The sequence below is a fragment of the Maribellus luteus genome (assembly GCF_003576475.1).
GTDB classification, from domain to species: domain Bacteria; phylum Bacteroidota; class Bacteroidia; order Bacteroidales; family Prolixibacteraceae; genus Draconibacterium; species Draconibacterium luteum.
Genome location: NZ_QWGR01000007.1, coordinates 230,687 through 288,357, shown reverse-complemented (window position 1 = coordinate 288,357; position 57,671 = coordinate 230,687). Strand labels below are relative to the sequence as shown.

The following is a 57,671-nucleotide window of genomic DNA, read 5'->3' as shown; positions in this document are numbered from 1 at the left end:
CCTTTAAGGTAACAAGTGATGTAGAAGCACCTGTTATAGAAGCACCTGACGATTATGAGTTATGCAATGGTGAACTCCCAAAATTCATTGTTGCAGAATGGACAGATAATTGTCTTGGTGCAGGTGTTGATACTGCATGGATGCAAACCAGGGAAGATGATGATATCTGCTCTGAAACAGCTGATTATTACTTCATGGTAGTAGATTCTTGCGGTAACGTTGCAATGGATACAACAACGATTATTAATCGTATCGACAAATATGACAATTGTGAAACTGCCTTTGGAAAAATGGCCGGAGAAGGTGCAAACTGCTTCCTTGACAATGGTTTCGATCGTTGGGGATGGTCTAATTACATCGAAACCGGAGGGCAGGATACAACAATTTATCTGACACTTTGGGCAGGTGCTGCTCATTGTGAAACAGATAAAGGTGATTCTGTAGGAACAGTTGAAGTGACTTACGATGCAGTTGCACAGACAGTAACGGTTGAGTATCTGATTGCTGATGGTTATGCAATGTCCGAAGCTCATACTTATGTAGGATGTGGAATGTTCCCGTTACAAAAGAAAGGGAAATCTTATGTTCCTACCGTTGCTCCGGGGCAATTTACGGCTAACAGCGGATCGCTTGAGCATTCGAACAATATAGTTGTAACCTTCACTGATGTCGATGAAAGCTTCTATATAATTGCTCATGCAGTTACCTGTGAGGAGGTTTGCAGATGTAGTGAAAGACCAGGTGTTGATGATGGCAACATGTACGATGCAGTATTCGATGATACTACATGTGATAACAACACTGCTGAAGAACAGACAAATTCTAAAAAGAAGAAATCTGCAAGTACTATTGAACCAAATCAGACAGTTGAATCTGAATTGAAAGTATATCCGAATCCATTCAGCGATAGAGTGAACATCGAATTCGTATCTCCGGTAAGCGGACATGCAGTTCTGGAAATTCACAATATGGTAGGTCAGAGAGTGGCTACCTTGATGGATCAGTATATCGAAGCAGGAGTAGAGCAGAAAGTTCAGTACAGACCTGATTCAGAGACTTCAGGAATTTACCTCTACCGACTGAATGTGGAAGGAAATATCCAAATTGGAAAGATCGTTTACCGAAATGAATAATACTCATACGACTTTAAATAGATCAATTATTGCAAATATTAAGAGTAGTTGATTTCGGGAGGTTCTACTTTAAAAAGTAAGATTAGAGGCTGGCTCAGAGGAGCAGCCTCTTTCTTTTTATCAGGCATAGGTAAAAGCGATCAAACATCTTCGAACATTTGTTTACCGTGCTTGTTTTTACTTCGATTATTCATTTATGCGATAGTGAATTTTAAAAAATTACCGATGAAAAAAACAATACTGTTGAACTTACTCATGTTGATCGTGATAATGTCCTATGGTCAATCTGGCTTTTACGACTTTGTTGTGAAAGATATTGAAGGAAAGGATTTTAAACTATCATCACTAAAGGGAAAGAAAGTTTTAGTGGTTAATACTGCATCGAAATGTGGCCTGACTCCTCAGTATAAACAACTTGAAGAATTATATAAAACGTACGGAGGAGAGCAATTTGTTATCATTGGATTTCCTGCCAATAATTTTGCCAACCAGGAGCCGGGATCAAATGAAGACATAATGGAGTTTTGCGAAAAGAACTATGGGGTTACTTTTCCGATGATGGAGAAAGTCTCGGTAAAGGGCGATGATATTTGCCCGCTTTATCAGTGGCTCACCCAAAAAAGCAAAAACGGAAAAATGGATTCGAAGGTGAGCTGGAATTTTCAAAAATATTTGATTGATGAAGAGGGGAACCTGGTTGATGTAGTTGAGCCAAAGGTCAAACCCGATGACGTTAGGATTGTTGGTTGGCTCAGGAATTAAACGAACGATTGCGCTGAAGTTTATCAAAAGGTTATTCCTTATCTCAAGAGACAATCTTATAATTTCTATTTTTGGCGAAATTTCTGATTCATGCTGATTATTGATTCACCTTCGAACGATGCCTATTTTAATATAGCATCTGAAGAGTACTTGCTAAATAAATATCCCGACGAAGAGATATTCTTATTGTATATAAACGCGCCTTCGATTATTGTGGGCCGCTTTCAGAATACTCTTGCTGAAATTAACCTTGAATACGTTTCGAAAAACAATATAAAGGTGGTGCGAAGAATGTCGGGAGGAGGAGCTGTTTATCACGATTTGGGAAATCTGAATTTTTCATTTCATGCACCATCCGAAGTCGATGATTTTCTTGATTTCTCAAAATTTACGCAACCGGTAGTTGATTTATTAAATGGCTTGAATGTTCCGGCCAAACTCGAAGGCCGAAACGATTTGGTAGTAGAAGGGAAAAAGTTTAGCGGGAATGCCAAACTGGCCCGCAACGGAAAAATCATTCAACACGGCACTATTTTGCTGAACTCAGAAATGAGCGTTTTAAGTGAGGCCCTAAAAATAAATCCATTAAAATTTAAGGATAAAGCAGTTAAGTCAGTTCGGGCACGTGTAACCAACCTGATTGAGTATTTACCGGAAAAAACGACCGTGGATTCGTTTAAAAAGCTATTGGTCGATCAAATTCTGAAAGAAAACATAGAGGCAAGAATACATCAATTGCTTCCGGAGGAGATGGAAGGGATTAGAAAGTTGGCAAGCGAAAAATACAGTACCTGGAAATGGAATTTTGGTGTTTCTCCTTCCTACGATTTCAATAAAGCAATTAAAGTGTCGGCTGGTTTTATTGAACTTCATTTAGACGTAAAAAGAGGGATTATTCAGAACATTAAGATCTTTGGCGATTTCTTTGCTTCGAAGCCCATCGAAGAGTTGGAAGAGAGATTACTTGGCGAAAAGCACGAAACGGCACACATTCACCAAATTCTTTCGTCCGCAAATTTGACCGACTATTTTGGTAATGTAACGGTTGACGAAGTAATTGATCTGTTTCAGTAATTTCTGAAGGATTCTTTTTTGTAGGAAAGATGCGGAAACTCATTATCTCTCGTTCAAGATAAGTTCACCCAGGAGAGATTTTCCATAAATGCTTCATTTGGAGAAAATAGATCTCACTTATTTTCCGATACAAAAATTCTTAAAAATGTGCCCCAGTACTTCGTAGTTGCTGATTTCTCCGGTTATTTCAGAGAGATAATGCAAACATTCACGAATGTCCTGCGAAAGAAAATCACCTGTAATTCCGGTATCGAGTCCGTTTAAAACACGCAAAATGGCTTCGTGTGCATGTTTTAATATTTCATAGTGCCGCGCGTTGGTAACAATCACATCCTGCTCAACGGTGTCGATGTTTACCGAATGGGTCATGTGGTCGATCAGTTCATCCAGGTTTTCTTTCTTTCTGGCGGCAATAAATACTATTTTTTCGTTATCGGCCAGGTCCAGTACTTCCAACTGCTGGATGGTATCGCGTAATCCCGAATCAATTTTATTGGCGACAATTATCAATGTTTGTCCGGGGGAAATACGCTCCCTGATTTTGTCAATCCGGCTTTTTACAAGCGGGTAAGGGTTATGGGTATCCACTACCAATAATACCACCGTGGCTTGCTCCAGTTTACTGTAACTTCTTTCAATTCCCAGAGTTTCTATGTGGTCGCTGGTTTCGCGGATGCCGGCCGTGTCAAAGAAGCGAAAAGCAGTTCCGTGAATGTTCACTACGTCCTCGATAACATCGCGGGTGGTACCATGAATGTCAGAAACAATCGCTTTGTCCTCATTCAGCAAGGCATTTAACAGGGTTGATTTTCCAACGTTGGTTTCACCCACAATGGCTACCGGAATTCCATTTTTAATGGCATTTCCCAATTGAAACGAGTTTTTTAGCTTGCGCAGGAGGCGTTCGATTCTTTCTGTCAGGCTGCGAAGTTCGCTTCTGTCGGCAAACTCAACATCTTCTTCGCTAAAGTCCAGCTCAAGCTCCACCATGGCGGTAAAGTGAAGCAGCTGTTCACGCAGTGCTCCAATTTCTTTTGAAAATCCTCCACGCATCTGGTTAATGGCGAGTTTATGTGCGGCAGCATTCGACGAAGCAATTACATCGGCCACGGCTTCTGCCTGCGAAAGGTCCATTTTGCCATTCAAAAATGCACGCTGCGTAAACTCACCAGGCAAAGCCATACGTGCTCCATTTTCAATCAGTACTTCCAGTATCTTTTGCTGAATAAAAGTAGATCCGTGACAGGATATTTCCACAATATCCTCACCCGTAAAGGAGTGGGGCGCTTTAAACAGTGCCATAACAACTTCGTCAATAATCTCCTGTTGGTTAGTGAATTGTCCAAAATGAAGCGTGTTTGGCGCTTGCTCAATGAGCTTTTTATTTTTGTTCGGACTACGGAACGATTTACCGGCAATTGCAATGGCTTCGCTACCCGAGAGCCGGATTACTGCAATGGCTCCCATTCCCGGCGAAGTAGAAATGGCACATATGGTGGATTGATCAAGCATTCTTTTCAATGTTTCCGCAAATTTAAGTCATTTTTTTCAACTGATTTTATATCTGGTTTGTTGAGTGATAATCCGACATTTATTTATCTTATCAAATCGTGGTGCATAAATAGACCCGTTTTAAGGAATATGGTTGAGCGATAATTTCTAAATTTAGATTTTTCAAAACACAGTTAAATGGATTTATTGATAAAAGAAACTGCCAAACTACTCAAGGAATCAGACTTTACGATTGCTTTTACAGGAGCCGGAATATCAGTGGAAAGCGGCGTTCCGCCGTTTCGGGGAGAGCACGGCTTGTGGAACAAATACAATCCGGAGGTGCTGGATTTGGGGTATTACCTGGAAAATGCCGAAGAGTGTTGGGTATATATTCGCGAGATATTTTACGATTTTTTTGCTGATGCAAAACCGAATCCTGCACATTTGGTGCTGGCAAAAATGGAGGAAGCCGGACTGTTGCAAGCTGTTGTTACTCAAAATATCGACAATCTTCATTATGAAGCCGGTAACAAGGAAGTTTACGAATTTCATGGTAACTCTAAAAAGCTGAAATGCCTGAAATGCGGATCGGTTTACGATGTGAATGAGGTGGATCTGGAGTCTCTTCCTCCGTTGTGTAAGAAAGATTCAGAAATTCTGAAGCCCGACTTTATATTCTTTGGAGAAGGAATCCCGCATGAGGCGTATTCCAATTCCTTCGCAGCTGCCGAGCGGGCAAAGGTTTGCCTGATTATCGGGTCAACCGGAGAAGTTACGCCGGCGTCGTATGTGCCGCGAACCGCCAAACAATCAGGTGCAACAATTATTGAAATCAATCCCGAAGAGTCGATGTTTACTTCGCAAATCACCGATATTCATCTAAAAGGAAAAGCTTCAGAGATATTGACAAAACTGGCCAGTGAGTTGTTTTGAACTTTTCAACCATTGGTTTGAAGTTTAGTGTCTGGGGCGGAATTGTTCGCGGCAAAACTGCATATTCGTTATGCTGTTTTTCTTTTCCGATGAAGAAAAATTATCTTTGCCACGCAGTTTTTCGCTGCAAATATCGTTGATAGTATAACAGAACAAAACATAATTTAAAATGAAACTACTTGAAGGAAAGACCGCGATTGTTACCGGCGCCTCGCGCGGAATTGGAAAAGCAATCGCTGTAAAATTTGCACAAGAAGGTTGTAACATTGCTTTCACCGATCTTTTTGAAGATGAAAACATGAAGGCAACCGAAGCAGAATTAACGGCTTTAGGAGTACAGGCAAAAGGTTATGCTTCTGATGCCAGCAAGTTTGATGATACAGACAGAGTGGTAACGCAGATTGTAAACGACTTCGGAAGAGTTGATGTTTTGGTAAACAATGCCGGAATTACAAAAGATACGCTGTTGATGAGAATGACAGAAGACCAGTGGGATGCAGTAATCAATGTAAACCTGAAATCTGTTTTCAACTTCACAAAAGCGGCACAGAAAACCATGCTGAAACAACGCAGTGGTTCGATCATTAACCTCAGCTCGGTTGTGGGGGTTAGTGGAAATGCCGGACAATCCAACTATTCCGCTTCAAAAGCAGGTATCATTGGTTTTACCAAGTCTATTGCACGCGAACTGGGGTCTAGGGGAATTCGTTCGAACGCCATCGCACCTGGTTTTATCATTACCGAAATGACCGGTAAAATTCCGGAAGAAGCGCGTAAAGCCTGGGAAGAATCAATCCCGATGAAACGTGGCGGAACTCCCGAAGAAGTAGCCGGAGTGGCAACTTTCCTGGCCTCTGATTTATCGTCGTATGTAAGCGGACAGGTAATTACTGTTTGTGGTGCGATGAACACATAATAAAAGAGCCAAACAAAAAGCTGTTCGAAAAGAATAGCTTACTGGAAAAATATATTAGCTGTCAGAAATTCTCTGGCAGCTTTTCTTATTTATAGAAGGCGACTCCATTCTAAAATTGCCTGTAGTCGAACCTTATCTTTTTAAATCTTTAACAGATGAAATTTAAAGGATTGTTTGTTGGACTTACAACAATTGACATTCAGTATTTTGTTGATGTATTTCCGGAAGCCAATCAAAAAGTAAAAGCTGGTGCTCCTGAGATGCTTGTGGGTGGCCCGGCAACCAATGCAGCTGTTACTTTTTCTGCCTTGAATAACGGGGCATTTTTAATTGGCTCGGTAGGGGAGAACTCGTTTTCAGACCTGGTGCGAGATGATTTTGAGATACACAATGTGCATTTCACGGATCTGTCGGTAGAAAAGGCAAATCAACCGGTTATTGCCACGGTGGTAACTTCGGGTAATGGCGACCGGAATATATTTACCCATCATCCGCTTCCTCTGAAACCAATTCATTTGCCAGAACAAATACTGGACGAAATAAAACCCGAAATTGTAATGCTGGATGGTTTTTATCCCGAGTTTAGTCTAGCACTTGCCCGGGAAGCCCGAAACCGGAAAATCCCCGTTGTACTTGACTGTGGCAGCTGGAAACCGCATCTTCCCGAATTACTCCCGTTTGTTGATATCGCCATTTGTTCTTCCGATTTTTATCCACCTTTTTGTTCGTCACCTACTGAAGTTTTTGACTTTCTGAATGAGTTGGGCATCCAGGCCGGCGCTATTTCGCGTGGCGGAGAAAGCATTCTTTTTAGAAAAGGGAAAAATGAAAGCGAAATTCAGGTGGAAAATATACTACCATTGGATACTCTTGGCGCCGGTGATGTTTTGCATGGAGCTTTTTGCTATTATTATCTTTTGCAACGCGAATTTGCCTCTGCATTAGCGAAAGCTTCCCGAATAGCATCTTTCAGCTGCAATTTTAAAGGTACCCGACAATGGCTGACTTATTTAGGTGATTATTTATCAAAAAATACCTAAATTGTATTCCGGAAGATGAAAATCAGTTACCATGTTAGATAAATCGTTGGCCTATCGCCTAAGTATATATATTTCACTTGCGGTAGTGGCTGTCTTTATCGCATTTATTGTCATCTATTTTCTTTTTAACATGAAGATAATAGAGGAGAATATTGACAATAAGGCTATTAGTTCAGAGGCTGAGGTTGCCGCCGAAATAAAAAAATATGTTATTACAACAAAAGAGGTTACACAGAATGTAGCCGACCAGATTGTATTTTACGATCAGAAAGATTATGTACAGCCTTTTTTTGACCATCTTTTAAGGAAGTACGAGTTTATTAATGCGATTCATATTAATATTGATTCAACTTTGGAGTTGAAGTACCATAACTATTTTAGCTATCGAGAAAATGATTCAACCTATTTTTTTGAAGGTAATCAGCCCTTTGAAAATTGCGTGAGTAATCACCCAAACTATAAAGTGCTGGCAGAAGGAAACGAACAAAATTGGTCGGAGCCTATTTTTTGTGAAAGGAACAAGCGCATTGTTGTTGCTTTCTATTCGCCAATTTTTTACGTTCGAAATGATAAAACAATACAAATTGGCGACGTTGTTTGCGAATTGTCGCTGTTGCAACTTCACGAGTCCATCAACAAAATAAAAATAGGGAAAAACGGCTATTCTGTTTTAATGTCAAAAGATGGAACCTATATCTCTCATCCCAAAAAAGAGTGGATTCTAACCCGGAATCTTAGGGATATACCGCCCGAGGTTTTTAAGAATAAACAACTGCTTGTTGACGATTTTCTTACGGGGGTAAATGCGGGGTCTATTGTCGCTTATCCTGAAACTCTGAATTATGAGAAGAGTTTTGTATACCATTCGCGCATTGAAGAAAACGGATGGATACTTTTGCTGGTTATTCCGCATAAAGAGCTGTTTGAGCCGCTTTATGTCCCCATTTTGAAAATGTTGTTTTTCTCGGTTCTGGGCATTCTGATCATCTACATTCTGGTTACCTATATCTCCAATAAACAGATTCAGCCACTTAGCAGTGTTACCTCGCAGTTAACGAAGTTTACCAATATTTCAAGCGAATCATATGCCGGAGAAGAATCGATGAACGAGATAAAACAGGTTGCTGACAGTTTAAACCTCATGAAGCTTTGGTACGAACAGTACCAGTTAAAAGCTTTGAAAGAAGAAAAACTAAATAAACTACAGCATACCGATTTGCTACAGGCAGCTGAAATTCAGAAAAGTTTAATTAAGGTTGATTTTCCTGCATTTCCCAATATTGCAGAGATTGACTTGTTTGCTTCTTATAATCCGGCAAGAATTGTTAGTGGAGACCTCTTTGATTACTTTTTCAAAGATGAAGACCATTTGGTTCTATCGATGGGAGATGTTTCCGGAAACGGAGTTCCTGCGGCGCTTTTTATGAGTGTTTCTCAGACAGTTATAAAAACCATCGCATCTGATCTGACGATTAAACGATGCTCTTCGATAGTGGCCCGAATCAACAATGAGTTGCATTCAAATAATATGCACCAGTTCTTTTTGACTTTATTTTTGGGAATCCTGGATATCAAAACCGGAAAACTGAGCTATTGCAACGCTGCACATAATTCCACCTACATTGTTAAGGCTAACGGGAATATCGAAGTGCTGGTCGAATCGCATGGTTTACCTCTGGGGTTGTACCGCGATAAAGGATACCGTGAAGGAAGGTATCAGCTGGAAAAAGGCGATTCCATTGTTTTGTACACCGACGGTGTTACCGAACGTAGCGATTCGAACAGACTTTTTTATGGGCATGAAAGATTAAAAGAAAACCTGAAGAGCCTGGTTGGCCTTGAACCAAAAGAAATGGTGAAAAGAATTGAGACGAGTGTTCGGTTATTTGCTGGCGATGCAGAGCAAAATGATGATATCAGTATATTGGTGCTAAAATATCATGGATAAAATAAAAGGCCGGGTTACCGGCCTTTTATTTTATTCTTTCAATGCTTTATTATTGGATAATATTCGCATTTGTAATCGGTCTTTCTTTTTGTCGTAACCTACCGAAATAGTGTCGCCATCGCTAATCGAAGCTTTGATAATGATTTCCGCCATCTCGTCTTCCAGGTATTTCTGAATTGCTCTTTTTAACGGACGGGCGCCAAATTGCGGATCGTATCCTTTTTCTGCGATAAAATCTTTGGCTGCAGGTGAAATCTTTAACTTGTAATTCAACGCTTCAACACGTTTGTACAAACCATCTATTTCGATATCAATAATCTGGTGAATATGTTTTTTCTCCAGCTGATTAAACATGATCACATCGTCAATCCGGTTCAGAAACTCAGGAGCAAACGCTTTTTTTAGTGCCTTTTGTACAATATACTTGGCATGCTCGTTGTCCTGTTCCGGTGTTTGATTGGTGGCAAAACCAACCCCGCGGCCAAATTCTTTTAACTGACGCGATCCAATGTTGGAAGTCATGATAACAATTGTGTTTTTGAAATCCACATTGCGTCCCAGGCTATCGGTTAGCCTTCCTTCATCCAGTAATTGCAGTAATAAATGAAAAACATCCGGATGTGCTTTTTCAATTTCGTCAAGCAAAACAACCGAATAAGGCTTTCTTCTTACTTTTTCGGTTAATTGCCCGCCTTCTTCGTAGCCGACGTATCCGGGAGGCGCACCTACCAGTCTTGATACGGCAAATTTTTCCATATATTCACTCATATCAACCCGAATGAGGGAATCAAGGGTGTCAAAAAGATAGGTTGCCAATACTTTTGCAAGCTGGGTTTTTCCTACCCCGGTTGGTCCCAGGAAAACAAAAGAACCAATAGGCCGGTTAGGATCTTTTAACCCTGCGCGATTTCGTTGGATAGCTTTTACTATTTTTTCGATCGCCTCGTCCTGTCCAATAACTTTTCCTTTCAAATCGTGTCCCATGCTCATTAGCCGCTTTCCTTCGGCTTGGGCAATTCGCTGCACCGGAACGCCTGACATCATGGCAACTACTTCTGCCACTTTATGCTCGTCTACAATCTCGCGGTGATTGATCAGTTCTTTTTCCCACTTTTCTTTTTCCTGTTCAAGCAAAGTCAACAGGTTTTTCTCCTTGTCACGGAAATTAGCTGCCAGTTCAAAATTCTGACTCTTAACCGCGGCTATTTTTTCTTCCTTTGTTTTTTCGATTTTTTCTTCGAGCTTAACAATCTTTTCCGGCACATTAATATTGGCAATATGAACGCGTGAACCCGCTTCATCCAAAGCATCAATCGCTTTATCCGGTAAATACCGGTCGGTAATGTAACGGGCTGTCAGTTTCACACAGCTGTCGATCGCTTCCTTTGTATAGATTACATTGTGGTGATCTTCGTACCGTTGTTTAATATTGTTGAGTATTTCAATGGTTTCATCAATCGATGTGGGGTCAACCATTACTTTCTGGAACCTTCTTTCCAGCGCACCGTCTTTTTCAATCTGTTGACGGTATTCGTCAAGTGTAGTGGCGCCAATACATTGAATGTCGCCTCTTGCCAGAGCAGGTTTAAGCATGTTGGCTGCATCAAGCGACCCGGTGGCTCCCCCCGCACCAACAATCGTGTGAATTTCGTCGATGAAAAGGATAACATTATTTACTTTGGCCAGTTCATTCAGAATAGCTTTCATCCTTTCCTCAAACTGCCCGCGGTATTTGGTGCCGGCAACAATCGAAGCTATATCGAGGCTAACCACACGTTTGTCAAAAAGAATCCGGGAGACCTTTTTACTAACGATTCGTAAAGCCAGACCTTCGGCAATGGCCGATTTTCCTACCCCCGGTTCTCCGATAAGAATCGGGTTATTCTTTTTCCGGCGGCTTAAAATCTGTGCCAGTCGCTCAATTTCTTTTTCGCGGCCTACGATCGGATCCAGACTGCCTTCTTCTGCCAACTTGGTGATGTCGATCCCAAAATTGTCGAGCACAGGTGTGTCCGATTTTGCTCCGGCACCTTTTTTCCCTGCCTGTGGTCCCGATGGATTTTTTGAAAATCCTTCCGGCCCGTCGTCTTCTCCCTCCGGAAAATCCGATTTTGCTTCCGGGAATTTATAATCCTGTAGTTGCGACTTTACCATGTAATAATTAACTCCCATCTCTATTAATAGTTGAGTTGCCAAACAATTACTGTCTTTCAGAATTGCCAGTAAAAGATGTGCACTGTTGGCAGTGACACTTTTAAAGGAACGAGCTTCAAGGTATATAAGCTTCAGCGTTTTTTCAGTGGACTTAAGCATGACAAGGTCTGCTTTTCCATTGATTTCTTTATCTGTCCTGATCTTTTTTTCAACAAGTTGTTTGATTTCTGCCAGATCGACACCCAGATTTTCCAGTATGTCGGTGGCAATCCCTTCACCGTCTCTCAGAATTCCAAGAAACAGGTGCTCTTGCCCGATATAATCATTTCCCAAACGGATAGCTTCTTCCCGGCTGTACCCTATGATGTCTTTTATCCTTGGTGAAAATTGTGAATCCATATAATTTTTCTGTGTTTTACTTCGTTTCAACAAATTCTGTTCCCAAAAGGTTGAATGCACAAAATACTTAAAAATTCACAGGCGGTATTACCGAAATGGCAGAAGTTATTAAATCCTTCAGTTTATTGTGTGAATTTATGACAGTTGGGTTGTTAATATCTTCTGCTCAGCGGTTTCCTAAAAGAGATGGGCACAGGACCTAAAAACCAATGATTTTACTATTTTTGTGGGTCTTTTGAAAATGATTTTAAGGATTAAAAGGAGATATAATGTCAGAAGGAGAAAAGATTATCAGAATAAACATTGAGGAGCAGATGAAATCTGCTTACATCGATTATTCAATGTCTGTGATTGTATCCCGTGCATTGCCTGATGTACGAGATGGTTTTAAACCGGTGCATCGCCGTGTTTTGTTTGGGATGCACGAATTAGGAATTTTATCAAACAGGGCTCATAAGAAGTCTGCCAGGATTGTGGGAGAGGTGCTTGGTAAGTATCACCCTCACGGAGACTCATCAGTATATTTCACCATGGTTCGTATGGCGCAAGACTGGTCTTTGCGTTATCCGCTTGTTGATGGTCAGGGAAACTTTGGCTCGGTAGATGGTGACAGTCCTGCAGCGATGCGTTATACCGAGGCCCGAATGTCAAAAATTGCCGAAGAAACGCTGGCTGACCTCGATAAAAATACGGTCGATTTTCAGCCCAACTTCGATGAGTCGCTGAATGAACCAACGGTTCTTCCTACAAAAATTCCGCAGCTGTTGATTAACGGAGCTTCGGGTATTGCAGTAGGTATGGCTACCAACATGCCACCTCATAACCTAAGTGATACAATTGACGCTACAATTGCTTATATCGACAACCCAGACATTACCATAGATGAGTTGATCGATATTATTAAAGCGCCCGATTTCCCAACCGGTGGAATTATCTACGGCTACCAGGGAGTGAAGGATGCTTACGAAACGGGGCGTGGACGTATAGTTGTTCGAGGTAAGGCTCACATTGAAAATGAAGGAGGTCGCGAGAAAATCATTGTGACCGAGATTCCTTACATGGTGAACCGCGCAGAAATGATTCAGAAAACAGCCGATCTGGTTAACGAAAAGAAGATTGAAGGAATCTCGAATGTTAACGACGAATCGGACAGGGAAGGTATGCGCGTTGTTTATGACCTGAAGCGCGATGCAATGAGTAACGTGGTGTTAAACAAACTCTACAAATATACGCAGTTGCAGAACAGTTTCAGTGTAAACAACATTGCGTTGGTTCACGGACGCCCTAAAATGCTTAACCTAAAAGACCTGATCCGCTACTTTGTGGAGCACCGTCACGAAGTGGTTATGCGCCGCACCCGATACGAACTGGAACAGGCAGAAAAACGTGCACATATTTTAGAGGGGCTCATTATTGCTAGTGACAATATCGACGAGGTAATAGCCATTATTCGTGGTTCATCTACACCTGACGAAGCTCGTTCCAGCTTAATGGAGCGTTTCGAGTTGAGTGATTTGCAGGCCCGGGCCATTGTTGAGATGCGTTTGCGTCAGCTGACAGGTCTGGAACAAGACAAGCTGCGTAAAGAGTACGAAGAGATAATGGTGCAGATAGAGTACCTGAAAAAAGTGTTGGAAGATGTTAACTTGCGGATGGATATCATCAAAGAAGAACTGCAGGAAATGAAACAAAAGTATGGCGATGGACGCCGTACAGAGTTGATTCCAAACGCAGAGGAATTCAATCCTGAAGATTTCTATGCCGATGAAGATATGGTGATTACCATTTCTCACCTGGGCTACATCAAGCGTACTCCGCTATCTGAATTCCGCACACAGGGACGGGGAGGTATTGGTTCAAAAGGAAGTACAACGCGTGACGAAGACTTCCTGGAACATCTCTTTATCGCTTCCATGCATAATACTCTGCTGTTGTTTACCGAAAAAGGAAAATGTTACTGGTTAAAGGTATACCAGATTCCGGAAGGAACCAGGGCATCAAAAGGCCGTGCAATTCAGAACATTCTGAACATTGAGCCGGATGATAAAGTGTTGGCATTTATCAAGGTGAAAACGCTAACTGATCAGGATTTCATAAACAATAATTATATCATTTTAGCTACCAAGAAGGGGATCATCAAGAAGACAACGCTGGAAGCTTATTCTCGTCCTCGTCAGAATGGGGTTAATGCAATTACCATTAAAGATGGAGACCAACTACTTGAGGCAAGACTTACCAACGGAAACAGCGAAATGATGCTTGCGGTACGTTCAGGAAAAGCCATTCGTTTTAACGAAAGTATTGTTCGTCCGATCGGAAGAACAGCTTCGGGGGTACGTGGTATAACCCTTGGTAGCGCTAACGATGAAGTGATTGGTATGATTTGTGTACAGGACGAGAACGAGGATATCCTGGTAATTTCCGAAAATGGATATGGAAAACGTTCTAAGATTGATGATTACAGGGTAACAAACAGAGGTGGAAAAGGAGTAAAAACCATCAATGTTACCGAAAAAACAGGTGAGCTGATTGCGATCAAAAACGTTTCGGATCAAAACGACCTTATGATCATAACCCAAAATGGTATTACAATTCGTGTAGCTGTCGGTTCTATCTCAGTTTTGGGAAGAGCTACACAGGGCGTTCGTGTAATTAACCTGAGAGGTGATGACCGGATTGCATCAGTAGCACGTGTTGCGATGGACGAAACCAGTGGAAGCGATGGCGAAGAAGCAGGTGAATCGATCGAAAATGAAGAAAGCAATTTGGATCAGGAATAATCTTCTGATTCCTAAAGCTTAAGCTTGCAGTAAAAGTGAAAACATCTATTTTTGCAAAATATTTAAGTAACAAAAAAATTCTGAAGTGATGAAAAAAACTATTATTCTACTTGCCTTGGTGCTTTCTGTTTCAGGAGCATTTGCTCAGAAGGGAAAAGTAACAAGTGCTCAGACCTTTAAAGATAGCGGCAAATTGGATAAAGCGCTGGAGGCCATTAATGAGGCCACTGATCCGGCAAACGAAAAAGCGGAGAAATCTATTCCATGGTCTAAAACATGGGAGGTACGTGGTGAAATTTTCCAGGCTATTTTCCAGAGTAAAGATGCAAACATTAAAAAACTGGCTGACGATCCATTGACAACAGCTCTGGAGTCGTATAAAAAAGCGCTTGAACTGGATGAGAAAGGAAAAGGCAGCAACAGTGTTAAGATTAAATTAACACTGCTGACCAACGATCTTACCAACCAGGCGGTTGAGGCTTTTAATAACAACGATTATGCAGCAGCATTGAAATCGTTCGAACAGATTTTGGAGGTTCAAAATCTTGATATTGTAAAGGCTGATAACCCTGAGGGTGTGGATACGGTAATTCTTTTCAATACTGGTTTGGCAGCTTATAATTCAAAAGATTATAACAAAGCAGTTAAGTATTACACTGAAGTAACCAAATATGGGTACAACGGTGCACGTACTTATAGTTTGATTGCTGATTCGTACATGCAAATGCAGGATACTGCCAATGCACTAAAAACGGTTCAGGAAGGTTTTGAAAAATACCCGGAAGACAATGGTGTTTTGACTGCCATGGTTGACCTGTACATGAAGTTGAATAAAAATGAAGAAGCGTTGAAATACCTGGATATGGCTATTCAGCAAGATCCAACAAACGTAACTTACTACTTTGCCAAAGGTGCATTGCTTGAAAAATTTGGTGATGAAGAAAAAGCTGTAGATGCATACCAGAGAGCTACAGAGGTTGACCCCAACTTCTTTAATGCTTATTACAACTTGGGGGCCTTGTACTATAACAAAGGTGTAAAACAAATTGAAGTGGCCAACAGCGTTCCTGCCAATGATAATGCAAAATACGAAGCAGAGTTGAAGAAAGCAGACGTATGGTTTGAAAAAGCATTGCCTTACATGGAGAAATGCCACGAACTGAATGCAGAGGAGACAAGTACTCTTGAGTCGCTGAAAAACTTGTATTATAGAATGAAAGATATGGATAAATACAACGCTATTCTTGAAAAATTAGGTCAGTAAGAAGTATTTACAAGATAGTAAAGCCGCTCCTCCGTCAGTTGACGGGCGAGCGGCTTTTTTCTGATGTGGAAGACGATGATTAAGAAACATTGATCATTTAAAATATAGAGTTCTATGGTTCGCCGAGAGGTGTGTAATAAATACAATACAGTCTCGTTTGTTTGAGAAAGCCGTTTAACATGAAATCAAAAAGAATTATTGCGGCCATTTTGGTGGCCTTTACCTTTTCAGTATTTACAAGTTCCTGTCGCAGTGTGGTTTTTACCGGTCATCCCAAAAGGGAGGTTAAAACCAATGCCAAGGGAGAAATTCCGCCGGGGCAAATGAAAAAACTCACCGGCGAAAAAAGTGCGAAAAAGTATGCTCCCGGTCAGCGAAAAAAGTAAGCCCGGTTTTTATTCTCGCAACTTAGGCTTAATTTGAGGAAGTTTTTGGTACAAATCGGAAAAAACAGAACAAATAAATGAAAGCGATAGTACGTGAAGAATATGGTAACTGGCAAGTGTTTCATCCCTCGGAAGTGGATATTCCGCTGCCCAAAGCCGGCGAGGTGCAGGTAAAAGTGCATGCCGTAAGTTTAAATGCTTCGGATGTGGAAAACATGAACGGTTCGCCGTTATACATCCGCGCTTGGGGATTATTTAAACCTAAATACAAGATACTTGGTTCGGATATCGCCGGAACAGTGACAGCAGTGGGAGAGGGCGCCGGTCGTTTTAAAACGGGGGATGCCGTTTACGGAGATGCGCTTTATTTCTGGGGTGGTTTTGCCGAATATGCCTGTATTCCGGAGAAACTGCTGAAACGAAAACCCGAACATCTCTCTTTTGAAGAGGCAGCTGCGTTGCCACAGGCAGGTGCGGTGGCCGAACAGGGAATTCGTTTTAAACGCAGGTTGCAACCGGGCGATAAAGTGCTGATCAACGGGGCCGGAGGTGGCGCCGGGAGTTTTGCGGTGCAGCTTGCCAAACTGGCGGGAGCCGAGGTAAGCGGAGTTGACAGTGCCGAAAAACTGGCGTTTATCCGTTTGCTGGGGGCGGATCATACCATCGATTACCGGGAGTATGATTTTACGCAAAACCGCCATTCGTACGATTTTATTCTCGACCTCGTAGCTTCGCACTCCATTTTTCATTACCAGCGTGCGCTTACGCGGCGGGGAGTTTACTGCATGGTGGGCGGAAAAATGCGTCATCTTTTCCAGACCCTGGTAGTGGGAAGCCTGCTTTCCTTGTTTGGGAGTAAACAACTCGCGGTGATTGGTGTAAAGCCCAATGAAAAGCTGGAGTATCTGGAAGAACTTATCCGCGACGGAAAGCTAAAACCCGCCATTGACCGGGTGTATCCACTTGAGCAGGTGCCGGAGGCCATGCAATATCTTTCGGAAGGAAAAGCGAAGGGGAAGGTGGTGATAAAAGTGAAATAGTGATGCTGCTTCTAAATTGTTGGAGAATAAAAACTCATGACCAGCCCTCAAAAGCTTTAAAGATTTTGGTGTCGGTCATGAGTTGGATTGTTTCTTTCGGCTTCTTAGCCGAAAAGTCAAATGCTTATTAAAATATCCGGATAACTTCTCCGGTAAACATACCTTCCACACTGCGCACGTAGCCGTTGGCAACTTTGTTCATCGGAACCGGAGTATGTCCCGGAAATGCATCGCCCAGTCTTTCTGCCGAATCTTCAACCAGTCCGGGTGCAACCACGTTCAGACGCAAGCCGTTGGCGAGTTCGGGGGCCACAGCTTTTACAAAGCTATGTAGCGCACCGTTCACCATGGCGGCATTCGAGCTCATATAAACCGGATCGTCGGCCAGAACTCCGGAAGTAAGGGTAAACGAAGCACCCGGTTTTACAAAGTCTTTTCCGATGCGTACCAGGTTTACCTGCCCCATCAACTTGCTTTTTATGCCTACGTACAAGTCATCTTCCGACATAGTGCTGAAAGGTGCCCATTTGGTAGCTCCCGAGCAGCAAACCACCGCATCGAGGTCGGGAACAGACGCAAACATTTGCCGGATGGATTCTGCATTGTTTATATCCACCTGAATATCGCCACTTGTTCTTCCTGCTGTTATTACTTCGTGTTTTTTACTGAGCCGGCCGGCAACACTTTTGCCAATCGTTCCGCTATTTCCGCCAATTACCAGAATTTTCATTTTTCTTTGTTTTTGAATCGTTTTCTCAAAGAGACAAAATATTGTTCACCCCATTTGGGTGTTGTGTTTATTTTGTTCTTTCTGATAAAAGAATTTAAGATTGAAAATGTTCAGTGGTATCTTTGGTTAATCCTGAAATAGCTAAAGAACAACGATTTTTCGTATAAATTATTGACCGCTGCCAGGATAGACAAAATAAGAGTAGTGAGCGTTGGTATTCTTCCGTTTCTCACTACTCATCCCGCAGTGCCCTTTAATAGCTACTGTTTCGTTTTAATTTCCATCAACTTTATAAGGATGGATTTTATCCAATGTGGCTTAGTTTTTCATAATTTCAGCTGTGTCAACGGCCTGAAAGAAAGAAGCCGGTTTCCCGTCTTTGAAAGTCCAGGTGTGGGTTGCATTGGCTTTAAACGGTTTCCCGGATGCTTTCCAAACACCCGAATAGTATCCCACCATTACTATTTTTTCTTTTCCTTCCACAAAATCGTCAATTTCAATCTTGAAATTATCGTAGTACCTGGGCAGATTCGAAAATACTCCTTCGGCAATGGCCTTGTGTCCCACATAGGTTCCGTCGCCTTCTACAAACGGAAATCCGGTACATTCTTTCCAAACCATGTCTTTGTCCCACATGGCCAGAACTTCGTCAATTTTTCCCTCAGCAAAAAGCTGGTATCCTTTTTTTAACGTTTCCAAATTACTCATTGTGTTGTATTTTAAATTTTTTCTGAATTCAGCGAACTTTCATGATTAGTTGGGCAGCTTCCACTCCTCTCATGTCCCGTGTTTCAAGTCCCTGCTTAACGGCCAGCCCGGTCATCAGTTCCATGGTTCCGCCGCCGCTGCCGTCCATATCCTCAGCCAGTTGTTTGTAGCTGCTGTACATGCTGTAGGTCATGTGCGATGCGAGGGCCTGACTCCCAGCGGGCAGGAGAACCCTGATCAGTCCCCAGGCTTCCTTTTGCCCGTTATCAACCAATTGCTGGTGCCAGGGTTTGAAAACCTCATTCTCCACTTTTTCATAGCTGTTGTCCAATTGTTTCATTAGGTCAAACTTTAACAGCGTTCCGACCGGCATATCAAAATCGCCGTCTGTGGTACTGATCTCCTTGCAATACACCTGGTGTGCAATATCACGCGAGATCACGGTTTTTTCCATCCATTCGCCTAACTCCTTGTCGCTCAGTTCTGGATGTGCTTTTTGCAGGTAATCGTTAAATTTTCCACTGGGAAAACCTTCTAACATGGCTTCGAGGCTCGAAAACAGGGTAACTGTAAAATACTGGGAACCTTGTTCCGACCCACCCGGCGACATGGCCCAGAGATCCCAACCAATAATATTTCCGTCAGCAACCCGCTGTTGGTGAATGTTGGTCCAAAATTGTTCCACCTCCAGGTAGTCAGAGTTTCTCTCATCGTTCACTTTCATGAACTCAAAGAGCAGGTACAAAGGTTCATTTTGTGCCTGAACAAATGCTCCCAACGAGAGCAATAAAACAAATGTTAACGTGGTAATCTTTTTCATCGTTTTAATATTTAAAGTGAGAAAACTTCCTCGCTGTGAACGCTTGCAACACTTAACTGAAAAAAAACTTTAGCAGGAGTTTGATTTTAAAAGCAGGTGAAGGAGTATCAACAAAGAATTGCCTTCTTCATAAGTGTATGATTCTTATGAAAGTTACTAAGAAAGCCTGTAAAACACCAAATACTCTTTTAATAATGTTTTGGCGCAGATTATTACTTTACATAAGTGTTAAAACACTGGGATGGGGGAAGGCAGACGTTTTGGTGCAATAGTGGGAGAAACCTTCTGATGGGAAGGTTGATTTAGTTTGCCGTCGGGAAGAAATGTGTGGTCTTAAATGACTGTCGGATTTAATTTTCTTAAAGCCAGTAGTTTAACATAGACTTTTTTCGAATCAGAAGGGTTTTTGTTCGATTGGAATATTAACCGAAAAGCAATGACCTATGGTATCATCCGAGAAACAAGGCAATAGACACGCCGATAAAGGTTCCGATGATGTATCCCAAAATACCGGTAAGAATGCCCGGAGTGATGAGCTTTTTTTGCCCCAGCGATGCCGCCATGGGAGCCGCTACCGACGGGCCCATTATATTGGCGGCCGACGAAACTACCACCTCGTAAACATCAAGTTTGAAGAGCTTGGCCAATGCCAGCAACAATACAAAATGGAAGAGCATGATGGTAAGGTAGAAAAGCAGCACCGGAAATCCTACCTTGAGAATGTCCTGAAGATTGGTGGCAGCTCCGATCACAGCCAGGAAAATGTACATCATCCATAGGCCAATGGAAAAAGCGGTATTCTCCAGTTTCTTTAATGATTTGGGGAACAGGTTGGCCAAAACGATCGAAAAAACGGTGATCAGCAGTATACTCAGGTTGAGTTCGGTTTGAAACAATTGCTGAAAGAAAGGAGAGACGATGGTTCCGGCACCGGCCACCAGCAGGGCGATAAAGATGGATACCGCAAATCGTTCCAGCGTAATTTCGTGCTTTTGTTCTTCCTGGGCTAGCAACTCAGGCTGTTCGTCATCGGATGTTTTCCTAAAAAAACGGGCCAGAAGACCAACAGAAGGTACCAGGAATAACAACAATACATAAATGTTGGCGGCAAAATTATCGATGGCAAGTGTGGCAGTAAAAAGCGGATTGGAACTAAAATTCAGGATTTCGGCGGTGGTTACAAAATTGATGCTTCCGCCAATCAGGGTGGCAGCGATAATACCTGCGGTGTTGGCACTTCCTTCACCCAAATCAATTAGCTGATACGCCAGCAGACACCCAAGCACAATGCCTGCGGCACCTATAATGTAAGCCAGTAAAAGCTTTCCGCTTTCGCGGATGATTTTAACAAGGTTGGAGCCAAACAACATCAGGGGAATGGCAATCGGGATGAAATAATCGAATACCATGGAGTAAACCTCTACTTTGATTTTAGGGTTGGAGGCTACGGGAACAACTCCTGTCATCGATAAAACCGACATGGAAATCATGGTCACCAGTATTCCGGAGACTTTTCCAAACCATTTTTTGTGCTCTGAATAAATCCCGAATGCGGCAGCTCCGGCAATAATTAACAGGAGAATAAGATGTTTATCGGGTGCTATCAGTGAATTCATTTACCTGGTATTTTTTTCAGCTTTTGAATATATCTGAATAATTCAAAAAAAGGAAAACAGTTGGTACTCAATTTTAGTTGAGCGAAAAGATATTTTAAGTAATATCCCGCCATCTGAAAAAGTCAAGGGTATTTCAGAGAGAATATTTATCTGATTTGTGCATATGAGGAATAGATCCACACAAATATATTATTGAATCCGTATCGGTTTATGCTGAATGAGGACACATAATTATCAATCAAAACCAAAATTTTTATGAGTACTTTCGGAGATATTTCAAACAATCTATTATTCAACTTTTCAGAATTCTTTTCTCCAAATTTTTTATAGCTGCCAAAATGGTCTCCATTTCAGAACGGGCCTCCGGAAATTCCCTGCTGGTATAAGCATAAAACCGCCAAATCTCCATTACATCTCCAGATTCTACCAGGTAAGGTTTATATTCAGGATTAAGTGATTTTAAAAGAATAGTTCCGTCCTTATTTACCGTTATCATCTTAAATACAAAATCCTGTTGTCCTTTCAGAATAACAATACAGGGAGTATCTGGCCTGATAGCTGTCCAGTCCGGCACATATTGTGCAATGATGTCGCTGCCTTCAGGAATAGGTACCATGGAATCCCCGGTTGAAGGGAAAATACGAAAAGTTCCCTGGGCTGGCAGATTGGGAATAGAATACTTCGGCAGGCCTGCGATAAACTCCGGGTCGTTGTAGCCTGCCATATAACCTGCTTTAGCTTTTATCGGTACATATTCTACATTCTCGTTATTCGACCTGTCCACCGAAATCGCCAACACCCGCAGGTTCCCGCCACGGATATAAACATCGTTCCCGGTTTCCAGTTCCCGCATCTTTAGCTCTCCCAATTTTGAAAGGTCGATTTTTAGCAGAGTGTCGATGCTTATTTTAAAAAAATCAGAGAAGTTCAGGTAGTCCTCCGGCTGCGGTGATTTGGTATTCCCTGCTTCAATAGCAGCAATTTTTGCACGGGTTAGTTCCAGTGTAGAAGCAAGGGCTTCCTGGCTCATTTTTTTTCGTTCGCGGAGAAATTTGATGTTACCTGCGAAAAATATTTTTTGTGTTCTTTTATTCATTTGTTATATTTATAAACAGTGGTTTGTTATTTATAGTAACAAATATTAATAATCTTTTTGGATTATGAAAGAGGGGATGGGGAAAAATGAAATCATCAAGCAATTGAGAGAGAAGATACTTGTGATGGAAGGATTCAATAGTGGGAAGGATGCCCGGCAGCTTGATTTTGGATTGGGACCGGTAAATAATTCCTTTCCCGGTGGCACTTTTCCTGTTGGTGCAATACACGAATTTGTAAGTCCTACCGAAGCATGTTTTGCTGCCGCGAACGGTTTCATCTCCGGCTTATTAAATACTTTCCGGAAGAAGGAGGGCGTTTGTATGTGGATAAGCACGAGGCGTAAACTTTTTCCCCCGGCCCTGAAGTCTTTTGGACTTGATCCTCACCGTATCATATTCATTGATGTCAAACAGGAAAAGGAGGCACTTTGGGTCACAGAGCAAGCCCTGAAATGCAACTCCCTTTCAGCTGTGGTAACAGAATTGCCAAATGTCAGTTTTTCCGAATCAAGGAGGTTGCAACTGGCCGCCAGCGAAAGCGGGGTTACCTGCTTTTTACACCGTCATAGTCCATATCTAAATAATACGCTGGCCTGTGTGTCCCGGTGGCAAATTCGTCCTGTAGCAAGCTGGTTACCCGAAGGACTTCCCGGGGTAGGATTTCCGCGGTGGGAGGTGGAGTTGCTAAAAATACGCAATGGCAAGCCCGGTTCATGGCTGTTTGAATGGCAAAATGGAGGGTTCAGGTATCTGCCCAATCAAAAACGAGTTGTTACTGCTTCGGTTACAGCAAAAAAGGAAAGGTATGCATAAGCGCTATATGTCCATATGGTTTCGTTATTTTGCTACCGACAGGATGGCCAGGTCGCACCCCGAACTTAAAGAAAAGCTTTTCCTCTTATATGCTCCCCAGCGTGGCCGGATGGTGGTGAAAGCTTCCTGTAAAACTTTAAGCAAAGAAGGAATAATACCAGGCATGGTAGTAGCCGATGTAAGGGCGATATTACCTTCAGTAGAAGTGTATTCTGAAGAGCCTTATGCACAAGCGAAGCACCTGAGGGATTTGGCAGAATATTGCTTTCGTTATTCTCCTGTTGTTGCCACCGATCCTCCGGATGGGTTGATACTGGATATATCGGGATGTCCTCATTTGTGGGGTGGGGAACTTCCTTATTTACAAGCAATCATAACCCGTTTTCACAAAGGCGGATACGATGCGCGTGCAGCAATAGCTGATACAATTGGCACGGCTTGGGCTGTGGCACACTACGAAAGTAATAATCCAATTGTAGCTCCTGGCAGACAGGCCGAGGCACTTCTTTCACTACCCCCTGCTGCTTTAAGAGTTGAAAGTACTATCCTGAAACGCATGGAGAAACTGGGATTCAGGGAGATCGGACAGTTTATCCATATTCCGCGAACAAACCTGCGCAGGCGTTTTGGTGATGTTTTGCTTACCCGGCTGGAGCAAGCATTGGGAACAGGATATGAAACTCTTCAACCTGTTACTCCGGCTCCGGTTTACCTGGAACGCTTACCTTGTTTAGAACCCATACGGACGGCCAAAGGAATTGAAATTGCACTCCAGCGTTTGCTGGAAACTTTATGTGAACGGTTTTTCAAGGAAGGAAAAGGTATGCGTGCCGGCATTTTCAAAGGATACCGCATTGACGGGAAAACCGTGCAAATCAGTATTGGGACAAACAGAGCATCCCGGAGTGCAGTGCACCTGTTTAAACTATTTGAACTTAAAATTCCTGAAATAGAACCGGCTCTTGGTATCGAATTGTTTACACTGGAAGCCACGCTGGTTGAGGATGTTAGCGAAACGCAGGAAGCTATATGGAATACCGGTTGTAATAATCCCAAAGCCATTGCAGAATTACTTGATAACATTGCGGGGAAGGTTGGGATGCAGGCCATTCACCGTTATCTGCCACAAGAACATTACTGGCCGGAGAACTCCGTAAAGGAGGTCAACTCCCTGGAGGAACAGCCGGAAACGGAGTGGCGTACCGACCAACCCAGACCCCTTCATCTTTTACCTGAGCCTGAACCGGTAGAAGTCATGGTCGTACTTCCCGATTACCCTCCGTTACATTTCCGGTACAGGGGAGATATTATCCGGATTGCCAAAGCTGACGGACCGGAAAGGATAGAACAGGAGTGGTGGCTACAAACAGGGCCTCCGAGGGACTATTACCGTGTAGAAGATGAAGATGGTGCTCGTTACTGGTTATTCCGGCTGGGTTTATATGGAAGCGAAAAACCTCAGTGGTTTCTTCACGGATTTTTTGTCTGACAAAAAGAGGAGAGGGCGATGGATTATACAGAACTACAGGTAACCACAAATTTTTCGTTTCTTCGTGGCGGTTCACACCCGGAGGAAATTGTAGAACGGGCGGCAGAACTGGGATACAAGGCGCTTGCAATCACCGACAGTAATACATTGGCTGGTGCTGTAAGAGCGCATGTGGCAGCACGTGAAAGGAATATCCGTTTTATTCCCGGATGCCGCCTCGATCTGCTTGACGGTCCACCCCTGTTGGTTTATCCCACAAACAAATCAGCGTATTCCAATTTATCCGGCTTGCTTACCAAGGGCAACCTGAGGGCTGAAAAAGGGGAGTGTTTCCTGTATCGGGCGGATGTTTATAAATATGCTGATGCAATAAAATTTATTGCACTGCCACCTGCATCGCTAAATAAAGGTTTTGATTTTGAACCGGGTTTTATAAAAGCTCTGGAAGAATATAAGGAAGCGCTGGGAGACAGCCTTTATCTCGGAGCAAGCTTTGCATATCATGGCGACGACCATAAAAAACTGTTTCGGCTTTCCCGATTGAGTAAAAGGCTTAAAATTCCGATGGTGGCAACCAATAATGTATACTACCATGTGCCTGAGCGCCGGGAGTTACAGGATATCCTGACTTGTGTTCGGGAGAAATGTACCATCGGTGCTGCCGGTTTTAAACTTCATCAGAATGCGGAACGTTACCTGAAACCTGCTGCGGAGATGCAACGTCTTTTCCGGGATTATCCAAAAGCAATGCATTATACACAGGAAATAGCCGATGCCTGTCAGTTTTCATTAGATGAATTAAGATACCTCTACCCGGAAGAAATTACCAGTGAAGGGCGTACGCCAATGGAAGAATTAATCTACCTGACCTGGAAAGGCGCCAATGAGCGTTTTGGCGAAGAGATTCCTGAAAAGGTAAGCGACACCATCAAAATGGAACTGGAATTTATAGGACGAAAAGAATATGCCTCTTATTTTCTGACCGTATATGACTATGTGCGTGAAGCCCGGAGCAGGGGAATCCTCTGCCAGGGGCGGGGATCGGCAGCCAACTCGGTTATTTGTTACTGTCTTGGTATAACATCGGTCGACCCTTCTAAATTCAAATTACTGTTTGCCCGGTTCATGAGCGATGAACGGAACGAACCTCCCGATATAGATGTGGATTTTGAGCATGAACGCCGCGAGGAAATCATGCAGTACATCTACGGGAAATACGGACGCGACCGGGCCGGAATTGTTGCAACCGTAACTCAGGTACATTGGAAAGGTGCCGTGCGTGATGTAGGAAAAGCAATGGGGCTGTCTACCGATACCATCAATGTGCTTTCAAAATCAAAGTATGAGTTTACAGAAGACTGGTTCGGAGGGAAACCTGCACCATCAGGAAGTTTTAACACCAAAGACCCCCATCTTCGTAAAGTGGTGGAATTAACGCTTCAATATATCGGCTTTCCCCGGCAGTTAGGGCAACATACTGGTGGCTTTGTGATTACCAGGGAAAAACTACATGAACTGTGCCCCATTCTGAATGCCCGCATGGAAGACCGCACCTGTATTGAATGGAACAAAGACGACATTGAGGCATTGGGCTTCATGAAAGTGGATGTACTGGCCTTGGGGATGCTGACCTGCATCCGTAAGGCATTTGACCTGGCCAAGCAACATTATGACCTGAACCTGACATTGGCCAATATTCCGCAGGATGACCCGAAGGTTTACGAAATGATTAGTCATGCAGATACGCTCGGGGTTTTCCAGATTGAAAGCCGGGCGCAAATGTCAATGCTGCCACGATTGAAGCCCCGAAACTTTTATGATCTTGTCATCGAGGTAGCTATCGTGAGGCCTGGCCCGATACAGGGGGATATGGTGCATCCTTATTTAAGGAGACGCAATGGACTGGAGCCGGTGGATTTTCCTTCCAAAGAACTTGAAGATATTTTAGGGAGGACTCTGGGGGTTCCTTTGTTTCAGGAACAAGCAATGGAGATAGCCATAGTTGCGGCCGGTTTTACACCGGCAGAAGCAGACGGACTACGTCGAAGCATGGCCACCTTTAAGTCAAAAGGGAAGGTAAGCTGGTACCGGGAAAAACTGGTGAGTGGTATGGTAAAAAAAGGTTATACCGAAGAGTTTGCCGAACGGGTATTTAAACAGATTGAAGGATTCGGAAGCTACGGTTTTCCGGAGAGCCATGCAGCCAGCTTTGCCCTGCTGGTTTATATCTCCTCCTGGATCAAATGTTATTATCCCGACGTATTTGCAGTAGCGTTGCTCAATAGCCAGCCCATGGGGTTTTATCAGCCTGCACAAATTGTTATAGATGCCCGCAAACATGGTGTGGAAGTAAGACCGGTAGATATTAATTATTCGCAGTGGGACAATACACTGGAAGAAAAACAAGGTTCATATTGTGCTGTTCGTCTGGGTTTTAGGCAGGTAAAGGGGCTCCGCGAAGAATACATGCAGGTGCTGATATCTGGGAGACATATTTTCTATAGCAATATCAATGAACTACTTAATGCAGGCGTTACACCATTCGCTCTGGAAAGGCTTGCTGATGCGGATGCTTTTCGTTCCGTCGGTCTTGACCGGAGGCAGGCTTTATGGGAAGTGTCGGCCTTACATGATCATCCAACCGGGATGTTCACAGGTACTCCCTCGCAAAGTGAGGCAGAAGGACTGATCGAGTTGCCACCCATGACAGCCGGGGAACATGTGATACAGGATTATGCCAGCACTTCATTATCGTTAAAAGCCCACCCGGTTAGTTTTTCCCGGGCAAGGCTGAATCAACTACAGGTTACGCCTACTTCGGAATTAGGGAAGATGAAAAACGGCATGTTTGTGAAGGTATCTGGATTGGTAACTGTCCGCCAACGTCCGGGGACAGCCAGCGGTGTACTGTTCATTACCATTGAAGATGAGACTGGTTTTGCCAACCTGGTTGTCTGGTCCACTGTGTTTGAGAAATACCGCAAGGTGATTCTGCAGTCCCGATTGCTAATGGTCGCAGGTAAATTGCAGATTGAAGGCGAGGTCATTCATGTGGTTGTCAATGCCTGCTTTAATATGAATGAACTAATGGCTCCGGATACCGGTGGGCGCAATATCGGTTCTGTTCGCAAGCCGATGGACATAGGAAAAAAGAATGGAGGCGAAACCGTGCAAGGAGAGCTCTTCCCGTCAAGGGATTTCAAATAAAAGATCTCAGCCATTGTTGAAGTTTCTTCTTTAGAGAAAAGAATTCAGAAAGTAGAGAATTTAAATATGCATATTGAATTGTAAATCCCAATTATAGACATGATTATTAACTTCATAAAAATAAAAAAGCCCGCAAATCATTTGATTTACAGGCTTTTGACTTTCTTTGACTTTTGTTTCAGTCGGGATGACAGGATTTGAACCTGCGACCCCGTCGTCCCGAACGACGTACGCTACCGGACTGCGCTACATCCCGAATTGATTATTGAATTGTACGTTTCTAATAATCGACTGCAAAAATAATCTTTTTTCCTTTAACACAAAGAGGGAATAGGCTTAAGTTTACAAACAATGGGCAATATTTCTATATTTACTTTATTTATCATAATATAAATTATAAGACAAGCGCATCAATATTATATTTAAGAGTACTTTGCATAATACGCCCAGCTCTGCTGGTTTGCATAAAATCAGTTATGTGGCTGATAAGTCCGATAATGTCAAAGATTTTATGTAAAAGTTTATTCAGTGTTTCTTTACAAGTTGTTTTCCCTATAATTAAATATTATGTCTGCGCTCATTCTTCGCTAGCTCGTGTTTAATCCATTTGATTTAACCAAGAACACAAATCAGTGCCTCTAAACTCCGCTAATCTGAATAATTCAACAAGGGAATATTTTTAAGCGATTCTCAGAGACTTTAATATGTAGGTCATTCATTCGTTAACTCAAAATACAGAACGCTCAGCGTTTAAAACAAAAAAGCCGGTTTAACCGGCTTCTTGCTATTCATCGTGATCTAACTCGTCAATAACTCTAATTTTATCTTTCAGAAATTCTATCTTCTGTTTGGTAACTTCAATTTTCTTCTTCACGTCTTTGATCAATGCTTCAGCATTCTTCGATTTGGCAAAGAAACCAATGTTGTTATCCAGCAAAACTAAATCGTTCTCAAGTTGTCGTAGTTTTGTCATATATTTCTCACGCTCCATACGCATTTTGTTTTGTCCTTTCATTGATTCTGAGTAATTACTCATTTTCGTTCGGAACTTCAACATATTTCGTTTTTCTTCATCGATATTCAGATCATCGTACAACTGGTTGATCAGCTCTCTGAAGGTGGATTGTAATTCGTCTTTCTTTTTAAACGGTACATGGCCAATCTCTGACCAACGACGCTGAAATTGTTTTAATTGTTTCAGATTTTGCTCTACATCCTCAGAAGACTTAAAAGCCTTTAATTCTTCTATTATCTGTTCCTTATCTTTTAGGTTGTCAATTTGTTCGCTGTCGACATCCGAGAAATGCTCCGATTTTTTGTCAAAGAAATAATCGCATGCAGTTCTGAAACGCTTCCAAATTGTGTCGGATTGTTTCCTTGGAACCGGGCCTATTTCTTTCCATTTCTTTTGAATATTGATAAAATCCTGGGTTGTTTTTTTCCAATCCATGCTGTCTTTCAGGGTTTCTGCCTGCACACACAGATCTATTTTCAACTGAAGATTATTCTGTTGTTCTTCCTTGTTTTTGGAATAGAAATCACGTTTGGCATCAAAAAACTTGTCACAAGCCGAGCGGAAACGTTCGTAAATACGGTTGTTGTCCTTTCTCGGGGCAAAACCAATTGTTCGCCAAACCTTCTGTAAATTAATGAGTTCTTTTGAGAGATCGTCCCATTCTTTGTGTGTAGCTATTTCTTTTTCAAGAATTTCTTCCACTTTTTCGCAAAGAGCGGTTTTGGCGTCCAGGTTATTTTTCTGCTCACTTTTGCGGTCTTCAAAAAACTCCTGGTGCTTTTTATTAATCTTCGCGGTAGCTGCTTTAAAACGCTCCCAAATATCGTCTTTTTGCTCTCTTGGAACCGGACCGATTTCACGCCATTGTTCGTGGTATTTTTGCAGCGTATTAAACGCTTTAATAATCGACGGATCGAGTAAAAGCTCTTCTGCCCTTTCGCATAAACGAATCTTGGCTTCCAGGTTTTTCTTTAAATCCAGGTCGCGTAATTCGCGGTTGATTTTTATGTAATCGTAAAAGTTTTCTACATGAAAATGATAAGTATCCCAAAGATTTTTCATTTCCGATTGAGGAACCAAACCTATTTCGCGCCATTCTTGCTGAAGATCCCGGAATTCGTTAAAGGTCTTGTTAATCGACTCTTCGTTATTAATCAATCCTTTAATCTTTTCGATTACTTCGTATTTCTTCTTGAGATTTTCTTCTTTCTCTTGCTCCAGCTGTTTGTTTTGCTCAATTCTGATCTGGCGATAATCTTTCAAAAGCTCCTTAATATCTTTTTCGTAAGGATCTTCTTCTGCCTGGAAATCTTCTTCGGCCCCACCCTCTTCAATAAACTTAGCGAGGGCAGCTTCTTCATTGTCTTTCAGAATTTTGTAAAAACTGGCTTTTATTACTTCCACATCCGATCTGATGTCGCGCGTCTCTTTCTCGTCCAATACATCGCGCAAAGCATTAACCAATTCTATTTGCGTATAAGTGGAATAATCTATTTTCTCCTTTTTTTGTTCCTGCTTTTCGGGCTTTTCTACAGAAGGAGCCTCTTCAGCTTTTTCTTCTGCAACAGGCAATTTTTCAACTGTCTCTTCTTTTGTAGCTTCTTCCAATTCTGCGGATAACTCTTTTGTTTCCTCCGGAGTTGGCTCAGAAGCTTCTTCCTTCGCTTCGTCTTTCCCAGAAACACTTTCTTCCTCTACAGCCGCCTCCGTGTTTACTTCTTCTGGTTGATCAGCTTTTTCTTCCACGCTCCCGGCTTCAGCATTTACAGCAGGTTCTTCAACTTCAGCAGATCCTTGTTCTGTTACAGTTTCTTCAGCATCCGCTTTTTCCACTTCGTCTGATACAACATCTGCCTGCACTTTCTTAAGGTCCTCATTTTCCGGACTTCTTAACTCTTCAGAGTTTTTTAGATCTTTAGGTTCCATTTAAACGATTTTTTTGCCATCCCAACGACAGCGTATTTACTACATTCCTCTACGAAAATAGATAAAAGCGAATTAATACTCAATTTTTGAATGGAAATAAAAATTCATCATTCTACTTGTTTTTGACTATCAGTAATTTAACTATTACCTTAATCATGGAAGCCCCCCGGTAAATCATTCATTTTTAGTGCTTTTTTACGATCAATGTATTTTATTAAGCTTGTATTACTGAGTTTAAGGCGATCCGGAATTCGACAAGTCGTTTTAAAAGAATCCGTTCTGATTTAAGCCCATATTAAAACAATAGCCCAAACTACAAGCCACACTGCAAACATCTGTGCACTTATTTCAATCCGATAAACAATTATGCTGAAAAACATCTATAACACATTCTATTTCAAGACATAATGCATTATTTGTTTTTGCATTTTTCTGTATATTGTTTGCTCACAAAAATCAAGTAACCTTAAAGTATTACGCATGGGATAAGTGTTTTCTTCTTAAGCAACCGAAATTCCTGTCGCAGCCAAATGGCTGAAGCCATTCTGAAAAGTCTGGATAAAAACCTGGAAATATATTCAGCCGGTCTGGATCCTGTCGATCATGTAAGTCCTATTGCCATTGAAGTGATGAAAGATATTGGGATTGATCTGCAGCCCAGTGTTCCAAAATGTGCTGATGAATTCATCAATCGGGAATTTGACTACCTGATCACCGTTGGCGAAGGAACATTGGAAGAATTGAAGATTCCTCCAATCAGGTACAAGCGAAAAATGCACCTGGGGTTTCGCAGTCCGTACAAAAATTCCAAATCGCACGAAGAGATCAGGGACAAATGCATGAAGGTGCGCGACGAAATAATGCTCGAAATGCGTTATTTCTACGATCATATCCTTAATCCTCAGCAAGGATAATACGAAGTAAAAACGCAGCCGGGACTAGCTAACTTTTCCCGGCTGCGTTTCAATATGTTTAAAGTGTTATAGCAGAAAAATACTAAGGCTTGCTCATTTTTACTGACCATAACACATTTACAGCATTAGCCCTTTGCTACAACTGCCTCTATTTCTTCAGGCGTAATCGGCACCCGTTCTCCGATGATTTCGGCACCGGTTTCGGTAATCAAAATGTCGTCTTCCAGACGAATGCCACCAAAATCGCGGTATTCATTTACTTTATCGAAGTTGATGAAATCTTTGTTGATGCCTTCTGCCTGCCACTTGTCAATAAGCGCGGGTATGAAATAACATCCAGGTTCGTTGGTGATCACGTATCCCGGTTTCAGGCGTTTACCCATGCGTAAATAGGCTGTTCCAAACTGATCTACCGGACGAACTTCGTCGTCATATCCAACATAAATTTGTCCCAGGTCCTCCATATCGTGAACATCCAGTCCCATCATATGACCCAGACCATGAGGCAGGAACATAGCATGTGCACCATTTTTAACCGCCTCTTTTACATCACCTTTCATCAGTCCCAAGTCTTTCAACCCCGCAGCAAGCACTTCGCAGGCCGCCAGATGAACTGACAAATAAGTGACTCCCGGCTTTGAAAGTGCGGTGGCAGTGTTGTTGGCCGCCAATACAATTTCGTAGATTTCGCGTTGTTTTTGTGTGAACTTACCTCCCACCGGCGTAGTACGGGTAAAATCAGAAGCATAGTGCAACAACGATTCGGCGCCGGCATCGCAAAGCATTAAACGACCTTCCTGCAAAATTTGTGAGTGGTCGTGATTGTGCAGTGTTTCGCCGTTCATCGAAAGAATAATGGGGAACGAAGTCATTCCACCTCCGGCCAGGGCAATTCCTTCGATTGTTCCTGCAATTTTTTGTTCCCAGTTTCCGGGGAGCGCCATCTTCATCGCCGCAACATGCATTTGATAACCCGTGGCACAAGCTTTCTTTATTTCTTCAACTTCCTGTGCTTCTTTTACTTCACGAAGCGAAATAACCGCTTTGATCAAATCGAGCGAAGCATGGGTATTGATCGACTGTGCCGAAGTTCCCAGCAGATTTTCGAGTAACAATTTGTTCTCGGCCCGGTAAGGAGGAAGAAAATGTACTTTTCGTCCGGCATCTTTTGCTGCTTTTACCAGGTCAAAAACTTTGGCAAAAGGTGCAGTATTGGTAATTCCCGCTTTTGCGGCGTTTTCCTGCAATGTAACCTGTGGCCCCATCCAAATAATGTCTTCAATGTCCACATCGTTTCCAAAAATAAAATCTTCGCCACTGTCGAAATCCACAATGCCTGCCAGCCCGGGAAAGTCAAGGCCAAAGAAATATAAAAAATTGCTGTCTTGTCTGAAATGATAGGTATTATCCCTGTAATTCATCGGAGCTTCCATATTGCCCAAAATCAGCGCAATGCCAGTTAATCCTTTTGTTTTCAGAGCCTTCCTTCTGTTACTGTATGTACTTTTGTCAAACATAGTATTTGAATATTGTTATGAGTTTTCGAAAATACAATTAATCTCACCAAATGCGTAAATGCAAAATTTAATAAGTCTTAAAAATAGACTAAATCATCTGAAATTTGGCTGACGCCTGTCAGGTTAACTTCACGTCTTAATCGATCATTTTTTGTTAAATGCATGCTTTAAAAACATAACATATTTAAATGAATCGTCGTAAATTAAATTGATCAACTAAAAATCTAAACGTCATGGGCAACTCGTTAATGAGCTATTTAAACAGCCGCTTACAGGAGGAGAAATCCTTTCAGAAAGGGCATGTCGGAGCTGCCGGGCCTGTTATAACCATTTCGCGGGAAGTGGGTTGTAACGGACTAAAAGTGGCCAATCTGCTGGCAACAGAATTAAACAAACAGCGGATGCTTGCCGACTGGAAAGTACTTAGCAAAGAGATCTTTTATGAAAGTGCCCGCGAACTGAATCTGGCACCTGAAAAGGTATTAAAAGCACTCAATAAAGAAGACAGTTACACTTTTGAGCAAATTCTGACAGCATTTGGAGAAAAGCGTTACAAAAGCGAAGCGAAGATCGCGAATACCGTAAAAGAAGTAGTCCGATCGCTGGCAATAAACGGGTTCAATATCATTGTTGGAAGAGCGGGGCACATTATTGCCGCCGATATCAAAAATGCGCTTCATATCCGCTTGGAAGCACCGCTTGAATACCGGCTCAAAAACATTATGTGCAACAACAATTTATCGCGCGCCGAAGCAATCGCTTTTATTGAGCGGGTTGAAAAAGAACGGGTAACTTTCCGAAAAGCAATCAGGGCCGAACAATCGCACGAAGTGCATTTCGACCTGATGATTAACCGGGCCTCTTTCTCCGACCGGCAGGTAGTGGAACTAATTCTGTTTGCCATCGACAAAAAACAAATACTGGCCGATTACAAGCAGAAAATTGACTTCTTTTAATCGACCAGCACACTATATAATTATAGATCTATTTAGCCCGTAATATGGGCAGGCAGACCTTTTACATTGATCGGTTTCTCAGCATCCGGTTTCACCTCAAACATATCGCCGGGTGTAAGTCCGCATTCCTGAATCATTTCAAGGCAATACTGCAAATGTCCCAGATCGTTGGTTACATTATTGGTTCCGAACGAGAATTTCACACCGGCCTCTTTTGCCATTTTAATCATCTCTGCATGCGGAGTTTTGTACCGTGCGTTGATCTCCAGCGCAATTCCGTTATCCGCCAGAACTTTTATCACTTTCGCCATGCGTTCTTTTGTCCACAACTGGTCGTATTCGGGCATTAACTGTGCCGGCAAAACCGTTGGGTTCACATAAATATCGACCGGTTCCTGCGAAAAAATCGCTTCAATTTTAGCCACCAAATCATCCATAAACTGTTGCTTGTCATCCACCCAAACTTCTTCCGGAATCCAGATCCGGTTCCGGCGTCCTTTGCGGTCGGTAAATGTCATGGCATCCGTAAATACATAATCAAATTTTGAAATGGCTTCGGGCGAAAACAAGGTCACCCATTCCCTGCCCTCGGCCTGCATTCCTTTAAAAGTAGGGCTGCCTTTAACTTCTTCAATGTACTGATACAACGAAGCATCGTCGGTAACCGGGAAATGCAAACCGCAATTGGGCGCTACTCCGTAGTTAATTCCCAAACGTTGTGAGTTCGCCACCACTTCTTCAATGGTTAAACCGCCTTTCAGATGCACATGGTAATCAACCAGTGGAAATCCGGCCCGCATTAGTTTGGTAACAATGGCATCCCACTGCACATCTTCCACTTGCTTTTGCTCTCCTTTGGGCAAAGCACGAATCCGGAGGTTCCGGTAATAAGTGGTACTTTCCGGGTCGTGCGACTGCAAAGCAATGGTTCCTTCGCCAAGCAGGTAATTTTCTGCACCTTCCCAACGCCAGGGATTTTCGGGTTGTGTATATTCATTCACTTTTACATCGTTCAGAAAAACCTCCACCACGTTCTCCACCACTTTTATTCTTATTCTGAACCACTCGTTGTCTTTTACAAAGGGATAGTAAACATTCCGGATACCGTTTATACTGCCTGTTTTTCTGCGTTCCGGATGTGCTTTCGACGGCCCCCGGTGCGAATTGTTAATCTGAATTTCATAACCACTCTCGGGATAACCTTCCGCCTGGTATTTTGTGGAAATATAAACGCCGGAATTGGCTTTTTCAAGTGTTTTCACTTCGGCTTCCCATTCAAAGTTGGTGAAGTTCCCTTTGTAAAAAAGATGACTCCGTTCTCCCGAACATTTAATGGCATTGTCTTCAACGGTAAAACTTTCGGGATGCTCGGCAGCTTTTTTCCAGCCATCAAGCGTTTTTCCGTCAAACATAGGCTGCCATTCTCCCACGGGTACAGATGGCCGGCAGGCTGCTAAAAACAGCACAAGCAGCATCAAAACACAGTTACTAACTGATCTCATTGTTGTTGGTTTAGATTATACTTTTATGAAATTACACTGTTAATTCGAACTACCCGATTGCGGAATGAAACGTGCACTCAGATCGGGTGTATCCATGTCTTTGTCCAATGGAAACATCGGACGAATAATACGCTTGTAGCCGAGCCGCTCCAGATCCTGATCCACACCACCAGGAGTCAGTGCCATCAGCCAGTCTGCCCGCATGTTGTACAATTCGGGAACCAGGTAGCCAATTTTAACCACTACGATATCGGTTTCTCGCGGGTTGAGATCCAAGTCGGTAAAATCCTTTTCATAGTGATACGGCTTACGTTTCTGTGTAACTATCACTTTCACACTGCCCGTTTGAACCACCACTTCTGTTTTTGCGTTCTGATCGCCTTGTTTGATGGCAGTTACGGTACCGGTAAGTTTCACTGGCGGCGCATAGCGATTGTCGACCTGCGCACCAACCAATTCGCTAACCTGTCCTCCCACTCCTACTTCCAGTGCTTTTTCTACCAAAGCAGGACCTGGAATGGATGCATAGATCAGTGAAGGACCGTCTTCTTTTTGAAATTCTTTTCGTTTTAATATTTCGGTTAGCGTCCAGGTTACATCACCAGCGCCTCCTGCAGTAGGGTTATCACCCATATCGCTGATGATAAAAGGCTGCCCTTCAAATGCAATAGCGGTATTCAAACACTCATCCAAATCGGCTACAGGCGCCACGAACTCGAACTGTTCGCGCACATCCCAAAAGCTTTTTGCCAGTTCTTCGGCTGCTTTACCCACTGCCTCTTTATCGTCGCCATAAGCCATTACCACGCCACGGTTGCGGGGCTCGTCGGCCCAGGCATAGCCAATCCAAATGGCAGCATCAGTCACTCCCTCTTGTTCGGTGAGCGGCTCAACTTTGGCATACAAACTTTTCCCGGGCTCAATGCGGGTGCTGGTTTTTTCTCCGGGAAGTAAAATCGGAACCGGAATCCAGGCTTTGTATTTGGGTTTTCCTTTGCCGCTCTCCAAACGGTCGAGCAGGTTTTCCAGGGCACGTTGTTTCGATTCCAGCGCATCTTCGTGAGGTGCCATCCGGTAACAGGTAATCAGGTCGCTTTCGCGTGCCAGTCGTTCGGTCACGTTTCCGTGTAAATCCATCGAGGTGGAAATAATGGTTTTGGGGCCCACCACTTCGCGGATGCGTTCAATCATATCGCCTTCCGGATCGTCGAGACCTACCACACTCATGGCTCCATGAATATCAAAGAAAAGACCGTCGTACGGAAGGTTCTCACGCAGGCGATCGAGCATTTCGCCCAGCAATGTTTCGTAGGCTTCGCGCGTAACTATACCGCCAGGCAGCGCATGGCCGCGTAAAGTCGGGAACCACTGTGCCCGCTGACGATCGGGGGCACTGTCGGCCATAAACGGGTAGTACGAGAAGATCTCTTCTCCCCTTCTTGCCTTAAAAGCATCGATCCCCGATTGTGCAGGGGAAAAGGTACTGGATTCGATCGCCAGGCCTGCAATGGCTACGCGTGGCAATTCTTTTGCTTTCTTGCTGTTGCACCCCAGTGAAAGAACCAGGCCTGCCAGCATTAGTAAGTGAAGCATTCTTCTCATATTGCTGTAAATTTTATTCCGTTAAGCATTTTTACAAGCAAATTTAATGAAAAGTGTCAAGCATCGCGGATAAAACCGGAATGAATATAGGAATCACCAGCGGGACAAAGCTGTGTACGGAATAATGAAACAGTATCGGGTTCGCCTTGATAGAATCATTCCCTGTTTCAATCTAACCTTTATACACACCTTCTTTTTATTGAAATTTGAAGAAAATATGAACGACTTTAATAAGAAACATGGAATAAGGAATAAGAAATCAGCAAGGGTTAGCTCAGTTTATTCTGTTTCCGACACTTTCTTATTCGTTATTCCTTATTATCTGTTTTTTATTCTCCCGTTTTTTGAAAGTCATATTTGTGAATAAAGAGTAGCTATTTCAATGGAACAATGGAGTAATTATACCATCAGATTCTTTTCCTGCCGAAAATTAAGAGAAAGCAGGTTCTTCCTTCAGACTGGCATTGATAAGCTGCTTCCGATACTGGTAAATGTCCTCAATTGTGGCAACGGTTGTATCATGCTTTAGTGCGAAGTCCATTACTTCGGGCAAACGTGCCATGGTACCGTCTACATTGGTTAGTTCGCACAAGATGGCAGCCTCTCCCAAGCCAGCCAGGCGCACCAAATCCACACTGCCTTCGGTATGTCCGCGACGATCAAAAACGCCGTTGTTTTGGGCTCTCAACGGAAATACATGCCCCGGATGCGACAAATCCTCCGCCCTCGCATCATCCGCAATAGCTGTTTGAATGGTAGTTACCCGGTCTTGCGCCGAAACGCCCGTGGAAACGCCTCTTTTAGCCTCGATGGAAATCGTAAAAGCCGTTTGATTTTTGCTTGTATTCGATTCAACCATTGGCCGCAAGCCCAGCGCCTGGCATTTCTCATCGGTCAAACACAAGCAAACAATTCCGCTGCATTCGCGAATCATCAGAGCCATATCTTTTGCTGTCATTGTTTTGGCCGGAAAGATCAGATCGCCCTCATTTTCACGATTCTCATCATCCACCAATAAAATACCTTTTCCTTCCTGCAGTTTTTGAATGGCCCGTTCTACCCGCTCCCGGCTGCTTGCTCCAAATGTTTCCAGTGTAATCATCTCTACTCCTCTTTAATATTGTAACCATTAAAATCCCCGGAGCAAAGTCAATGCTACAGCCCAACTGTACAATGCGAATTGCACAGGCTGCCGATTGCTTATGGATTCTTCTCTCATCCAGACTGTAACTGTCGGTTTTGGAATTTCACCAAATCAATCCTCTTGCAAGGAGTCGCGGACTATCACCGCCGGTAGGGACTTGCACCCTGCCCCGAAGAATATCGCGCCAAAATTAGCTGTTTCGTACTTCTCAATCAAGCTAAAAGCAAATTGTTTTTTGATCGCCCAACCTTTTGCTTGGCATTATTGATGACAACAAACAAAAAGGCCGTCCCAATTTTGAAGTTGAGACGGCCTTTTGTTTGAATCCCGATACTGAATTCCGGATGCTTGATACTGGATAGTAGATAAATAACCAAGCCTAAACGGACAAGCCATAAAAGATTGATATTAGATTGAAAATCAGATTGAGGTAAACCCGTTCAATCTTATCAATCCATTCAATCTAAAACCAGTTGAAATATTTCGCTCCCGAAAACGAATACTGCGCTCAGCCTAAAGCGTTTCGGTTTTTAAAATGGCTTTTTCGATGATCACATAAACTACGATGGAAGTAGCCACACTGTTGACCGGTGCAACGCCCGGCAGATAAGTGGCCGCTATAACACCGGCGCCCCAGGCAGCCACAGCCGACCAACGGAATTTACTGATCTTCTTTTGGGCAAAGTCAATGTATTTGGCTTTATGAACCAGGAAGTAATCCGCGATCAGTACACCGCCAATCGAAGGCAACATCGAGTTTAATACATTCAGGAAGCCCACAAAATTGTTGTACAGGTAAAGCGCCAGCAGCGTTCCGATGATCCCGTTCACAATTACCATGATCTTTTTCGGCAAACGGGTAATGTTCGAGAAACCCAGTCCCGATGCATACAGTGCATTGTCATTCGTGGTCCAGATATTTAAACCCAGAATAATCATCGCCCACACAATCATCCCCTGGTTCATCAGAACGTCACTGATATCCGACTGCTGGTAAAAAGCCGATCCCACTGCGCCAAAGAAGAACATCAGCGAGTTACCCAGGAAAAAGGCAATAAGCGTGGTGGATACAGCGATCTTGCTGTTTTTTGAGAAACGGGTAAAGTCGGGAGTTAAGGTTCCGCCGCTGATAAACGAAGCCACACAAATGCCAATGGCGGCATAAAGTGTCATCGGGTTTTCAGGAACGATATCGAACCAAACGGCTGTTCCTCCGAAATCGTTGAAAGCTTTTCCTACCGACATTAAACCCAAAACGGTAATCGACGGAACGGCAATAAAGCTGAGTACGGTAAGCGCCTTGATTCCAAACCAGGCCGTAGCTGTCATAATCAGGCCGGATGCAATAACCAGCAGGTAGATATTTAAGCCCGTAACTTTTTGCACCGGAATGGCAAACATGGCCACTCCCACGCCAAACCAGCCTACCTGGGTTATTCCGAGTAAAAACGAAGGAAGCACTGAGCCTCTTTCGCCAAAGGAATAGCGCGCCAGTAAGTGGGTTGATAAACCTGTGCGTGAGGCAATCAGGGCCAGTAATCCGGTGTAGACACCCAGGATCAGGTTACCGGCAAGTACCGCGGTTAAAAACTTCGATGCGGTTAAGCCGGCTCCCAGTTTTCCGCCGGCCCACATACTGGCCGAGAAAAAAGTAAAGCCCAGCATCACCAAAAGCATGGCCCAAAATCCTTTTTTACTTTTCGGGTCAACTGCCGATAACGAAAAATCGTGATCGTAGTGCGATGGTTTTTCCATAGTTAGTTTTTTATAGTTGATTTTTAAGAATTTGCAATGCTTCGAAGTTTTGCCAGCTGGGCAGCAGCCAGTTCCTCCAGATCAATGGTACCAAAGCGGCTGCGGTCGAGTAGCGGAACGCGCTCCCCTACCTGCTGGTCGAAGGTTCTGCCGCGACGGGCCATGGTATGCACCTGTTCCCAGTATTCGATCGCATCTTCGAGGTAATCGGGCAACCAAAATGCCCGCGAACCGGCATCGTAAATCACACAACGCTCCATCGGGAACGCCGGATTTTCGTACTGGCTTTCAATAAACTCGGGTGCCATCAGCGCGTCGCGCTTTACCAGGTCGGTTCCGGTAAGCTTTATGGTTAAAGGCGTTGAAACAGTGGGTACCGTAAAACGTCCTTCGATGTAACACAATGTGGTAGACTGGTAGCCTTCAAACTTCGAGCGGCAAAGCGCATCCACATTTTCCAGGATCTCTTCGGTGCGTTTTCCGCCAAAGGTAAAGAACAGGATCGATTCGATGTTGGTGTTGTTCATTTCGGCTTGTTTTACCAGGGCTTCGAGGCCAAACTCGAGGCTGGTGCCGGTGGCCACCACGTCGCCAATCACAATTTGCGCCGAATGAGGCATGTACACTTTCTGGTAGTCGCTTTCAATAATGTGCCACTCTTCCGAATCGGGGTTGATGCGGGCGCGCTGTGCACTGATAAACGACGACCCGTGTAAATTCCAGCCGAAAGCATCGGCAATGGCCTCGCGCAAACCAAAATTAAGACCGCCCCGCAAAATATTAAACACAATGGTTTTTCTTTCTTCCAGGCGAATCACCTGTTCTTCCTGCAAACTCTTCATCACCGCCGAACACGCCGTGCGCAGCTTCCGGGTATAATTCACCCCCATTACCGTGGTATCGTTGCAAATGGCGCGTGTTTCTGCGCTGGAAATCACCAGGCGGTTGACACTCGTTTTCCCCTCCTCTTCAATTTTGTAAATTGAACAGTCGTTTCTCATTGAAATTCTATTCAGCATTTCTCTCGTACGTTTTTAAAAAATAATTGGGAAAACAAGAGACCGGGATGGTCTCCGGGCGTGTCCCAGAAATTCAGAAATTCCCCAAATTCCGGGCGACAAAAATGCCTTTTTTAATCCGAATGTCAAAAATAAATCTTCAAAAATCGTTCAGGGAATGGCAGTTTTATGAGATGGCCCCTCGCTGGCACAAATTTGTATTCCGTGCTTTAATAGCTTGGGCAAGCTTGCAAACCTGCCCGGAAACAACTTTCACGCAAAGTGCGCCAAGGCTTAGGCAAAAGAACGCAAAAACGGATAGTGTGACGCAAATGCGCTTAGCGGTTTCGAACCGCTTAGCGCTTATAAAGTTGCAAGATCATAATGCGTACATTTCGAGTCGGCAGCAAAAATCTGTCATTGCCGGGAACTTGTTTTACCAACATTTTGAACCGCCTCACAATCCCTCTTACTTGTGCGGATTTGTAATCGTACTTCAGTTATGGTATCTGCCCAACGTTTTTTTTAGAAGCCCCCTTAATCTTTCTTTCATACTGGTTAAACTCAATGCTATTATTCCGGCACCAATCCATTAAGTCAACCTGTAGCTGCTTGTCATACAGATTATCAAATCTAATTTCGCTCTTATCTTTTAAGTGAAAAAGATAATAATTCGAATAGATTTTCACTTCACCACCGGAGAACTTTGCTGCAGACCTGAATTCTATTTTTGTCTCGTCAACTAAATCGATACGGTTTATGGATTTAGAATCGATAGTGGTCTTAGCATATCCATTTACCATTTTTCCTAAACTGATTGAGTTTTTTGTGATACTAACCGGTTTGGTTGTTTTAAGGTTTTTATGAGCTATGAACGCAAGGCAAAAGAATAGAAGCGATAAAATCAAATTCTTTGGAAAGACCGGAATACCAATGAGCATTAAAAATCCGAATACAACCAAAACTCCCGTAACAGTGATATGATTGTAATTGTTATACAGTTTGAGTTGATGATGTATTCTTCTGTCTTTAGTATTCATTGTTCTTATGCGAATATATGTTTAGCTAAAAGTAACAGCGTCTCTGGTATCGGCAAAGCTTGCAAACCCTAAAAGCCCATCAAGCCGCGGACTTTGCCGGCATTTTCGCTGCTTGTGAGTAGCTCCAGCAACAGCAAGGCCACATCGATCGCGGTCGACGGGTTCCACGAAGTGATCATATTATCGTCGAGTACGATGGGCTGATCCAACACCTGCACCCCAAAGCTGCGCAACGCTTCGCGCCGGACGGCACTGTTGTAAACCGTAGCTGTTTTCCCCTGAAGGACGCCGCTTTTCCCCAATGGTAAAGCCCCCACGCAAATGGTGGCAATGATTTTATTATGCGCCCTGAAACTCCGGATCAGCTCCAGAAATTTTTCGTGGTAGGCATCCTTGTAAAAGCCGTATACCTCGAACCCGCCGGGTATGGTCAGGGCATCGAAATCGCGCACATCGATCTCACCAACCTCATAATCGACAATAAACCGTTGGTTAAACGAGCTTTTGATTTCTTTTTGCAGCGCACAGGTAAACAGTTGGGTGCTTTGGTCTCCTTCTTCGAGGTTCCACCCCATTACATCGATAAAAACGCTTGCTTCAAAAACCTCAAATCCATCGGCCAGTAACAACAGTACTTTTTTCATATCGTGCTTCTATTGTAGTTTATTGTTTGTAATTCGTGCTTTGTGTGTACCGCCACAGGTTGCAAACCTGCGCCAGCAGGGTTTCAATCCGATTGGTGTATCCAAATATAAATTCCATTTTTTAAAGTAATTACTCCACCTCCTGCTTCTTCCTTTCTAACAACGATTGATGGATTTTTAAGGCTAATAATTGTGTCTCCCAGAATATCAGTTTCATTAAAAACCATTTCATAGGTTGTCGAGTCTTTAACAAGTCCCCAAAAGTCGACCCAGTTAAAATCGGTTAAATGTGCAAAGTCTTTTCCAAATCCCAAACTGACAGTTTCTTCCGTTTGTCCATGTTTTATGATTATTCCTGAGGTTTTATTTTCTTTTCTAAAAACTGCTGTATCATTTATTCCGTCACCGTTGAAGTCGGCAATTATTGACTCATCAATGGAGAAATGAATAACATTCTCAAAGTCACATTCCAAAGACTTTTTTTGAAATTCAATATCTTGAGCAAACAACTTTTGCTTTAAGCTTAATGTAAAAACGAATATTGAAAAGTATAAAATGTACTTCATCTCTTATTTCAAACATCTTATTAACCAGCCCACGCACCTCTCGGTTATTTACAGTACGGCCACAGCTCACAAACCTACACCAGCCCGCCCCTTCTCATCGCCCACTAATTTAACAAAAAAATGGCACCCCGTCGGATGCCATTTTGTTCGATAACAATGGGTCACTCTTCCGGAGTGTCACTGTCATCGCCTCCCGTGTTTTTCCCCTGGCGGATGGCCAAGCTATCGTTGTATCGTTTTATTCTCTGGTTCATTACCACCACAAAATTTTCCATTTCGGGGGTGGCCAGCCCAATGCTGATGTACGAATTCACCAGGTTGACCACCTCGCGGTAAAGCGGGTCCATTTTCAGGCGCACGGCCCTTACGTCGCCGCTGGCTTTATAACTGGCTTCGGTGTCGCGCTCGTTTTGCAGGGCTTTAAATTCGTCTTGCTGGGTTTTGTACAGCGGCAGCCAGGCATCGAGCCTGATGCGGGTAACATGTTCGCTGTTTTTGTTTTTCTCGAGGTCCTGGATCAGGTTGCGCGCCTCGCTCGATTCGCTGTCGTACGAGCGTTTTCTGAAATCGCCGTACACATCAAAAACGCGGCGGATGATTTTGGCGCTTTCCACTTCTTCGGGCACGGGGCTGTTCAGGTGGGCTTCCACCATCAGGTCCATGGCTTTCCAGGTGGTTCCGCGGCTTTCGTCGGCCGCCTGTACTTTTTCGGTTAACACAGTCCCGCGGTCGATGCGGGTAGCCGTATCCAGTTCGTCGTAAACGGCATTAAAGCGCGTAATCAGGTCGTCGCTTACCGGCGTGGAAGGAAGTATGCCCGCCATTCCGGTTTTCAGATCGGTGATCAGTTCAAAATATTCGCTGTTGCGCAAATAAACTAATGTAATCGGATTAACAAGGTTCATAAGACAAGTTTTAAGGATTAATATTGGAAAATATTGGGGTATCTTCTTGAAAATTTCGATGATGAATGTGTGTTCATTGACGGTCTATTTTTGTTTTGCTTATTAAAATTAAACCATTCCGGGAAGAATGTCAATTTTGATTTTTATGTTATACAACAATTATTTTTGTTTGTTCGGTGCTGACAACCAGCTGTATAATAGCCGGATGTAAGGACTCGCGGCTGCGGAAAGTTTGCAAAAGCTCAGGATGATGCTACTCTCGCAAGAAATGCATTTGCATAAGGTCAGGAGGATGCAACTCTTGTCAGAAATGCTTCTGCAAAGGGTCAGGAGGATGCAACTCTCGTAAGAAATGCTTCTGCAAAAGCTCAGGATGATGCTACTCTCGCAAGAAATGCATTTGCAAAAGGTCAGGATGATGCTACTCTCGCAAGAAATGCATTTGCAAAAGGTCAGGAGGATACAACTCTTGTAAGAAATGCATTTGCAAAAGGTCAGGAGGATGCTACTCTCGCCAGAAATGCTTCTGCAAAAGGTCAGGATGATGCTACTCTCGCAAGAAATGCATTTGCAAAAGGTCAGGAGGATGCAACTCTTGTAAGAAATGCTTCTGCAAAGGGTCAGGAGGATGCAACTCTCGTCAGAAATGCTTCTGCAAAGGGTCAGGAGGATGCAACTCTCGTCAGAAATGCTTCTGCAAAAGCTCAGGATGATGCTACTCTCGCAAGAAATGCATCTGCAAAGGGTCAGGATGATGCTACTCTCGCAAGAAATGCATCTGCATAAGGTCAGGATGATGCTACTCTTGCCAGAAATGCTTCTGCAAAGGGTCAGGAGGATGCTACTCTTGCAAGAAATATATTTGCAAAAGGTCAGGAGGATGCTACTCTCGCAAGAAATGCATTTGCAAAAGGTCAGGAGGATGCTACTCTCAGCAGAGAAATGTTTGCAAAGGGTCAGGATTTCATTACTCTCAACTGCGGCGGCTTCTTATAATCAGTTAGTTAGGTATTTTTATCGATTTTCGGAAGAATGTGCATCCAAGGCGCAGCGCCGAACGGAGGCGTTTTTCAAAAGTCCTGAAAAGGGCTTAATGTGAATAACCCCCGTTTCTCCGTCAGCTGTCAGAACGAATGCTGTTCAAAAAGAAGATTTCACGCAAAGTACGCCAAGGTTTATGCAAAGAACGCAAAAACAGATAGCGAACATTCTGCGGCCTTTGCGCTTCTTTTAAATCTTTGCGTGAACCTGCGCATCTTAATCAAAAATAGGCGCCAGGTGCTTGTTTTGATACAATTCGTGCATTTTCAGGATCTGTTGTCTGGTAACGCGGCGCTCCGACAGCTCGGGCAAATCGGTGATATCGAAAAAGCCCACATCGCTGGTTTCGATGCCGCTTTGCGGCTGGCCCCCAATTATCTCGCATTCCATAAACAACTGGTACACATCAAACGGAAACGGCCTTTCCTGGTGTTTGTTGTAATCGATCAGGCCCAGTATCCGAAGCGGTTTTACATCGTAGCCCGATTCTTCCTTTACTTCGTTTACGGCAATTTCGCTGGGCAGCATTCCGGTGTCGGCATAACCGCCGGGCAGGCTCCATTTGCCGTCCATCTTTTCTTTTACCAGCAGTATCTTTTCGTTTTCGAACACCACCGCGCGTATGCCCACTTTGGGGGTTTGGTACCCGATGTCGCGGTTAAACACAAAGTTGAGCTTCCCGGTATCGATATCCGTGATGTTGTTCAAAATCTCGATGCTTAAATCCAGCAGCTCGGTGTAGCGTTCGCGGTCGAACTTATCTTTGGTAAAAGCCAGGCCCGTTTGGGCGATCGAATTTATCTTCTTGGCAATGGTCAGCCAATGCTGCGGTGCTTGTTTTTCCATCTTTCAAAATAAAAATCTAATTTATTGAATGAAATGATACAAGCGGCTGTATCGGGATGTTTTTTTGGCAGCGATTGGCTGAAATACCCCTAAACTCCTATAGAGGACTTTAAGCCTTCCGTCAGCTGACAGAACGAATGCTGTTCAAAAAGAGGATTTCACGCAAAGTACGCCAAGGTTTATGCAAAGAACGCAAAAGCAGATAGCGAGCACTCTGCGGCCTTTGCACTTCTTTTAATCAGCTAATTAGATGTTTTGTCGATTTTCGGAAGAATGTGTATCCAAGGCGCAGCGCTGAACGGAGGCGTTTTTGCAAAGTCCTGAAAGGACTTAATGTGAATAAGCTCCGGTATCACCGGGGGTACTTCGACAGCTCTGCTCCCAGCCCCGAAGGGGTTGAACGAAGTGCTTACTTATTCACCCCTTTCAGGGCTGAAGTACGGACTCTGCTTTTACCGTGCGGTTCTCCGTCAGCTGACAGATACTCACGTTACGTCCCTTCGGGACATTCGGTAACTTGCTTCGGGATCGCTACTTTACTGAAGATGAAAATAATTTGGTGGGCAGCAGAATCGCGAATGCGGGATTTTTTTAGATTTGCGAACCTTCCGGATGAATCGCATCCGGAGGCCATTCCAATTACCTAGTTCGAACCAACTTATTTTGTGCATTGAATACGATGTACCATAAAATTCAACGTGTGCAGAAAGTCTTGAACCGTGCTGCAATGCATGCGGATAGATTTGGCAAAACAAGCGGCCTTACGTGCGCCGCGGGGTGTAACCGGTGTTGTGTAAAAAAAGACATACACGCCAGTCCGCTCGAGTTTTTTCCGCTGGCTTACCACCTGGTCAAAACCGGCCTGGCCGAAAGTTTTTACGAGCGGCTGGAGCAAATTCCCGACAACGATATGTGCGTTTTGTTTTCGGCACTGGGCGAAACTCCCGGTTCGTGCAGCAACTACGCTTACCGCGGCCTCATTTGCCGTTTGTTTGGCTTTTCGTCGGTCCCCGACAAGCAGGGCCACTACCGCATGGTAACCTGTAAAACGCTGAAAGAAACACCTGCTTTTGGCCGGCTAACACCCAAAATACTTGAAAAGGCCCCGGTGTTTTCGGCGTATTACATGCAACTGGCCGCCATCGATTTTGTGCTGGCCAACGAACAACTGCACATTAACAAAGCCATCAAACGGGCGCTGGAACTGGTTTCCTCCTACTACCTCTACCGCCGGCCGGGCAAGCGGGCCTAACCCAGCTTGTTGGTGTTTGATTTGTGTATAAATACCGGGGATGTACCTTACTTCATGCGGGAACTTCGAAAATGGACCCGATGCGTGGATACTCCACCTTTTGATAGTAAGCATCCACATCCGACATTACATAAACCGTTTGGCCGGGGTAATCAGCCTGCAAGCATTCCACCAGCTTCTTTCCGATCTCTTTTCCTCTGAAGGCCGGCTTTACCAGCAAATCGCAGACATATATGTAAAATCCGCAATCGTTTAAAGAGCGTGAATATCCGCATAAAGTACCGCCCTCGCAGGCCACATAGGTAACGGAAGACTCCAGGGCTGCCTTGTATTTTTCGGCCATGCTTTTATCGGCATAATCCCAGCCTTCTTCGTCGCAGATCATTTGCATCAGCTTCGCTTCGTCGGTAATCTTGTTGTATTTTCTTATTTGCATTTTGAGCGTTTTGAATCATGGCAAAAACTTCTGCCCAACATTTCTTATTTGTTTGGTTGAATCGTTTTGTTTCAGATTGAATTCGTCCGGCGCTGTTTTATGTGTTTTCCGGGTTTAGCCACACTACTTTTTGCTCGGGTACATGGTTTTGCCCGATAATGTGCTTGTACAGTTCCGGCCGTCGCGCCTGTATGTAGCGGTATCCGCCGGCCTGGCGTAGTTTTTCGGGCGAAAGTGTGGCAGTCACCATTTCGTTGTTGAACGAGCGGCATTCGGCAATTACATCGCCAAAAGGATCGATAATCATCGAACAACCATTTTTCAGCTGGTCGTCGTCCATACCAATCGGATTCGAGAATACGGCATAAATGCCATTGTCGTAAGCCCGTGCCGGGAGCCATTTCATCAGCCAGCTTCTCCCCTTCATTCCGTCGAACTCCAGCCGCAGCGAAGTCGGGTCGAGTGCGCGGTTCTCCCATAATTTGGGATCCACAAAACCGGCGCCCGGCCTGGTTGATGGCGTGCACATGGTTACGTGTGGCATAAAAATAACATCGGCCCCCAAAAGCCGGGTGGCCCGCACATTTTCGATGACGTTGTTGTCGTAACAAATCAATATGCCGCATTTCCAGCCCTTGATTTCAAATACGCAGTAGCTGTCGCCGGCGGTTAAATGCGGATTAATAAACGGATGTAACTTGCGGTATTTGGCTACCAAACCGTTTGCATCTACGCATACATAGGCCTTGTACAGATTATCGTGTTTGTCTTTTTCAAACAGTCCGGCCAAAACCACGATGTTATTCTGCCGGGCAATTTGGGTTAACCGTTCAATAGTGGGGCCTTCGGGTATCAACTCGGCCAGGTCGAGCATCTGGCTGCGCGAAAGCTTCCGGGCAAAAGTATAGCCGGTAAGCGAGCATTCGTGAAAGGCAATAACATCCGATCCTTCCTGCGCTGCCTTTTGCGCCAGGTTTTCGATTACCGATAGATTGTAGTTTTTATCGCCGCTCTTGTTTTCAAACTGGGCAGTTGAGATTTTTATTGGTTGCATGGAGTAATTGTTTCAATTAAAATTATGGGTAGTGGATTAAACAAACGCCTGTATAAGCGGCCTTTATTGTTTATATAGCTTTTTATTTATGAATTCGAGGCATGCCGTGCCATTACCGTTGACTTTCCTCTGTCAGATGTTCGAGCCGGAGCAGATACGGAGGTACCGACGCTGCTGCGCCAACATCCAGCCGTTCGTTGTACCCTTCGCCACCCCGGACTCCGGCCAGCAGTTCAGGATTGGCTCCCATACCGGTAGACAAAGTTCGTTCTGCCGGGTTTTCTTTTCGCATACTCCGCATGATCCGATCAATTGCCGCCTGTAAATTTACGGTTCCGGGCTGCGATGCAATAAGGGCATTGTACATTCCGGCCCCGGCTTTCGACCGCGAGGCCAATGCTGTTACGGCTTCTCTGTATTGCGCTTCATCCACACCGCCCGAATAGGGATTGTCCCGGTATTTTTTTGCCCGGACAAGGTGGGGAGCTACTTCCTGTCCACCTCCCTCAATTGTCATGTCACGGGCCAAAGTCCCCAGCAACGGAACCTGACCGCCAGCGTCGTTGTGGTAATACTGCTGATGCATGTCCATGTCTCCCAACCCGATATCCACGTCCATGTGATGGCCTCCTTCGGCATGCAGGTACATCAAACGGGCAATGTCGGAGAAATATTTTAGATCGTCGTAGCCACGACCGGCATTTACCGAGTTTGCAGCCATCCCTGAAGCCAGGTTTAATTCGTCAGCCGTTACTCCGGATGTAGAAGGCCCCTCAGCCACCAGTTCTTCGATAGCCCGAATGTTATATCCGCTCTCTATCAGCTGTCTTCTTTGTGCATCTCTTTTCGTAATTTTTGATTGATCGGCCCTGTAGTCTGTTCCTTCCTGACCAAAAAGTGCCCAAGGTTTTTTTATGCCTTCTTCAAAGTTTCGTGAATACCAAAGAGTGTGTGCCCAGGGAGTACCCTCTGTTTTTCCGGATGCTTCCAACATGGTTTCCAGGGCCGATTCCGACAGCGGGCCTCCCGACCAAAAGCGGTGGATCGACGGCGGAATTGCATGGTCTGTTCGCTGGCCAACGGGGCTTCCCAAAGCTTCCGATAAATGTGTTGCATCATCTGCCTGGGGCACAGGTGCCATTAACTGCTCCTGGTACTCTCTTCTGTAAGCTGTAATTTCAGGGAGTTTAGCTACATCCTCTTGTACAATCTGTTCAATGAGTCTAAGTATGCCCTCTTCATTATGATCATCGATCAATTGCCGGAGGTAAGCTTTGATAGTAGCCATGCCCTCTTCTTCCGTGTCCAACTGCGGTCCCTCATATCCTTCTATGTTGATAAGCACCCGTTGAATAATACCGGCGGTTTGAGCCGACTGTTTTATTTCCGGACTGTTATTGGCAGCTTTCCGGTAAGCCCTTAACTGCGTCGTCTGCGGAGTGTTGTTGCTTATCTCCCGGAGTCGGCGCTGGGCAATTGTTTCGGGTCGATGATCCACTACCTGAAGTGCTGATCCCCCGGTATTTTGCTCTTGAGCGCCGGCACTTGCAGCCGCTTGGCTTTTAGTATCCTGTTTATTTTCAACGTGGCTATGCATAACTTCTCTTCTCAGGTTTTGATCTGCTGCGTGTTGCAAACAGTATTTATTTCGTTAGTATTCCCTTTTTTACGCTGTCACTCAGAAGGTTTTCTGCGAACTCCCATAATTCTTTGGAGCCGTTTCGGATCGCTTTTTTCTTCTCATAAACCGTTTCATATTTTACCCCGAATTCTTTCCACGTTCCTCCGTTATTGGATGTATTCTGCAACAAAGGTTCAAGCCTGTCCATTGATCTGGCAAACTTTGCTTCGTTCGAAATCCCGTCTTCAAATTCGGTCCATAGTTCGATGAATTCCGCAGCTTGCTTCTCGGGTAAAATCCCAAAAATCCGTTTGGCCGATTTTAGTTCTTCCGCTGTATTCTCGTGATTTTTATTTTCATCGTAAATAAATGTGTCTCCGGCATCAATTTCCACAATATCGTGTATCAGTACCATTTTTATCACTTTACACAAATCAATCTTCTCGTCGGCATATTCGCTTAAAACCATTGCCATCAGGGCCAAATGCCAGCTATGTTCAGCATCGTTTTCATTTCGGTCGCTGTTAAACAATTTGGTCCTTCTCCGGATGTATTTTATTTTATCAATTTCCTTAATAAACTCTATCTGCTTTTGTAAATCCTCCTTTATCATATTTCATCTCCTTTTTTGTACTGGTGTTAAGATTGGACAAATTGTGAACTTGACTATATAGAAAGCCAATGCACTAAATAACCTGATTGCAATAGTAATCTTACCACGTCTCCTATTCTTAGTTATTAGCCCAGTTTTCAAATTTTTCAAACTCGGCTTTATTATCTTCAATCCATTTATTTATCTCCTCACCTTTCGATAAAGATATATAATAGCTATATGGTTTTGTTAAATCATTATTTGCTATCTCATAAAAGAAGGTAACATAAAAATCCCACCAGAATCCTGAGTTATCTTTTTTTAGTTCTCCCAAAATTTTGAAAAGCCCGTCATTATTTTCAGCAAATAATTCAAACTCTGATTTTCCTTTGTTTTCTTCCAAACTATTTGATGCTTTTGATAAACTGATCATCATTTCAGCTGCGCCAAAATCAGGGTCATTGTTCATTGGAACTACGACGTCTATGTTTTTTTCTGAAGTTTGTGAAACTCCATGATCAATATAATTTCTCAGAGTTTGATATTCGATTGCCGACCTGCTTGAATTTGGTTCCAACAACAAGAAAAAATACAACGGAAGCATGGCCTTAATTCTTGAACCTTTCTTTTCCATTATTTTACTCAAAACTAAGTGGCTACTGGCATGTGACGAATTATTATTAATTGCCTTTAAAACTGAGTCATAAGCTTTATCTGTCTCACCCGAATTAAAACAGGTAATGGCATAATTGTAATACAAAAGATAATAGTCAAAATCTTTCATCGCTTTCTCGTAATATTTTATTGCCTTTTTGGTTTGCCCCTGCATGTCAAGCGCATTTCCGTAAGTAATGTATGCAGCTAAAATATTCCCGTCGTTTAGGTCAATGACTTTTTTACTATATGATTCTGCATTCTTATAGTCTTTGTCAGAAAAATAAGAGAACGCAATTTCATAATTTACAAGACTTGAGTTCGGATCAATTTTTAAGGCTTTTTGATAGATTTCTATTGCTTTTTTATATTCTCCTTTGTCATGAAATTCAATTCCTTCTTTGACAAGATTTTCTATTTCTTGATTTTGGCCAAAAATGTAGCCGCAAATGAAGATCAATGAAATAGTGATTAGCAGCTTAGTTCTTTTCATAGTATTTGGTTTTTAAATATGTGCTTTATTTCGGGCATATGCAGCATTCTATTTTTCTGGTTGTTTTGTTAAATGGGCTCTGGTCGTTTATAAGTATTTGTACTTGCCTATATACTTACAAACGCGTACTAATTTAGTAAAAAACGATGATTGAAATTGCCCGGGAAATGAATTTAGACCGGATGCTAAGTTCCGGCATGCACTTTATTTTACTTCGACCGGTGTTACCGTGTACCCCAAATCCTTCAGCTGGCTGATCAACCCGCATTGAAACATTAAGTGGCTCAACCCAACTGCGATAAAGCAACTTTCGGTTTTTACATGCTGCTGAATTTGCTGCATCCATTTGTTATTGCGATCGGTTAGCACCAAAGTGTTCCGGCAGGGCTGGTCCATTCTGAAGTCAATATCCATTTTCCGGTACCATTCAACTTCCGGGCAAAGGTCGCGGCTTCCGGCTTTCATTCGGGCAATCATTCTGCTCAGCCTCTTTCTATGCACTTTACGGGGCATGTCTTCCACGTCTTTGTTGATAAGCGAAACCTGGTCTTCGGTGGTTTCCAGTCCGAGTACTTCCAATTGATTTTCCCGGGCAAGCGATTCAACGTAATCATCGAGCGAGCCATAATTGGCTGTCGGATCTTTCGCGATACACACCTTTTCCTTGTAACGCCGGCTTAAAAAGGCATACAATTCGGCCGGAGTCATTTTATCAAAGTCGAGCCTGCTGCCTCCAAAAAGAGCCCGGGCGTAGCTGTACTCATCCTTTTCGAGGTAGCGTTCCCATTTGGTGGGGGTTGTTCTTCGGTTAATAATGTCTTCCGCCAAACTACCGGGAATATTCAGGTTCTCCTTGATCAGCAAGCGGCATGAAAGAAGCGCCTCACTGGCAACCGTCAGGGAATCAAAAAAAGGCTTTCCAAAAGCATGGTGGGTTCCGAACAGGTAGGAAATGTGCTTGTTATCGGGAGAAGTAACTTTAAACAATACCGTATTGAAAGAATCAGTCTTTGTTTCGTTTTCCGTTTGAGCTGCAACAGCCTGCGCCCAAAGCACGGAAACAATAAACAGTAAATTTCTTATCGTGATCATGGTAAACTCCAAATTATTTGTTTGTTGCCAGGCCCTTTGAATAACACCAAATGCGGCCGGGGTGTACTTCCGTCAAATATCAGCTCAGAGGAAAACAGCAGTAGTTCATCACCCCAAAAAGACACCCAATGCGGTGTGAGTGGTTCAGACTGCTGCCAAATGATGTTCCGTTTTCCCGATTCACCGATCATAACGAACGACCTTTGTCCCCAGTAAGCCAGCAGCAGTCTTCCCTTGTGGTAGTCAGCATCAAACACCTGGTTCCGGTTAAGCGGTGCGTCCGTTACGGCCTTGTCAATTAAATCATCCCATTGTTTTACGATTGTCCCGTCGTGCTGAACCAAATAGCAAGCCTCATTTCCGAGCAAAAGAATTTGATTGTTTTCATTGGCTCTTATCCTTTTTACAGCATCGCTAAACCCGAAATACTTTGTGGGCGTTCCGCCCTTTGTCAGACTGTAGACTTCGGGATAACTGCCAAAAACAATTTGAGTGTCGGAAACCATAAAAAAGCCTCCTTCTCCCAGGCGCCATTCGTCTTTGAACCAACTCCATATTTCTGTTGGTTCTTCACCTGCCTTTGATTTTAAAATCCTTGTTTCAAACTCTTGCCGGGCCTGCAAATAGCGTCTTTCTATGATGTAAATTTCATTCCCTTTGTGAGACAACATATAGTCGCTGGCAGGATACTCTGATTTGAGAAACAGCTCTGGTTCCGAATCTTTCTCCGCAATCATTATGCAGGCGTGATGACTGGGATCGTCTACCGGGTGGATGTACGACCAAAGAACTTTTTCGCCTACCTGAATCATGTTACCGGTCGGGTGTGCCATTGCCGGTAAGGTTACGATAAGCGTTAAGATTATCAGAACGATGCTATGGATTTTAAATGCCTTCACCCTGTAAAATTTTTGTCTACCTGCCATGGTGCAGTTTGCCGGTTTTAAACTCAATCATTATTATACCTACAGTTTATAAGTATTGCCAGGCGCTAATAATTACGTGTTTACGCGTAAGACTTTGAGCGAATGAAGCAGACGATGGTTCCTTCGGATGATTTTACTGAACGGGTTACTGCTACCTGCTTCGGTATTGGTCGTGCAAGCCTATTCCCTTAAAAATATTGTCTTTACAGGCTTCTATACGGCTCAGGCGGGTTTCTGCCTTTTTCGGTTGCGAAAAGTAAAGAATGTATCCCCGTTGCCGCCCGGGAGTGAGGGCATAAAAGGCTTTCTCAAATCCGGGATACTCGATGAATTGTTGAAGAAGCTCAGCAGGCATTGGTTCGGGGTTCTTCTTAAATTCCACTTTTGCTCCGGATTCTTCCAGCTCTATGGCTTCCTGAACGTACTCTTTCAGAATATCCTGTTGCCAGACGATATCCGCAGTACTCGTAAATTTCACCAAACGGACAGACTGGGAACTTTCGCCATGCTGACTCAGAATTTTGTGCGAATCTTTTAGCAATACGCCTTTGAAAAAGCTAAGAGAGGCATACTCTTTAAAAGCGCTTACAATCAGTACATTTTTTCCGTCCAGGGTGTAACACGGTACCTCCCATTTTATTTCTTCGGTTAGCCCGCACTCCAATACGATCTGCCGCAAAGTCTCCAGCTCTTCCCGCCAGCTGTTTACTTTGCATTGGGGAGTCCCTCCGTATTGGCAGCGCATACATCCGTCAACCAGGTATTTATCTACCTGTGGGTTTAAGTCTATCTTCATTCGCGTGAATATTGTTTAGTGAAACTCCTGGCAGCAAGCTCTCGAGGTCTCACTGATTCAACAAAAACAATTTACACAATGTTTACCGGAAAGCGGTAGCGAGCTTCCAAGCACGAACTTCAGATATTTGAAATCGAGGGACATAAAAACTTCAAAAAGAGCCGGCTAATTTTCAAGTTTATCCTGAGGATTACAGGCCTTGTAGCTCATTGCGCTTAGTGCCACAATAAACAGAACCATGCTGTAAATTCCGTAACTGTAGCTTCCGAGGCGGGTGTAGGAAAGGCTGAACAGAATGGGCCCCAGCGCACTTCCGAAGACAATCAGCGACATTACAAAGCCGGTGATCTTCCCGAGGTGCTCGCGGCCATAGTAACGGGGCCAGGTAACCACCATCAGCACGTTGTAGATTCCGCTTACAATGCCGTTGCCAATAATAAAGCCCACGTAGTAAAAACCGGGAGACATATGCGCCATGCAAACCAAGGTTAGCAGTTCGGCAAACAACATCAGGTAAAGGAGGTAAACCAGTTTAATCCGGTCACTTATCCAACCACCCAGCAGGGCAAAGCTTACCGAAATAAACGAAGCCGGAATAAAAACCGCCAGTGCCTGGTCGCGCCCCATTCCGGCAGCTTCAAAAAGCGAAACCAGGTGAAAGGTAAAACCGGTAATGTAAAGGGCATAAATAGCCAGCGGTAAGGCGAAAAGCCATAAGGTAAGATTATTGCGGGCTTCCTTTAAGGTAAACTGTTTAAAGGGCTTTATCGTTACGTTGTGCTCGCGGTTGCCGTGTTTCTCCCCATCCGGGATCATCCCCAGATCTTCGGGGTTATCGCGGAAAAAGACAAAAACAAAGGCAGTAAAGAAAACGCCGATCGCCAAAGCCATCCACAGCCAGGCCATTCGCCAGGAAGTTCCCTGGATCAGCATATCGAAAGTAAGCGGTGCCACCGAAAACCCGAGCGCCACAAACACAGAGGAAATGCCGTTCACCAGCCCCCGGCGTGCGATGAACCATTTCATAAGCATATTGCGCGAAACCATGGTCAATACCCCCTGCCCCGCAAAACGAAGCATAAAAAAGAACAAAATGAGTACCGCAATGGCTACTCCCACATAGGCCGGCGAAGCAGCAGGAGCCAGCAGCCGGATTATTCGGTCGGACTGGCTCAGCAAAACAAGCACTGCTCCCAGCAACAAAGAGGTTCCCATTCCCACCCAACGGGCACCGTAGCGGTCGTAGATCTTTCCGGCATAAGTCAATATAAGCGAACTGCCAATGGTTCCAAACATATAAGCAGTGCTAAGCTGATCGCGGCTGATACCGATACTTTCAAGCAAATAATCGGTAAATGTGGAAACGCCCATCGTTTGCCCGGGGGCGCTTGCCAGAATACCCACGGTTGCCACCACCAGAACCACCCATCCGTAAAAGAAAGGAACTTTCGCGGGTTTCAACAAAAAGTCGTTGTAGCGTTGTTTTATCGAAGCCTGGTTTTGCATGGCGCAAAGGTAAGGCTGTTTTGCCTGAAAGCAACACGCTTTGCTGATCCGGTTAAAGGATGAACGGATTTTGCCTTATTACCTCTGTCGTTTTACCTGCTTTTCGAATGTCCATTCCGGGTTTTTATGACGTTTATTCCCTCTTTCTCATTTCAGAAAATACTGTAAATAAATTGTTTTGAGAACAACAACCGTTACTGGCAGCCAGTTTCAGCCCTTCGCAGGCAGGTTTTGTACTCCCAATAAAAAGACGTACTTTTGATGCTTCTTGATTAGAATCGTAATAGAATTATTATTCCCGATAATAAATGTGTTTTTTTCTAATTGATTAAAATGATCAGTAGCTCATAGGCTATACGAAAAAAACATAGTTCTGCTATTCAATTTCTTATTTCTACCTGCTACAAAGTAATAATCAGGCAAAATCAGAATCAAACGTTCTGATGGATGCCAGCAATAGTTTTTTATATGAATATTTATGTTGGAAACCTTGACTTCAAGGTAAATGAAAATGACCTCAAAGAAATTTTTGAGGAGTACGCTACTGTTAGCGATTCAAAAATTATAACAGACAGATACAGCGGACAAAGCAAAGGTTTTGGATTTGTAACCATCGACAATGCTTCGGATGCCAATAAAGCAATCAGCGAATTAAATGGAGCCACCCTTGAAAACCGCGAGCTTGTGGTTAACGAAGCACGCCCAAGAAAAGAATTCTAGGATGAGTGCAGGCAAAGTAAAATGGTATAACGAAGTGAAAGGCTTTGGTTTTATCGAATTGGAAGAAGGAAAAGATGTATTTGTACACCGCACTGGTTTAGCGAATCCCATGCGAGGACTTACCGAAGGTCAGCAGGTAAATTTCGAAACCAAAACCGGTAATAAAGGAATAGAGGCTATTAACGTAAAATAGCCTGAAATAAGCCAATACCTGCGTTAATTTAAAAAATTAAGCAGGTATTGGCATTATATGCCTCTCGAAACGCTTTAAATGTACGTATTCCCAACAAATTGAGTAACTTGCAGGTTCTTAACCAAATTACCGGATCAGAGTTTTAGTACCAAAGGAGCGTAT

The 57,671-nt window shown here is 43.6% G+C and carries 47 protein-coding genes, 1 tRNA gene and 1 riboswitch (1 of these 49 cut by a window edge); of the genes, 19 read left to right on the top strand and 29 right to left on the bottom strand.

The genetic code is table 11. The features are described 5' to 3' along the window. The 3 genes from D1614_RS14295 to lplA form a co-directional block, all read left to right on the top strand. On the top strand, nt 1-1,133 hold the 3' portion of the coding sequence (locus tag D1614_RS14295) for a T9SS type A sorting domain-containing protein (RefSeq protein ID WP_119438629.1). Its footprint begins 2,968 nt before the window's first position; only the last 1,133 of its 4,101 coding nucleotides appear in the window; its start codon lies off the left edge, out of view; its stop codon occupies nt 1,131-1,133. Between the two features lie 225 nt (nt 1,134-1,358). Continuing rightward, the gene (locus tag D1614_RS14290) at nt 1,359-1,895 is read left to right on the top strand and encodes a glutathione peroxidase (protein WP_119438628.1); all 537 of its coding nucleotides are present in this window, start codon (nt 1,359-1,361) and stop codon (nt 1,893-1,895) included. A 90-nt stretch (nt 1,896-1,985) separates the two neighbouring features. Continuing rightward, the gene (lplA, locus tag D1614_RS14285) at nt 1,986-2,969 is read left to right on the top strand and encodes a lipoate--protein ligase (RefSeq protein ID WP_119438627.1); all 984 of its coding nucleotides are present in this window, start codon (nt 1,986-1,988) and stop codon (nt 2,967-2,969) included. 117 nt (nt 2,970-3,086) lie between these two features. On the opposite strand, the gene mnmE is transcribed toward lplA, so the two are convergent. Further along, a complete protein-coding gene (gene mnmE, locus D1614_RS14280) occupies nt 3,087-4,481 on the bottom strand; it encodes a tRNA uridine-5-carboxymethylaminomethyl(34) synthesis GTPase MnmE (RefSeq protein ID WP_119438626.1) in 1,395 nt (464 codons plus the stop codon). A 177-nt stretch (nt 4,482-4,658) separates the two neighbouring features. Here mnmE and D1614_RS14275 point away from each other — a divergent pair, with 177 nt between their 5' ends. The 4 genes from D1614_RS14275 (at nt 4,659) to D1614_RS14260 (ending at nt 9,300) form a co-directional block, all read left to right on the top strand. Continuing rightward, complete coding sequence (locus D1614_RS14275; protein ID WP_119438625.1) at nt 4,659-5,396, top strand: SIR2 family NAD-dependent protein deacylase; 738 nt, start codon at nt 4,659-4,661, stop codon at nt 5,394-5,396. A gap of 169 nt (nt 5,397-5,565) precedes the next feature. After that, nucleotides 5,566-6,312 carry a 3-oxoacyl-[acyl-carrier-protein] reductase gene (gene fabG, locus D1614_RS14270; RefSeq protein WP_119438624.1) on the top strand — a complete coding sequence of 249 codons (747 nt, stop codon included), beginning with the start codon at nt 5,566-5,568 and terminating at the stop codon, nt 6,310-6,312. Between the two features lie 155 nt (nt 6,313-6,467). Beyond that, on the top strand, nt 6,468-7,352 hold the full coding sequence (locus D1614_RS14265; RefSeq protein WP_119438623.1) for a PfkB family carbohydrate kinase: 885 nt from the start codon (nt 6,468-6,470) through the stop codon (nt 7,350-7,352). Between the two features lie 31 nt (nt 7,353-7,383). Further along, on the top strand, nt 7,384-9,300 hold the full coding sequence (locus D1614_RS14260; protein WP_119438622.1) for a SpoIIE family protein phosphatase: 1,917 nt from the start codon (nt 7,384-7,386) through the stop codon (nt 9,298-9,300). Nucleotides 9,301-9,330: 30 nt separating this feature from the next. Here the strand turns inward: D1614_RS14260 and D1614_RS14255 are convergent, their stop codons facing one another. Beyond that, on the bottom strand, nt 9,331-11,853 hold the full coding sequence (locus D1614_RS14255; protein ID WP_119438663.1) for an ATP-dependent Clp protease ATP-binding subunit: 2,523 nt from the start codon (nt 11,851-11,853) through the stop codon (nt 9,331-9,333). A 269-nt stretch (nt 11,854-12,122) separates the two neighbouring features. On the opposite strand from D1614_RS14255, the gene gyrA reads away from it, so the two are divergent. The 4 genes from gyrA to D1614_RS14235 all read left to right on the top strand — a co-directional run bounded on the left by gyrA (nt 12,123) and on the right by D1614_RS14235 (nt 17,323). Further along, nucleotides 12,123-14,633: a DNA gyrase subunit A gene (gene gyrA, locus D1614_RS14250; RefSeq protein ID WP_119438621.1), complete on the top strand. Its 2,511-nt coding sequence runs from the start codon at nt 12,123-12,125 to the stop codon at nt 14,631-14,633. Nucleotides 14,634-14,721: 88 nt separating this feature from the next. Continuing rightward, nucleotides 14,722-15,897: a tetratricopeptide repeat protein gene (locus tag D1614_RS14245; protein WP_119438620.1), complete on the top strand. Its 1,176-nt coding sequence runs from the start codon at nt 14,722-14,724 to the stop codon at nt 15,895-15,897. Nucleotides 15,898-16,076: 179 nt separating this feature from the next. After that, nucleotides 16,077-16,283, top strand: coding sequence for a hypothetical protein (locus D1614_RS14240; protein WP_119438619.1), 207 nt, complete (start codon nt 16,077-16,079; stop codon nt 16,281-16,283). A 77-nt stretch (nt 16,284-16,360) separates the two neighbouring features. Next, the gene (locus tag D1614_RS14235) at nt 16,361-17,323 is read left to right on the top strand and encodes an NAD(P)-dependent alcohol dehydrogenase (protein WP_119438618.1); all 963 of its coding nucleotides are present in this window, start codon (nt 16,361-16,363) and stop codon (nt 17,321-17,323) included. A gap of 127 nt (nt 17,324-17,450) precedes the next feature. Here the strand turns inward: D1614_RS14235 and D1614_RS14230 are convergent, their stop codons facing one another. The 5 genes from D1614_RS14230 to D1614_RS14210 form a co-directional block, all read right to left on the bottom strand. After that, nucleotides 17,451-18,053, bottom strand: coding sequence for a short chain dehydrogenase (locus tag D1614_RS14230; RefSeq protein ID WP_119438617.1), 603 nt, complete (start codon nt 18,051-18,053; stop codon nt 17,451-17,453). Nucleotides 18,054-18,371: 318 nt separating this feature from the next. Further along, the gene (locus D1614_RS14225; RefSeq protein ID WP_119438616.1) at nt 18,372-18,761 is read right to left on the bottom strand and encodes a nuclear transport factor 2 family protein; all 390 of its coding nucleotides are present in this window, start codon (nt 18,759-18,761) and stop codon (nt 18,372-18,374) included. 28 nt (nt 18,762-18,789) lie between these two features. Continuing rightward, nucleotides 18,790-19,581 carry a hypothetical protein gene (locus D1614_RS14220; RefSeq protein WP_119438615.1) on the bottom strand — a complete coding sequence of 264 codons (792 nt, stop codon included), beginning with the start codon at nt 19,579-19,581 and terminating at the stop codon, nt 18,790-18,792. Nucleotides 19,582-20,030: 449 nt separating this feature from the next. Then, the gene (locus D1614_RS14215) at nt 20,031-21,197 is read right to left on the bottom strand and encodes a DUF819 family protein (RefSeq protein ID WP_119438614.1); all 1,167 of its coding nucleotides are present in this window, start codon (nt 21,195-21,197) and stop codon (nt 20,031-20,033) included. Nucleotides 21,198-21,489: 292 nt separating this feature from the next. Further along, nucleotides 21,490-22,293 carry an XRE family transcriptional regulator gene (locus D1614_RS14210; protein ID WP_119438613.1) on the bottom strand — a complete coding sequence of 268 codons (804 nt, stop codon included), beginning with the start codon at nt 22,291-22,293 and terminating at the stop codon, nt 21,490-21,492. Nucleotides 22,294-22,357: 64 nt separating this feature from the next. Between D1614_RS14210 and D1614_RS14205 the strand changes: the two genes are divergently transcribed. The 3 genes from D1614_RS14205 to D1614_RS14195 are packed head-to-tail and all read left to right on the top strand — an operon-like array spanning nt 22,358 to nt 27,803. Further along, on the top strand, nt 22,358-23,107 hold the full coding sequence (locus tag D1614_RS14205) for an ImuA family protein (protein WP_119438612.1): 750 nt from the start codon (nt 22,358-22,360) through the stop codon (nt 23,105-23,107). Then, a complete protein-coding gene (locus D1614_RS14200) occupies nt 23,100-24,596 on the top strand; it encodes a Y-family DNA polymerase (RefSeq protein ID WP_119438611.1) in 1,497 nt (498 codons plus the stop codon). The genes D1614_RS14205 and D1614_RS14200 overlap by 8 nt, the downstream gene beginning before the upstream one ends. Before the next feature lie 18 nt (nt 24,597-24,614). After that, nucleotides 24,615-27,803, top strand: coding sequence for an error-prone DNA polymerase (locus tag D1614_RS14195; RefSeq protein WP_119438610.1), 3,189 nt, complete (start codon nt 24,615-24,617; stop codon nt 27,801-27,803). A gap of 182 nt (nt 27,804-27,985) precedes the next feature. On the opposite strand, the gene D1614_RS14190 is transcribed toward D1614_RS14195, so the two are convergent. Both D1614_RS14190 and D1614_RS14185 read right to left on the bottom strand, forming a co-directional pair. Next, nucleotides 27,986-28,059 (bottom strand) — tRNA-Pro (locus tag D1614_RS14190). A 528-nt stretch (nt 28,060-28,587) separates the two neighbouring features. After that, on the bottom strand, nt 28,588-30,744 hold the full coding sequence (locus D1614_RS14185; RefSeq protein WP_119438609.1) for a DUF349 domain-containing protein: 2,157 nt from the start codon (nt 30,742-30,744) through the stop codon (nt 28,588-28,590). 473 nt (nt 30,745-31,217) lie between these two features. Here D1614_RS14185 and D1614_RS14180 point away from each other — a divergent pair, with 473 nt between their 5' ends. Continuing rightward, nucleotides 31,218-31,658 carry an arsenate reductase/protein-tyrosine-phosphatase family protein gene (locus D1614_RS14180; protein ID WP_306439027.1) on the top strand — a complete coding sequence of 147 codons (441 nt, stop codon included), beginning with the start codon at nt 31,218-31,220 and terminating at the stop codon, nt 31,656-31,658. A gap of 125 nt (nt 31,659-31,783) precedes the next feature. On the opposite strand, the gene D1614_RS14175 is transcribed toward D1614_RS14180, so the two are convergent. After that, on the bottom strand, nt 31,784-33,175 hold the full coding sequence (locus D1614_RS14175) for an aminopeptidase P family protein (RefSeq protein ID WP_119438607.1): 1,392 nt from the start codon (nt 33,173-33,175) through the stop codon (nt 31,784-31,786). Nucleotides 33,176-33,408: 233 nt separating this feature from the next. Here D1614_RS14175 and D1614_RS14170 point away from each other — a divergent pair, with 233 nt between their 5' ends. Next, complete coding sequence (locus tag D1614_RS14170; protein ID WP_119438606.1) at nt 33,409-34,131, top strand: cytidylate kinase-like family protein; 723 nt, start codon at nt 33,409-33,411, stop codon at nt 34,129-34,131. 32 nt (nt 34,132-34,163) lie between these two features. Here the strand turns inward: D1614_RS14170 and D1614_RS14165 are convergent, their stop codons facing one another. The 10 genes from D1614_RS14165 to D1614_RS14115 all read right to left on the bottom strand — a co-directional run bounded on the left by D1614_RS14165 (nt 34,164) and on the right by D1614_RS14115 (nt 46,174). Next, nucleotides 34,164-35,633, bottom strand: a complete 1,470-nt coding sequence (locus D1614_RS14165; RefSeq protein WP_119438605.1) for a DUF1080 domain-containing protein — start codon at nt 35,631-35,633, stop codon at nt 34,164-34,166. A 39-nt stretch (nt 35,634-35,672) separates the two neighbouring features. Continuing rightward, nucleotides 35,673-37,235: a M81 family metallopeptidase gene (locus tag D1614_RS14160; protein ID WP_119438604.1), complete on the bottom strand. Its 1,563-nt coding sequence runs from the start codon at nt 37,233-37,235 to the stop codon at nt 35,673-35,675. A 430-nt stretch (nt 37,236-37,665) separates the two neighbouring features. Continuing rightward, nucleotides 37,666-38,337 (bottom strand): 3,4-dihydroxy-2-butanone-4-phosphate synthase, encoded by a 672-nt coding sequence (gene ribB / locus D1614_RS14155; RefSeq protein WP_119438603.1) that lies wholly within the window; start codon nt 38,335-38,337, stop codon nt 37,666-37,668. Nucleotides 38,338-38,438: 101 nt separating this feature from the next. Beyond that, nucleotides 38,439-38,560: riboswitch (FMN riboswitch) on the bottom strand. A 332-nt stretch (nt 38,561-38,892) separates the two neighbouring features. Beyond that, complete coding sequence (gene codB / locus D1614_RS14150; protein WP_119438602.1) at nt 38,893-40,134, bottom strand: cytosine permease; 1,242 nt, start codon at nt 40,132-40,134, stop codon at nt 38,893-38,895. A gap of 23 nt (nt 40,135-40,157) precedes the next feature. Beyond that, nucleotides 40,158-41,135: a hypothetical protein gene (locus D1614_RS14145; RefSeq protein WP_147384228.1), complete on the bottom strand. Its 978-nt coding sequence runs from the start codon at nt 41,133-41,135 to the stop codon at nt 40,158-40,160. A 497-nt stretch (nt 41,136-41,632) separates the two neighbouring features. Beyond that, the gene (locus D1614_RS14140; RefSeq protein ID WP_119438600.1) at nt 41,633-42,172 is read right to left on the bottom strand and encodes a hypothetical protein; all 540 of its coding nucleotides are present in this window, start codon (nt 42,170-42,172) and stop codon (nt 41,633-41,635) included. A 68-nt stretch (nt 42,173-42,240) separates the two neighbouring features. Further along, on the bottom strand, nt 42,241-42,816 hold the full coding sequence (locus D1614_RS14135) for a DJ-1/PfpI family protein (protein WP_119438599.1): 576 nt from the start codon (nt 42,814-42,816) through the stop codon (nt 42,241-42,243). An 83-nt stretch (nt 42,817-42,899) separates the two neighbouring features. Then, complete coding sequence (locus D1614_RS14130; RefSeq protein ID WP_119438598.1) at nt 42,900-43,382, bottom strand: hypothetical protein; 483 nt, start codon at nt 43,380-43,382, stop codon at nt 42,900-42,902. Nucleotides 43,383-43,543: 161 nt separating this feature from the next. After that, a complete protein-coding gene (locus D1614_RS14125) occupies nt 43,544-44,287 on the bottom strand; it encodes a DUF6261 family protein (protein ID WP_119438597.1) in 744 nt (247 codons plus the stop codon). A gap of 1,257 nt (nt 44,288-45,544) precedes the next feature. After that, nucleotides 45,545-46,174 (bottom strand): NUDIX hydrolase, encoded by a 630-nt coding sequence (locus tag D1614_RS14115; protein WP_119438595.1) that lies wholly within the window; start codon nt 46,172-46,174, stop codon nt 45,545-45,547. Between the two features lie 727 nt (nt 46,175-46,901). Between D1614_RS14115 and D1614_RS14110 the strand changes: the two genes are divergently transcribed. After that, the gene (locus D1614_RS14110) at nt 46,902-47,426 is read left to right on the top strand and encodes a YkgJ family cysteine cluster protein (protein ID WP_194086709.1); all 525 of its coding nucleotides are present in this window, start codon (nt 46,902-46,904) and stop codon (nt 47,424-47,426) included. 52 nt (nt 47,427-47,478) lie between these two features. On the opposite strand, the gene D1614_RS14105 is transcribed toward D1614_RS14110, so the two are convergent. The 9 genes from D1614_RS14105 to D1614_RS14065 all read right to left on the bottom strand — a co-directional run bounded on the left by D1614_RS14105 (nt 47,479) and on the right by D1614_RS14065 (nt 56,596). Next, nucleotides 47,479-47,862: a GNAT family N-acetyltransferase gene (locus D1614_RS14105; protein WP_119438593.1), complete on the bottom strand. Its 384-nt coding sequence runs from the start codon at nt 47,860-47,862 to the stop codon at nt 47,479-47,481. Nucleotides 47,863-47,959: 97 nt separating this feature from the next. After that, complete coding sequence (locus D1614_RS14100; RefSeq protein WP_119438592.1) at nt 47,960-48,916, bottom strand: nitrilase family protein; 957 nt, start codon at nt 48,914-48,916, stop codon at nt 47,960-47,962. A gap of 112 nt (nt 48,917-49,028) precedes the next feature. After that, nucleotides 49,029-50,552, bottom strand: coding sequence for a hypothetical protein (locus D1614_RS14095; protein WP_147384226.1), 1,524 nt, complete (start codon nt 50,550-50,552; stop codon nt 49,029-49,031). 7 nt (nt 50,553-50,559) lie between these two features. Next, a complete protein-coding gene (locus D1614_RS14090) occupies nt 50,560-51,150 on the bottom strand; it encodes an HD domain-containing protein (protein ID WP_119438590.1) in 591 nt (196 codons plus the stop codon). A 118-nt stretch (nt 51,151-51,268) separates the two neighbouring features. After that, on the bottom strand, nt 51,269-52,276 hold the full coding sequence (locus tag D1614_RS14085) for a tetratricopeptide repeat protein (protein ID WP_119438589.1): 1,008 nt from the start codon (nt 52,274-52,276) through the stop codon (nt 51,269-51,271). A gap of 204 nt (nt 52,277-52,480) precedes the next feature. Then, entirely contained in the window at nt 52,481-53,368 is an 888-nt protein-coding gene (locus tag D1614_RS14080) for a TraB/GumN family protein (RefSeq protein ID WP_119438588.1), read from the bottom strand. Continuing rightward, nucleotides 53,365-54,267, bottom strand: a complete 903-nt coding sequence (locus D1614_RS14075) for a hypothetical protein (protein WP_206610025.1) — start codon at nt 54,265-54,267, stop codon at nt 53,365-53,367. The genes D1614_RS14080 and D1614_RS14075 overlap by 4 nt, the downstream gene beginning before the upstream one ends. A 178-nt stretch (nt 54,268-54,445) precedes the next feature. Further along, complete coding sequence (locus D1614_RS14070; RefSeq protein WP_119438586.1) at nt 54,446-55,090, bottom strand: YdeI/OmpD-associated family protein; 645 nt, start codon at nt 55,088-55,090, stop codon at nt 54,446-54,448. A gap of 165 nt (nt 55,091-55,255) precedes the next feature. Beyond that, nucleotides 55,256-56,596, bottom strand: a complete 1,341-nt coding sequence (locus tag D1614_RS14065; protein WP_119438585.1) for an MFS transporter — start codon at nt 56,594-56,596, stop codon at nt 55,256-55,258. A 447-nt stretch (nt 56,597-57,043) separates the two neighbouring features. Between D1614_RS14065 and rbp the strand changes: the two genes are divergently transcribed. Both rbp and D1614_RS14055 read left to right on the top strand, forming a co-directional pair. Then, a complete protein-coding gene (gene rbp / locus D1614_RS14060; RefSeq protein WP_206610024.1) occupies nt 57,044-57,316 on the top strand; it encodes an RNA-binding regulator in 273 nt (90 codons plus the stop codon). A gap of 1 nt (nt 57,317) precedes the next feature. Further along, nucleotides 57,318-57,509, top strand: a complete 192-nt coding sequence (locus D1614_RS14055) for a cold-shock protein (RefSeq protein ID WP_119438583.1) — start codon at nt 57,318-57,320, stop codon at nt 57,507-57,509. Nucleotides 57,510-57,671 lie beyond the last annotated feature (162 nt).

Excerpts from the sequence above, each read along its gene's own strand:
- D1614_RS14115 (WP_119438595.1), bottom strand. The coding sequence starts at position 46,174 with ATGGAAAAACAAGCACCGCAGCATTGGCTGACCATTGCCAAGAAGATA.
- D1614_RS14255 (WP_119438663.1), bottom strand. The coding sequence starts at position 11,853 with ATGGATTCACAATTTTCACCAAGGATAAAAGACATCATAGGGTACAGC.
- D1614_RS14220 (WP_119438615.1), bottom strand. The coding sequence starts at position 19,581 with ATGAAAAAGATTACCACGTTAACATTTGTTTTATTGCTCTCGTTGGGA.
- D1614_RS14240 (WP_119438619.1), top strand. The coding sequence starts at position 16,077 with ATGAAATCAAAAAGAATTATTGCGGCCATTTTGGTGGCCTTTACCTTT.
- D1614_RS14245 (WP_119438620.1), top strand. The coding sequence starts at position 14,722 with ATGAAAAAAACTATTATTCTACTTGCCTTGGTGCTTTCTGTTTCAGGA.
- D1614_RS14125 (WP_119438597.1), bottom strand. The coding sequence starts at position 44,287 with ATGAACCTTGTTAATCCGATTACATTAGTTTATTTGCGCAACAGCGAA.
- D1614_RS14130 (WP_119438598.1), bottom strand. The coding sequence starts at position 43,382 with ATGAAGTACATTTTATACTTTTCAATATTCGTTTTTACATTAAGCTTA.
- lplA (WP_119438627.1), top strand. The coding sequence starts at position 1,986 with ATGCTGATTATTGATTCACCTTCGAACGATGCCTATTTTAATATAGCA.
- D1614_RS14170 (WP_119438606.1), top strand. The coding sequence starts at position 33,409 with ATGGGCAACTCGTTAATGAGCTATTTAAACAGCCGCTTACAGGAGGAG.
- ribB (WP_119438603.1), bottom strand. The coding sequence starts at position 38,337 with ATGATTACACTGGAAACATTTGGAGCAAGCAGCCGGGAGCGGGTAGAA.
- rbp (WP_206610024.1), top strand. The coding sequence starts at position 57,044 with ATGCCAGCAATAGTTTTTTATATGAATATTTATGTTGGAAACCTTGAC.
- D1614_RS14160 (WP_119438604.1), bottom strand. The coding sequence starts at position 37,235 with ATGAGAAGAATGCTTCACTTACTAATGCTGGCAGGCCTGGTTCTTTCA.
- D1614_RS14145 (WP_147384228.1), bottom strand. The coding sequence starts at position 41,135 with ATGAGAAACGACTGTTCAATTTACAAAATTGAAGAGGAGGGGAAAACG.
- D1614_RS14090 (WP_119438590.1), bottom strand. The coding sequence starts at position 51,150 with ATGATAAAGGAGGATTTACAAAAGCAGATAGAGTTTATTAAGGAAATT.
- D1614_RS14070 (WP_119438586.1), bottom strand. The coding sequence starts at position 55,090 with ATGAAGATAGACTTAAACCCACAGGTAGATAAATACCTGGTTGACGGA.
- D1614_RS14080 (WP_119438588.1), bottom strand. The coding sequence starts at position 53,368 with ATGATCACGATAAGAAATTTACTGTTTATTGTTTCCGTGCTTTGGGCG.
- D1614_RS14205 (WP_119438612.1), top strand. The coding sequence starts at position 22,358 with ATGAAAGAGGGGATGGGGAAAAATGAAATCATCAAGCAATTGAGAGAG.
- codB (WP_119438602.1), bottom strand. The coding sequence starts at position 40,134 with ATGGAAAAACCATCGCACTACGATCACGATTTTTCGTTATCGGCAGTT.
- D1614_RS14230 (WP_119438617.1), bottom strand. The coding sequence starts at position 18,053 with ATGAAAATTCTGGTAATTGGCGGAAATAGCGGAACGATTGGCAAAAGT.
- D1614_RS14085 (WP_119438589.1), bottom strand. The coding sequence starts at position 52,276 with ATGAAAAGAACTAAGCTGCTAATCACTATTTCATTGATCTTCATTTGC.
- fabG (WP_119438624.1), top strand. The coding sequence starts at position 5,566 with ATGAAACTACTTGAAGGAAAGACCGCGATTGTTACCGGCGCCTCGCGC.
- D1614_RS14200 (WP_119438611.1), top strand. The coding sequence starts at position 23,100 with ATGCATAAGCGCTATATGTCCATATGGTTTCGTTATTTTGCTACCGAC.
- D1614_RS14290 (WP_119438628.1), top strand. The coding sequence starts at position 1,359 with ATGAAAAAAACAATACTGTTGAACTTACTCATGTTGATCGTGATAATG.
- D1614_RS14260 (WP_119438622.1), top strand. The coding sequence starts at position 7,384 with ATGTTAGATAAATCGTTGGCCTATCGCCTAAGTATATATATTTCACTT.
- D1614_RS14165 (WP_119438605.1), bottom strand. The coding sequence starts at position 35,633 with ATGAGATCAGTTAGTAACTGTGTTTTGATGCTGCTTGTGCTGTTTTTA.
- D1614_RS14225 (WP_119438616.1), bottom strand. The coding sequence starts at position 18,761 with ATGAGTAATTTGGAAACGTTAAAAAAAGGATACCAGCTTTTTGCTGAG.
- D1614_RS14175 (WP_119438607.1), bottom strand. The coding sequence starts at position 33,175 with ATGTTTGACAAAAGTACATACAGTAACAGAAGGAAGGCTCTGAAAACA.
- D1614_RS14195 (WP_119438610.1), top strand. The coding sequence starts at position 24,615 with ATGGATTATACAGAACTACAGGTAACCACAAATTTTTCGTTTCTTCGT.
- D1614_RS14210 (WP_119438613.1), bottom strand. The coding sequence starts at position 22,293 with ATGAATAAAAGAACACAAAAAATATTTTTCGCAGGTAACATCAAATTT.
- D1614_RS14265 (WP_119438623.1), top strand. The coding sequence starts at position 6,468 with ATGAAATTTAAAGGATTGTTTGTTGGACTTACAACAATTGACATTCAG.
- D1614_RS14055 (WP_119438583.1), top strand. The coding sequence starts at position 57,318 with ATGAGTGCAGGCAAAGTAAAATGGTATAACGAAGTGAAAGGCTTTGGT.
- D1614_RS14135 (WP_119438599.1), bottom strand. The coding sequence starts at position 42,816 with ATGAAAAAAGTACTGTTGTTACTGGCCGATGGATTTGAGGTTTTTGAA.
- D1614_RS14110 (WP_194086709.1), top strand. The coding sequence starts at position 46,902 with ATGCATGCGGATAGATTTGGCAAAACAAGCGGCCTTACGTGCGCCGCG.
- gyrA (WP_119438621.1), top strand. The coding sequence starts at position 12,123 with ATGTCAGAAGGAGAAAAGATTATCAGAATAAACATTGAGGAGCAGATG.
- D1614_RS14185 (WP_119438609.1), bottom strand. The coding sequence starts at position 30,744 with ATGGAACCTAAAGATCTAAAAAACTCTGAAGAGTTAAGAAGTCCGGAA.
- D1614_RS14140 (WP_119438600.1), bottom strand. The coding sequence starts at position 42,172 with ATGAATACTAAAGACAGAAGAATACATCATCAACTCAAACTGTATAAC.
- D1614_RS14215 (WP_119438614.1), bottom strand. The coding sequence starts at position 21,197 with ATGAATTCACTGATAGCACCCGATAAACATCTTATTCTCCTGTTAATT.
- D1614_RS14235 (WP_119438618.1), top strand. The coding sequence starts at position 16,361 with ATGAAAGCGATAGTACGTGAAGAATATGGTAACTGGCAAGTGTTTCAT.
- D1614_RS14100 (WP_119438592.1), bottom strand. The coding sequence starts at position 48,916 with ATGCAACCAATAAAAATCTCAACTGCCCAGTTTGAAAACAAGAGCGGC.
- mnmE (WP_119438626.1), bottom strand. The coding sequence starts at position 4,481 with ATGCTTGATCAATCCACCATATGTGCCATTTCTACTTCGCCGGGAATG.
- D1614_RS14275 (WP_119438625.1), top strand. The coding sequence starts at position 4,659 with ATGGATTTATTGATAAAAGAAACTGCCAAACTACTCAAGGAATCAGAC.
- D1614_RS14065 (WP_119438585.1), bottom strand. The coding sequence starts at position 56,596 with ATGCAAAACCAGGCTTCGATAAAACAACGCTACAACGACTTTTTGTTG.
- D1614_RS14105 (WP_119438593.1), bottom strand. The coding sequence starts at position 47,862 with ATGCAAATAAGAAAATACAACAAGATTACCGACGAAGCGAAGCTGATG.